General features: G+C 72.3%; 44 protein-coding genes and 1 tRNA gene (1 of these 45 running past the window's edge). 31 read left to right on the forward strand and 14 right to left on the reverse strand.

Going from position 1 to position 57,671, the window contains the following annotated elements; translation table 11 throughout:
* The 7 genes from hemG to hemL all read left to right on the forward strand — a co-directional run.
* On the forward strand, positions 1-356 hold the 3' portion of the coding sequence (gene hemG, locus QSJ40_RS05000) for a protoporphyrinogen oxidase (RefSeq protein WP_058871336.1). It extends 1,162 nt beyond the left edge of the window; only the last 356 of its 1,518 coding nucleotides appear in the window; the start codon falls outside the window, past its left edge; it ends in the stop codon at positions 354-356.
* 71 nt (positions 357-427) lie between these two features.
* Positions 428-1,144: a hydrogen peroxide-dependent heme synthase gene (gene hemQ / locus QSJ40_RS05005; protein ID WP_006215790.1), complete on the forward strand. Its 717-nt coding sequence runs from the start codon at positions 428-430 to the stop codon at positions 1,142-1,144.
* Positions 1,141-2,460 carry a ferrochelatase gene (locus QSJ40_RS05010; RefSeq protein WP_285729330.1) on the forward strand — a complete coding sequence of 440 codons (1,320 nt, stop codon included), beginning with the start codon at positions 1,141-1,143 and terminating at the stop codon, positions 2,458-2,460. The genes hemQ and QSJ40_RS05010 overlap by 4 nt, the downstream gene beginning before the upstream one ends.
* Positions 2,461-2,498: 38 nt before the next feature.
* Positions 2,499-3,569 (forward strand): hydroxymethylbilane synthase, encoded by a 1,071-nt coding sequence (gene hemC / locus QSJ40_RS05015; RefSeq protein WP_058871500.1) that lies wholly within the window; start codon positions 2,499-2,501, stop codon positions 3,567-3,569.
* A 188-nt stretch (positions 3,570-3,757) separates the two neighbouring features.
* Positions 3,758-4,744, forward strand: coding sequence for a uroporphyrinogen-III synthase (locus tag QSJ40_RS05020; protein ID WP_285729332.1), 987 nt, complete (start codon positions 3,758-3,760; stop codon positions 4,742-4,744).
* A 1-nt stretch (position 4,745) separates the two neighbouring features.
* Positions 4,746-5,795 carry a porphobilinogen synthase gene (gene hemB, locus QSJ40_RS05025; RefSeq protein ID WP_285729334.1) on the forward strand — a complete coding sequence of 350 codons (1,050 nt, stop codon included), beginning with the start codon at positions 4,746-4,748 and terminating at the stop codon, positions 5,793-5,795.
* A 97-nt stretch (positions 5,796-5,892) separates the two neighbouring features.
* Positions 5,893-7,212, forward strand: a complete 1,320-nt coding sequence (hemL, locus tag QSJ40_RS05030; RefSeq protein ID WP_006215796.1) for a glutamate-1-semialdehyde 2,1-aminomutase — start codon at positions 5,893-5,895, stop codon at positions 7,210-7,212.
* Between the two features lie 90 nt (positions 7,213-7,302).
* Here hemL and QSJ40_RS05035 read toward each other — a convergent pair whose 3' ends face one another.
* Together QSJ40_RS05035 and QSJ40_RS05040 are read right to left on the reverse strand one after the other, a co-directional pair.
* Positions 7,303-7,494, reverse strand: a complete 192-nt coding sequence (locus QSJ40_RS05035) for a CsbD family protein (protein ID WP_006215798.1) — start codon at positions 7,492-7,494, stop codon at positions 7,303-7,305.
* Positions 7,495-7,585: 91 nt separating this feature from the next.
* The gene (locus tag QSJ40_RS05040) at positions 7,586-8,527 is read right to left on the reverse strand and encodes a 3'-5' exonuclease (protein WP_352156095.1); all 942 of its coding nucleotides are present in this window, start codon (positions 8,525-8,527) and stop codon (positions 7,586-7,588) included.
* Between the two features lie 168 nt (positions 8,528-8,695).
* Here QSJ40_RS05040 and QSJ40_RS05045 point away from each other — a divergent pair, with 168 nt between their 5' ends.
* On the forward strand, positions 8,696-12,208 hold the full coding sequence (locus tag QSJ40_RS05045; RefSeq protein ID WP_285729337.1) for an ATP-dependent helicase: 3,513 nt from the start codon (positions 8,696-8,698) through the stop codon (positions 12,206-12,208).
* Positions 12,205-16,020, forward strand: coding sequence for an ATP-dependent helicase (locus tag QSJ40_RS05050; RefSeq protein WP_285729339.1), 3,816 nt, complete (start codon positions 12,205-12,207; stop codon positions 16,018-16,020). The genes QSJ40_RS05045 and QSJ40_RS05050 overlap by 4 nt, the downstream gene beginning before the upstream one ends.
* A 102-nt stretch (positions 16,021-16,122) precedes the next feature.
* On the opposite strand, the gene QSJ40_RS05055 is transcribed toward QSJ40_RS05050, so the two are convergent.
* Positions 16,123-17,391: a macrolide 2'-phosphotransferase gene (locus QSJ40_RS05055; RefSeq protein ID WP_006215335.1), complete on the reverse strand. Its 1,269-nt coding sequence runs from the start codon at positions 17,389-17,391 to the stop codon at positions 16,123-16,125.
* 180 nt (positions 17,392-17,571) lie between these two features.
* Here QSJ40_RS05055 and nudC point away from each other — a divergent pair, with 180 nt between their 5' ends.
* Together nudC and QSJ40_RS05065 are read left to right on the forward strand one after the other, a co-directional pair.
* Positions 17,572-18,690: an NAD(+) diphosphatase gene (nudC, locus tag QSJ40_RS05060; protein WP_235044759.1), complete on the forward strand. Its 1,119-nt coding sequence runs from the start codon at positions 17,572-17,574 to the stop codon at positions 18,688-18,690.
* Complete coding sequence (locus QSJ40_RS05065) at positions 18,684-20,570, forward strand: ATP-dependent helicase (RefSeq protein WP_024290887.1); 1,887 nt, start codon at positions 18,684-18,686, stop codon at positions 20,568-20,570. Before nudC ends, QSJ40_RS05065 begins: the two co-directional genes overlap by 7 nt.
* 33 nt (positions 20,571-20,603) lie before the next feature.
* Here the strand turns inward: QSJ40_RS05065 and QSJ40_RS05070 are convergent, their stop codons facing one another.
* Positions 20,604-21,428: a hypothetical protein gene (locus tag QSJ40_RS05070; RefSeq protein ID WP_204782931.1), complete on the reverse strand. Its 825-nt coding sequence runs from the start codon at positions 21,426-21,428 to the stop codon at positions 20,604-20,606.
* A 136-nt stretch (positions 21,429-21,564) separates the two neighbouring features.
* On the opposite strand from QSJ40_RS05070, the gene QSJ40_RS05075 reads away from it, so the two are divergent.
* On the forward strand, positions 21,565-22,230 hold the full coding sequence (locus tag QSJ40_RS05075) for a M48 metallopeptidase family protein (protein ID WP_285729346.1): 666 nt from the start codon (positions 21,565-21,567) through the stop codon (positions 22,228-22,230).
* Here QSJ40_RS05075 and QSJ40_RS05080 read toward each other — a convergent pair.
* The gene (locus tag QSJ40_RS05080) at positions 22,167-23,603 is read right to left on the reverse strand and encodes a zinc-dependent metalloprotease (protein WP_053447082.1); all 1,437 of its coding nucleotides are present in this window, start codon (positions 23,601-23,603) and stop codon (positions 22,167-22,169) included. The two genes, QSJ40_RS05075 and QSJ40_RS05080, sit on opposite strands and share 64 nt — an antisense overlap.
* 199 nt (positions 23,604-23,802) lie before the next feature.
* Between QSJ40_RS05080 and QSJ40_RS05085 the strand changes: the two genes are divergently transcribed.
* The 3 genes from QSJ40_RS05085 to QSJ40_RS05095 all read left to right on the forward strand — a co-directional run bounded on the left by QSJ40_RS05085 (position 23,803) and on the right by QSJ40_RS05095 (position 28,438).
* Complete coding sequence (locus tag QSJ40_RS05085; RefSeq protein ID WP_006215330.1) at positions 23,803-24,933, forward strand: YlbL family protein; 1,131 nt, start codon at positions 23,803-23,805, stop codon at positions 24,931-24,933.
* 196 nt (positions 24,934-25,129) lie between these two features.
* Positions 25,130-28,171 carry a UPF0182 family membrane protein gene (locus QSJ40_RS05090; protein WP_006215329.1) on the forward strand — a complete coding sequence of 1,014 codons (3,042 nt, stop codon included), beginning with the start codon at positions 25,130-25,132 and terminating at the stop codon, positions 28,169-28,171.
* A gap of 190 nt (positions 28,172-28,361) precedes the next feature.
* A tRNA-Met gene (locus QSJ40_RS05095) sits at positions 28,362-28,438 on the forward strand.
* A 262-nt stretch (positions 28,439-28,700) separates the two neighbouring features.
* Here QSJ40_RS05095 and QSJ40_RS05100 read toward each other — a convergent pair.
* Positions 28,701-29,471: a PspA/IM30 family protein gene (locus tag QSJ40_RS05100; RefSeq protein ID WP_053447084.1), complete on the reverse strand. Its 771-nt coding sequence runs from the start codon at positions 29,469-29,471 to the stop codon at positions 28,701-28,703.
* A gap of 112 nt (positions 29,472-29,583) precedes the next feature.
* Entirely contained in the window at positions 29,584-31,722 is a 2,139-nt protein-coding gene (locus QSJ40_RS05105) for a TPM domain-containing protein (RefSeq protein WP_285729349.1), read from the reverse strand.
* Positions 31,723-32,041: 319 nt separating this feature from the next.
* Here QSJ40_RS05105 and QSJ40_RS05110 point away from each other — a divergent pair, with 319 nt between their 5' ends.
* Positions 32,042-33,643, forward strand: coding sequence for a S1C family serine protease (locus QSJ40_RS05110; protein WP_285729351.1), 1,602 nt, complete (start codon positions 32,042-32,044; stop codon positions 33,641-33,643).
* 88 nt (positions 33,644-33,731) lie between these two features.
* On the opposite strand, the gene QSJ40_RS05115 is transcribed toward QSJ40_RS05110, so the two are convergent.
* From QSJ40_RS05115 to folP, 3 genes are read right to left on the reverse strand one after another with little or no spacing between them, the layout of a single operon-like run.
* On the reverse strand, positions 33,732-34,196 hold the full coding sequence (locus QSJ40_RS05115) for a tRNA (cytidine(34)-2'-O)-methyltransferase (RefSeq protein ID WP_024290877.1): 465 nt from the start codon (positions 34,194-34,196) through the stop codon (positions 33,732-33,734).
* 11 nt (positions 34,197-34,207) lie between these two features.
* The gene (locus QSJ40_RS05120; RefSeq protein WP_285729354.1) at positions 34,208-35,002 is read right to left on the reverse strand and encodes a dihydrofolate reductase family protein; all 795 of its coding nucleotides are present in this window, start codon (positions 35,000-35,002) and stop codon (positions 34,208-34,210) included.
* Complete coding sequence (gene folP, locus QSJ40_RS05125; protein WP_285729356.1) at positions 34,999-35,949, reverse strand: dihydropteroate synthase; 951 nt, start codon at positions 35,947-35,949, stop codon at positions 34,999-35,001. The genes QSJ40_RS05120 and folP overlap by 4 nt, the downstream gene beginning before the upstream one ends.
* Positions 35,950-35,984: 35 nt before the next feature.
* Between folP and QSJ40_RS05130 the strand changes: the two genes are divergently transcribed.
* The 10 genes from QSJ40_RS05130 (at position 35,985) to secA (ending at position 49,854) form a co-directional block, all read left to right on the forward strand.
* Positions 35,985-37,205, forward strand: coding sequence for a cysteine desulfurase family protein (locus QSJ40_RS05130; RefSeq protein ID WP_285729358.1), 1,221 nt, complete (start codon positions 35,985-35,987; stop codon positions 37,203-37,205).
* A 136-nt stretch (positions 37,206-37,341) separates the two neighbouring features.
* Positions 37,342-38,520: a tRNA 2-thiouridine(34) synthase MnmA gene (gene mnmA, locus QSJ40_RS05135; RefSeq protein ID WP_024290873.1), complete on the forward strand. Its 1,179-nt coding sequence runs from the start codon at positions 37,342-37,344 to the stop codon at positions 38,518-38,520.
* Between the two features lie 15 nt (positions 38,521-38,535).
* A complete protein-coding gene (locus QSJ40_RS05140) occupies positions 38,536-38,898 on the forward strand; it encodes a chorismate mutase (RefSeq protein ID WP_006215319.1) in 363 nt (120 codons plus the stop codon).
* Complete coding sequence (locus QSJ40_RS05145; protein ID WP_285729361.1) at positions 38,895-39,959, forward strand: uroporphyrinogen decarboxylase/cobalamine-independent methonine synthase family protein; 1,065 nt, start codon at positions 38,895-38,897, stop codon at positions 39,957-39,959. The genes QSJ40_RS05140 and QSJ40_RS05145 overlap by 4 nt, the downstream gene beginning before the upstream one ends.
* Positions 39,960-40,132: 173 nt before the next feature.
* Positions 40,133-40,819 (forward strand): MtrAB system response regulator MtrA, encoded by a 687-nt coding sequence (gene mtrA / locus QSJ40_RS05150; protein ID WP_285729373.1) that lies wholly within the window; start codon positions 40,133-40,135, stop codon positions 40,817-40,819.
* A 23-nt stretch (positions 40,820-40,842) separates the two neighbouring features.
* On the forward strand, positions 40,843-43,278 hold the full coding sequence (gene mtrB, locus QSJ40_RS05155) for an MtrAB system histidine kinase MtrB (RefSeq protein WP_285729375.1): 2,436 nt from the start codon (positions 40,843-40,845) through the stop codon (positions 43,276-43,278).
* Positions 43,275-45,014, forward strand: a complete 1,740-nt coding sequence (locus QSJ40_RS05160) for an LpqB family beta-propeller domain-containing protein (protein ID WP_285729377.1) — start codon at positions 43,275-43,277, stop codon at positions 45,012-45,014. Before mtrB ends, QSJ40_RS05160 begins: the two co-directional genes overlap by 4 nt.
* 118 nt (positions 45,015-45,132) lie before the next feature.
* Entirely contained in the window at positions 45,133-45,993 is an 861-nt protein-coding gene (locus tag QSJ40_RS05165) for a ComF family protein (protein WP_200860755.1), read from the forward strand.
* 139 nt (positions 45,994-46,132) lie between these two features.
* Positions 46,133-46,813: a ribosome hibernation-promoting factor, HPF/YfiA family gene (gene hpf / locus QSJ40_RS05170; RefSeq protein ID WP_006215313.1), complete on the forward strand. Its 681-nt coding sequence runs from the start codon at positions 46,133-46,135 to the stop codon at positions 46,811-46,813.
* Positions 46,814-47,058: 245 nt separating this feature from the next.
* A complete protein-coding gene (gene secA, locus QSJ40_RS05175) occupies positions 47,059-49,854 on the forward strand; it encodes a preprotein translocase subunit SecA (protein WP_285729383.1) in 2,796 nt (931 codons plus the stop codon).
* Between the two features lie 108 nt (positions 49,855-49,962).
* On the opposite strand, the gene QSJ40_RS05180 is transcribed toward secA, so the two are convergent.
* Together QSJ40_RS05180 and QSJ40_RS05185 are read right to left on the reverse strand one after the other, a co-directional pair.
* Entirely contained in the window at positions 49,963-50,445 is a 483-nt protein-coding gene (locus QSJ40_RS05180) for an Rv3235 family protein (protein WP_006215311.1), read from the reverse strand.
* Between the two features lie 105 nt (positions 50,446-50,550).
* Positions 50,551-51,162 carry a LysM peptidoglycan-binding domain-containing protein gene (locus tag QSJ40_RS05185; protein ID WP_006215310.1) on the reverse strand — a complete coding sequence of 204 codons (612 nt, stop codon included), beginning with the start codon at positions 51,160-51,162 and terminating at the stop codon, positions 50,551-50,553.
* Between the two features lie 298 nt (positions 51,163-51,460).
* Here QSJ40_RS05185 and QSJ40_RS05190 point away from each other — a divergent pair, with 298 nt between their 5' ends.
* Positions 51,461-52,003, forward strand: coding sequence for a hypothetical protein (locus tag QSJ40_RS05190; RefSeq protein ID WP_157796658.1), 543 nt, complete (start codon positions 51,461-51,463; stop codon positions 52,001-52,003).
* 4 nt (positions 52,004-52,007) lie between these two features.
* On the opposite strand, the gene QSJ40_RS05195 is transcribed toward QSJ40_RS05190, so the two are convergent.
* Positions 52,008-52,226, reverse strand: coding sequence for a helix-turn-helix domain-containing protein (locus tag QSJ40_RS05195; RefSeq protein WP_006215308.1), 219 nt, complete (start codon positions 52,224-52,226; stop codon positions 52,008-52,010).
* A 331-nt stretch (positions 52,227-52,557) separates the two neighbouring features.
* Between QSJ40_RS05195 and QSJ40_RS05200 the strand changes: the two genes are divergently transcribed.
* The 3 genes from QSJ40_RS05200 to QSJ40_RS05210 all read left to right on the forward strand — a co-directional run bounded on the left by QSJ40_RS05200 (position 52,558) and on the right by QSJ40_RS05210 (position 56,493).
* Complete coding sequence (locus QSJ40_RS05200) at positions 52,558-53,241, forward strand: CpaB family protein (protein WP_006215307.1); 684 nt, start codon at positions 52,558-52,560, stop codon at positions 53,239-53,241.
* Positions 53,238-54,821, forward strand: a complete 1,584-nt coding sequence (locus tag QSJ40_RS05205; RefSeq protein WP_006215306.1) for a CpaE/TadZ family protein — start codon at positions 53,238-53,240, stop codon at positions 54,819-54,821. The genes QSJ40_RS05200 and QSJ40_RS05205 overlap by 4 nt, the downstream gene beginning before the upstream one ends.
* Before the next feature lie 64 nt (positions 54,822-54,885).
* On the forward strand, positions 54,886-56,493 hold the full coding sequence (locus QSJ40_RS05210; RefSeq protein WP_006215305.1) for a sensor histidine kinase: 1,608 nt from the start codon (positions 54,886-54,888) through the stop codon (positions 56,491-56,493).
* Positions 56,494-56,509: 16 nt separating this feature from the next.
* On the opposite strand, the gene QSJ40_RS05215 is transcribed toward QSJ40_RS05210, so the two are convergent.
* Positions 56,510-56,758 (reverse strand): WhiB family transcriptional regulator, encoded by a 249-nt coding sequence (locus tag QSJ40_RS05215; RefSeq protein WP_006215304.1) that lies wholly within the window; start codon positions 56,756-56,758, stop codon positions 56,510-56,512.
* A 372-nt stretch (positions 56,759-57,130) separates the two neighbouring features.
* On the opposite strand from QSJ40_RS05215, the gene QSJ40_RS05220 reads away from it, so the two are divergent.
* Positions 57,131-57,565 carry a hypothetical protein gene (locus QSJ40_RS05220; RefSeq protein ID WP_285729392.1) on the forward strand — a complete coding sequence of 145 codons (435 nt, stop codon included), beginning with the start codon at positions 57,131-57,133 and terminating at the stop codon, positions 57,563-57,565.
* Positions 57,566-57,671 lie beyond the last annotated feature (106 nt).

Here is a 57,671-nt window from a genome sequence, read left to right on the forward strand (position 1 = left end):
CGGGGCGCACGGCCTCGCCGGAGCTGCAGCTCAAGGACGACCAGCTGCTGACCCTGGCCATGCGCGATGCCTCGCACCTGCTGGGCGTCGAGCTGCCGCACTCCTGCCTGGTCGACGGCGACGTCGTGCGCTGGGAGCAGGCCATGGCCCGCCCGTCGGCCGGGCACGCCGAGAAGGTCGCAGCCTTCCGCCAGGCCGTGGCGCAGATGCAGGACGTCGCAGCGGTCGGCTCGTGGCTCTCCGGCACCGGGCTGGTCGCCGTCGTGGCGGACACCCGCCGGGAGATCTCCCGCGTGCTGCAGGAGCACGGGGTCACCGAGCCGCCGCCCGCAGAGGCAGCAGCGCACGGGGTCTGAGCCCCGCGCACCACAGCACAGCACGCCGATCGGGCGATTCCGATCGGAGCCCGACGAGAGGAGCAACGCACATGTCCGCTCAGAGCACCGAGCAGTCCCAGGACGTCGAGCAGCAGGGGACCCAGCACTGGGCCGTCTGGTCCGTCTACGCCCGCGACAACGACCGCACCGTGCCGACCCACGAGCAGGAGACGGCCGCCGTCCAGGAGTTCGACGCCCTCGTCGAGCAGCTGGCGGCCGAGGGCATCGTGGTCCGCGGCACCTACGACGTCTCCGGTCAGCGCGAGGACGCCGACATCATGCTGTGGCTGCACGGCCAGGACCCCGCGGCCCTGCAGCTGGCCCTGCGCCGCGCTCGCCGCACCGCGCTGCTGGCCGGCACCCACCAGGTCTGGGCCGCCATGGGCGTCCACCGCGAGGCCGAGTTCACGGCCAACCACTCGCCGTCCTACGCCCGGGGCGTCGCCCCGGAGGCCTGGGTCTGCGTCTACCCGTTCGTGCGCTCGTACGACTGGTACTGGATGGATTCCGAGGACCGCTCGCGCATGCTGCGCAACCACGGCATGAAGGCCCGCGACTACCCGCAGGTGCTGGCCAACACGATCGCCTGCTTCGGGCTCAACGATTTCGAGTGGATGCTTGCCCTGGAGGCCCCCGAGCTGGTGGACCTGGTGGATGTCATGCGCCACTTCCGCAACACCGAGGCCCGACTGCACGTGCGCGAGGAGACCCCGTTCTACACCGGTCGACGAGTGAGCACCGCGGACCTGGCCGAGGTGCTGCGATGACCGCGCCCGGAGGCGCCCCGGTGCCGCAGGAGCCGGAGCTCGCGCCGTCGGCGGTGACGATCCCCAGCGGTCGCGCCGTGGACTCCTGGCCGCACCCGGTCCAGGCGCCGCAGCTCTCCCGGGCCCGAGCGCAGGAGCCCGCGGACTGGGATGCGATCGTGCTCTCGTCGTTCGGCGGCCCGGAGGGCCAGGACGACGTCATCCCCTTCCTGCGCAACGTCACCCGGGGCCGCGGCATCCCCGATGACCGGCTCGAGGCCGTGGCAGGGCACTACCGCGCCAACGGCGGGGTCTCGCCGATCAACGCGCAGAACCGCGCGCTGCTGGGCGCGCTCGAGCAGGAGCTGCGCGAGCGCGGGATCGACACCCCCATCACGTGGGCCAATCGCAACTGGGAGCCCTACGTCGCCGATGTCCTGCAGTCCCTGCACGACCAGGGCAGCCGTCGGGTCCTGGTGCTGGCCACCTCCGCGTTCTCCGGCTACTCGTCCTGCCGGCAGTACCGCGAGGACTGGGGAGTGGCCCTCGAGCAGACCGGGCTCGGCGAGCAGATGGTCGTGGGCAAGATCCGCCAGTACTTCGACATGGCCGGGTTCCTGGAGCCGTTCGTCGACGGGCTGCGCGAGGCCCTGCTCCAGCGTGCCGAGCGCGGTCCCCTCAGGATCCTGTTCGCCGCCCACTCCGTGCCGGACACCGACGCCCTGGCCGCCGGCCCCGAGACCATGCGGGATGGCTTCGCGACCGGCTCGGCCTACGCGGATCAGCTGCTCGCTGCCTCGCGGAAGGTCATGGAGCGCACTCGGGCGCGGCTGCAGGACGAGGGGCTGTCGCTGCCCGAGTCGCTGAGCTGGGATCTGGTGTTCCAGTCGCGTTCGGGTCCGCCGTCCATGCCGTGGCTCGAGCCGGATATCAACGATGCCGTCGAGCAGGCGGCGGATGACGGCGCAGGCTCCGTGATCGTGGTCCCGATCGGCTTCGTGTCCGATCACATGGAGGTGCTCTGGGACCTCGACACCGAGGCCCGCGAGACCGCGCAGGAGCGCGGCCTGGGCTTTGCGCGCACACCGACTCCGGGGACCCACCCGGCGTTCGTGTCCGGACTCGCGGACCTGATCGAGCAGCGGATGGCCGGGCGCTCAAGCGAGCCCAGGTCCTCCGCGTGCAGCGACGGCACCTGGTTCGACGACTGCCCCGCCGACTGCTGCGTCAAGATCCTGCGCGGCAGCACCGAGCCGCGACCCACGATCGCGCAGAGGCCCGAGGGTGAGCCGATCCCGGTCGGTCTCGACGAGACGGGCCAGGTGGTGCGCGCATGAGCGGGCAGCCCCACGAGACCGATCAGGTAGGCCAGGACATGAGCGAGGCAGAGCGCACCGAGGACCAGCGGCAGCCGGCCGCCGTGCTGAGGGTGGGCACGCGCGGCTCCGCGCTGGCCCGCACCCAGACCACCTGGGCGGCGGACCGGGTGGCCGAGGCCGCCGGGGTCTCCCACGAGCTGGAGATCATCCGCACCGAGGGCGATGTCCTCACAGGGTCGCTGGCGACCCTGGGCGGGACCGGCGTGTTCGCGGCGGCTCTGCGCGTGGCGCTGCTCGAGGATCGCGTGGACATGGCCGTGCACTCGCTCAAGGACCTTCCCACGGCACCCACCCCTGGCCTGTCCATCGGCGCGGTGCCCGAGCGCGAGGACCCCCGCGACGCCCTGTGCGCCCGCGACGGCCTGCGCCTCGAGCAGCTGCCCGACGGCGCGAAGGTCGGCACCGGCTCGCCCCGACGGGCCGCTCAGCTGCTGCTGGCCCGCCCGGACCTGCAGATCGTGGACATCCGGGGCAACGTCCCCACCCGCCTGGCGCGCGTTGCCGGGCTGGATCCCGAGGGCCCCGGCGATCTCGACGCCGTGGTCCTGGCCGCCTCCGGCCTGCGCCGACTGGGGCTGCAGGCGCACATCACGGAGGCGCTGGACCCGTCGGTCGTGCTGCCCGCTCCCGGACAGGGGGCGCTGGCCCTCGAGATCCGCACCGAGGTGCTCGAGAGGGATCCAGAGCTCGCCGAGCAGGCTTCCGGCTCCTCACAGGACGCCGTCGCCGCGCAGCGTGCCCGCCCCGGGCAGGACGCGCTCGACAGCGACCTGCTGCAGGGCCTGGCGCGGATCAACCACCTGGAGACCCGCTGGGCCGTGACCGCCGAGCGCTCGCTGCTGGCACGGCTCGAGGCCGGGTGCGCCGCACCGGTGGGCACGCTGGCCACGGTCGAGAACGGCATGCTCACCCTGCGGGTCGCCGTGGCCTCCCCGGACGGGGCCGAGGTCATGCGCCGCACCGAGGCCTCGCACGAGCTGTCCACGGCCGCCGCCCGGGAGCTCGGGCGCCGCGTGGGCGACGGCCTGCTCGCCGACGGCGCGGCCCGACTGGCGGGGCTGGCCTGAGCACGGTGCCCACGGCCTCCCCGTCCCGGGACTCGGCGCGGTTCAGCGCGCCGAGCGCGGGAGCCTGCGCGCAGCCCCCTGCGTCCGGGGCGGCAGGCTCGGGACCGCGCCCGGGCCGGCCAGGGCCGGCGGGGCAGGGGCAGGAGCACCCGGCCGGCTGCGGAGACAGCCCGCTGCGGGGCCGGTCCGTGCTGGTGACCCGAACCCCGGATCGGGCGGCGGAGCTGCTCGAGCTGCTGCGCGAGCGCGGAGCCGAGCCCGTGCTCGTGCCCGTCCAGGAGGCGCAGCCGGTCACCGGCCAGCAGCGCCAGGACCTGTACGAGCTGCTCGAGGCGGCGGCGCAGGGGCCGAGGCCAGCAGTGCCCCCCGGCAGCTGGACGGAGGGCCGCTCGTCGGCACCGGTCACAGGTTCCCATGGATCCCCAGACCGGGCCGAGCCGCTGTGGCTCGTGGTGACCTCGGCCAACACCGTGCGCGCCCTGCATCGTCTGGCGCTCGAGACGCACGGGCGCGGCCTCGGGGAGCTGCTGGAGCCCGGCATCGAGCGCGGGCTGCGCGTGGCAGCCGTCGGACCGGCCACCGCGGCCGAGCTCGAGAGCCATGCCGTGCCCGTTCATCTGCAGCCCCATCGCACGGCCTCGGCCGCCGGGCTGCTCGAGACCTGGGCGCGGCCGGAGGGCCCGGACGCGGCCCTCGCCCCCGTGCGCCCCGGCACCGTGCTGCTGCCCCAATCGGCGGCGGCCTCGCCCGAGCTGACGCGCGGGCTGCAGGAGCTCGGCTGGCAGGTGCGGCGCCGCGACGCCTACCGGATGGCCCCGTGGCCGGCCGAGGATCCCCTGGTCGCAGCACCCGTGGGGCAGCACGATCCGGTGCGCACCGTCGAGCAGGCCCGCTCGGAGCTGGCAGCCGGCGCGATCGACGGCGTGATCCTCACCGCTCCGTCGACCGTCCGTGCGCTGGCAGACGGACTCGTGCGGGCTCCGTCGCCCGCGCTGGCGGCCATCGGGGAGCCCACGCACACCGCCGTCGTCGCACTGGGCCTCGAGGCGGTCGTGGCCGAGTCCACGGCGCCGTCCGGGCTCATCGAAGCACTCGAGCGGGCCGTGGCCGCTCCGCCGGGGCGCCGGCGGCCCGCCCCACCCCAGGACATCGCCCCATCAGCACAGGAGGAATGACATGAACGATCGCATCGATCCCAGCGCAGCAGCCGAGGCTCCGCGGAGCCGCCGCTTCAGCGTCGATCTGCCGCACCGGCCGCGGCGCCTGCGCCAGTCCGAGACCATGCGCCGCCACGTGCGCGAGACCCGCCTGCACCCGTCGCAGCTGATCCTGCCGGTCTTCGTGAAGGAGGGGCTGCAGGAGCCGGTCGAGATCGCCTCCATGCCCGGGGTGGTGCAGCACAGCATGGACTCGCTGCGCCGTGCGGCAGCCGAGGCGGTCGAGCTCGGGCTCGGCGGCATCATGATCTTCGGCGTCCCGGCCGTCCTGGACGCCCGGGGCTCGGGCCTCATCGATCCCGAGGGGATCCTCAACCGTGCGCTGGGCGAGGTCCGCGACGAGGTCGGCGACGACCTCCTGGTGATGGCCGACCTGTGCCTTGACGAGTTCACCGACCACGGGCACTGCGGCGTGCTGGACGACCAGGGCCGCGTCGACAACGATGCGACCCTCGAGATCTACGCGCAGGCCGCCGTGGCCCAGGCCCGGGCCGGGGCCCACGTGCTGGCCCCGTCCGGGATGATGGATGGGCAGGTGGGCGTCATCCGCGACGCCCTGGATGCCGCCGGTCATCAGGACACCGTGGTGCTGGCCTACGCCGTGAAGTACTCCTCGGCGTTCTACGGCCCGTTCCGCGAGGCCGTCGACTCGGCGCTGACCGGCGATCGCAAGACCTACCAGATGGATTCCGCCAACCGGCGCGAGGCCTTCCGGGAGCTCGAGCTGGACCTGGCCGAGGGCGCGGACATGGTCATTGTCAAGCCGGCCATGTCCTACCTCGATATCCTGAGGGAGGTCGCCGACCAGTCGACGGTGCCGGTGTCCGCCTACCAGGTCTCCGGGGAGTACGCGATGATCCAGGCGGCCTCGGCCAACGGCTGGATCGACCGCCGCGGTGCGGCCCAGGAGTCGGTGCTCTCGATCATCCGCGCCGGCGCCGATACCGTGCTGACCTACTTCGCAACTGACCTGGCCCGCTGGTGGCGCGAGGACAACGGACTGAGCTGACAGGCCCCCAGACGACACGACGACCACAGCGGAAGCCATCGGCCGCGCCCTGCCGCGCCGCCGCCGGCTTTCGAGACATCGCTTCCGAAAGGACCCCATGACCGTCTCTGAAGAGCTCTTCGAGCGCTCCCGCCGCGTGATCCCCGGAGGGGTGAACTCGCCCGTGCGCGCGTTCGCCTCCGTCGGGGGGACCCCGCCGTACATCTCGGCGGCTCGCGGGCCGTACCTGACCGATGCCGATGGCCGCGAGTTCGTCGATCTCGTGGGGTCGTGGGGACCGGCGCTGGTCGGCCACGCGCACCCGGTCGTGCTGGAGGCCGTGCACGCCGCCGTCGAGAAGGGCCTGTCCTTCGGCGCCTCCACGCGCGGTGAGACCGAGCTGGCCGAGCACCTGGTGCAGCGCGTCCCGGCGCTGGATGAGATCCGCATGGTCTCGACCGGCACGGAGGCCACCATGACCGCACTGCGCCTGGCCCGCGGCGTGACCGGACGCGACCTCGTGATCAAGTTCGCCGGCTGCTACCACGGCCATGTGGACTCGCTGCTCTCGGAGGCCGGCTCCGGTGTGGCCACCCTGTCGCTGCCCGGTTCGGCCGGCGTCACCGAGGCCACGGCGGCCGAGACCCTCGTACTCCCGTACAACGACCTCGACGCCGTGCGCGAGGCTTTCGCCGCCCACGAGGGGCGCATCGCCGCCGTGATCACCGAGGCCTCCCCGGCCAACATGGGCGTGGTCCCGCCGGATCCGGGATTCAACGCGGGCCTGCGGGAGATCACCCGGGCCCACGGGGCCCTGATGATCTTCGATGAGGTCCTCACCGGATTCCGCGTGGACCCCGCCGGCTACTGGGGCCTGACCTCGCCGCAGGAGGGCGGCTGGGAGCCGGACATCTTCACGTTCGGCAAGGTCATAGGGGGCGGTCTGCCGGTGGCGGCACTGGGCGGGCGCCGCGAGATCATGGAGCACCTGGCCCCCACCGGCCCCGTCTACCAGGCCGGCACGCTGTCCGGGAACCCGGTGGCCATGGCCGCCGGGCTGGCCACGCTGCAGCTGGCCGACGACGACTGCTACCGGACGATCGACCGTCTCTCCGAGCAGCTGCGCGGCGAAGTCTCCTCGGCGCTGTCTGCCGCAGGAGTCGACCACTCGATCCAGAACGCCGGTTCGCTGTTCTCGGTGACCTTCGGGACCTCGGACCGCCCGGTGCGCACCTATGCGGATGCCAAGTCCCAGGAGGTCTTCCGCTGGGCGCCGTTCTTCCGCGCCATGCTGGAGCAGGGCGTGTACCTGCCACCGTCGGTGTTCGAGGCCTGGTTCCTCTCCGCAGCGCACGACGAGACCGCCATGCAGCGGATCATCGACGCGCTGCCCAAGGCCGCCGAGGCTGCCGCCCAGGCGCAGCCCGTCCAGGGCTGATCGGCTCCGGGCCCAGCTTCACGGACAGGACAGCGCCCCGGTCCCTTCCGCATCGCGGAGCGGACCGGGGCGCTGTGCGTCGGCGACGCGTCAGTTCTTGTCGCCCAGGACGTTGTCCTTGGCGTCCTTCAGGTTCTCGCCGGCCTGCTTCAGGTTCGAGGAGTTCTCCTGCTGCTCGCCGGCGCCCTGCAGGCGCTCATCGCCGGTGGCCTCGCCGAGCTTCTGCTTGGCCTGGCCCGAGGCTTCCTCGGCCTTGTTGCTGATCTTGTCACCGAGTCCCATGGGAACCTCCTGTGCTCTGCTGTCGACCGGAAGGCCGACGGGGAATCTGAAGTCTACTGCGGGAACCCGACCTGCGGCAGTCCTGCTGGGATCATCCCTGCAGGTCGCGCACCGGCCAGGTGCCGTCGATGACGATGCTGGGGTCCTGACGACGGCTGCGCAGGAACTCCTGGAAGTCGGCGGCCTGCTCGGCGGACCATTCGATCTGCTGCCGGTGGATCTGCGGGGCGCCCACGCGCAGCTCGGCGAACTCCTCGGCCAGACGACGCCCGACCTGCTCGGCGGCCAGGGCGTCCGCCCCGGAGGTGTGCGCCTCCTCCAGGTCCACCTCATAGGCCTCGGACAGAGCCACCAGCGTGCGCTTGCCGCGCCATCTCACCCGCACGTGCTTGTGCATCACGTAGGGGTCCAGCACCGGGAAGGCCTCCGGGGCCTGCAGCCCGTGGCGTCGGGCCTCGGCGGCCAGGACCGTGAAGTCGTAGGACGCGTTGAAGGCCAGCACGGGGATCCCGCGCTCCAGCAGATCGGCGACGGCGGCCACGATCTCCGGGACCACCTCCGCCGCCGGACGGCCGTGCTCGCGAGCGTGCTCGGTCGAGATGCCGTGCACGGCCGCAGCGCCCTCCGGAATCTCCACGCCGGGATCTGCGAGCCAGTCCCAGCGCTGGAGGATCTCGCCCCGGGCATCGATCAGCAGCAGCGAGGCGGTCACGATGCGGCACTCGTGGGCGTCCTTGCCCGTGGTCTCCAGGTCGAAAGCCGCTCGCGGCAGCTCGGTCCAGGGGGTGTCAGGGTCCTGCGGGGCCGGTGCCTTGTGGTCGGATCGCGGCGCCACAGCATCGGCGGGCGCCGCGCTCGCGGCGGGTGCGCTCGGCCGATCCCCGGCACCGGTCGATGCCGCGGGGGTGTCGAACAGCGACAGCTGGGCCTCCTGGGCCTCGGGCTGCGAGGGGCTCGCCGGGCTGCTGCCCGACGGGGTCGGGAGATCGAAGAGCGGATCGGTCTGCTCGGACGGATCGGGTCTGCTGGCCATGCCGACACCGTACGGAGCCGCTCCGACAGCACTGGGCCGGCGGCTTGTTCCGGCGCGATGCGGCCGACGGCGATGCCGATGCCGCTGAGGTCGGGGCCTCGGGGGCCGCGGCGCACCTGCCGCCCGAGATGGCCTTGTGCTGTCAGAGCGCTGTGGTGCGATGTGGCCATGTCCCAGCAGCGGCCGTCGCATCCCCCCGAGCCCGTCGTCGATCTCTCCGCGTCGCGCTCGGCCTGGCGCCTGGTCCCGGCCGAGCGCAGCTCGCTCGTGCTCCCGGAGCTCTCGGCCCTGGATCGCGATCAGCGGGAGATCGCCGAGCTGGCCGGCGACTGCGGCCCGCAGCTCGTGCTGGGGGCGCCGGGCACGGGCCGGACCACGGCCCTGCTCTCGCTGGCCGCCCGCAGGCTGCGCGAGGGCCTGCCCGCTGACCGGCTGCTCGTGCTCACCCCGTCGCGCGCCGCGGCCGCCCGCGCCAGGGACACGCTGACTGCCACCGCGGCCACCACCATGACCTCTCCGCCGGTGCGGGCGTGGCAGGCCTACGCCTTCGACCTCCTGCGCCGGGCTCAGGCGGAAGGACTGCTGCCGGGAGTCGAGCAGCCGCCCCAGCTGCTGTCGGGACCGGAGCAGGACGTCCTGCTCAAGGAGCTGATGGCCGGTCACCGCAGCGGCCACGGCGCCGCCGTCGTGTGGCCGCCGGATCTCTCGGAGGCTGTCGGCACGCGCGGCTTCCGCCAGGAGGTCCGCGATCTCTTCGACCGCGTGTGCGAGAACGGGCTGTCCCCGGAGGACCTCGAGCAGCTGGGGCACCAGATGCAGCGACCGGACTGGATCGCCGCCTCCGTGCTGCGCCGGGAGTACCTGCGCGTGCGCCGCCTGCGCATGCCGGAGGCCTTCGACCCCGCGGCCCTGGTGAGCGAGGCCTGCCGGGCCCTCGTGGAGCACCCCGACTTCCTCCACCGGGAGCAGCAGCGGCTCGAGCTCGTGGTGATCGACGACCTCCAGGAGGCCACGCCGTCGATCCACCGTCTGCTGGAGGTGCTGTGCCGGGGCCGGGACGTCGTGATCGCAGCGTCGCCGGACACCGTCGTGCAGGGGTTCCGCGGTGCTCGCCCGGACCTGCTGCGCGGACTCGACGACCGCCTGGGCACCCCGCAGCGGCCCCTCACGCGCCGCGTCCTGGGCACCGGGCACCGCATGCCCCCGGCCATCCAGCTGGCTTGGCAGCGCGCGGCTCAGCGGATCCCCGCTCTCGAGACCGCCCTGGGGGCCCGCCGTCCTCGTCCCGTGCCGCCGGGGGGCGATCCGGAGGCGGAAGAGCTGCCGCAGGCGGTCCTGCTCGGCTCGGCCGCGCAGGAGGCGCGCTGGATCGGCCACGCCATCCTCGAGCGCCATCTGCTGCAGGGCGTGGCGCTGCAGGACATCGCCGTGATCGTGCGCTCGAGCGATCGCCTGCAGTCCCTGCAGCGCCACCTCACGGCTCTCGGAGTGCCGGTGACCACTTCGGCAGCCGAGACTCCCGTCCGGGACGAGTCCGCGGTGCGTCCCCTGCTGTCCGCGCTGCGGCTGATCGTGGCGGAGCGCTCGGCGGCCCAGCACGATCAGGAGCTGGAGCGCGAGCAGCCGGACCCCGAATCGCTGCGATCCGATGCCCCGGAAGCGCCGCGGGCCTCGGAGACGGGAGAGGGGACCGCGCAGAGCAGCGCCGTGCTGGAGGCGCACGAGGCCGTCGAGCTGCTCAGCTCCCGGATCGGAGGCGCTTCGGCCATGGACCTGCGCCGCCTGCGCCAGCGCCTGCGAGCCCACGAGCTGCGCAGCGGCGGAGGACGCAGCTCGGACCAGCTGCTCGTGGAGGCGCTGCTGGACCCCACCGTCATGGAGGATGCAGGCGTCAGGGCCGCCCCGGCGCGTCGTGTCGCCCGGATGCTCCAAGCCGGGCGCACCGCGCTGCGTGCCGACGGGGCCACCGCCGAGACGGTCCTCTGGGCGCTGTGGGAGGCCTCCGGAGTGGCAGGACGCTGGCAGCGCACCGCCCTGGCCGGCGGTCCGGAGGGCCAGCGGGCCGATCGCGATCTCGATGCCGTGGTCGCGCTGTTCGGCACGGCCGAGCGCTTCGCCGATCATCGCCCGGGAGCAGGGCCGCAGGAGTTCCTGGAATTCTTGGAGCATCAGGACCTGCCCATGGACACCCTCGCCGCCCGCGCCCCCACGGGGGCCTCCGTGGAGATCATGACTCCGGCCACCGCAGCCGGTCGCGGCTGGCCGGTCGTGTTCATCGCGGGCCTCCAGGAGGGCAGGTGGCCCAACACGACGCTTCGCGGGCAGCTGCTGGGAGCCCAGCGCCTCTCGGACGCCGTCGAGCTCGGCGTGGAGGTCGCCGCTCAGGCCAGCCCCGCCGCCCGGCTCACGGAGGTCCGCCACGACGAGCTGAGGCAGTTCGCCACAGCCGTCTCCCGTGCCTCGCGCGAGCTGATCGCCACGGCCGTGTCTTCCGAGGAGGAGAACCCCTCGGAGTTCCTGGACATCGTGGATCCGTGGGATCCCTCGCTGCACCCGGAGGCCGCCCGCCGGGCACGTCCCGTGCACACCGCGCCGCGTCCTCCCACGCTGCGGGCCCTGACCGCCGAGCTGCGCCGGGTGCTCCAGCAGGGGACGGCCTCGCAGGAGCAGAGGGAGGCGGCGGCACAGCTGCTGCACCGCTTCGCCTCCTCGCCCGAGCCCGTGGATGGGGCGGCCCCGCACCAGTGGTGGGGCCTGCTGCCGCTGTCGTCCACGCAGGAGGTCCTGGACCCGCAGCAGCCGGTTCCGCTGTCTCCTTCGCGCCTCGAGACCATCCAGCGCTCGCCGTTGGACTGGTATGTGGCCACGGCTCGTGCTGAGGAGGCCTCGGATGCGGCGCGCTCGGTCGGCACCCTGGTCCACTCGATCGCAGAGCAGTCCCCAGAAGGCACCGGCGATCAGCTCGCGGCGCAGATCCACCGCAGGTGGAGGGAGCTCGGGCTGCCGGAGACCTGGGAATCAGACCTGCTCAAGGAGCGGGCCGAGACCATGCTTCGCAGATTCGCCCAGTACGTGATCCAGGCTCGCAAGGACGAGCACCGCCGCCTGGCCCTCGTGGAGGGGGGCTTCCAGGTCCTCATCCACGGCCGCGCCCGCGATGCCCTGCTGCGCGGTCGGGTGGACCGCCTGGAGATCGATGACCAGGGCCGTTTCGTGGTGGTCGACCTCAAGACGGGGCGCAGCGCACCTGCCACCAAGGATCTGCCCGAGCATCCTCAGCTGCTGGCCTATCAGGCGGCGCTGGCGGCCGGTGCCGGTCAGGCCATGGTCGAGGAGCAGCAGCGCGGCATCCGGCAGAGCACGGATGCGGAAGGGCAGAAGCCGGAGCCGAGCGAGCCCCTGGTGCTGCGGGAAGGGCCCCTTCAGCATCTGCCCGGCGGTGCGCTGCTGGTCCAGCTGGGCGTGGACAGGGTCAACGTCAGCACGCAGCTGCAGGACGGGCTCACCGAGGAAGGCGGCGTGCAGGTCCGCGAGCTGGTCTCGGCCGCTGCGGATCTGGTGGCAGGGGACCGCTTCCTGGCCAGCCACACCGCAGGGTCGAACACGGGCCACGGCGGGATCGGCTGCAGCCTCCCGGAGATCTGCCCGCTGTGCGCCGAGGGACGGCAGGTCACCGAATGAGCGTGTCCGCTGCCTCCAGCGGCCGCTCGCCGCACGAGCCGAACCACGACCAGACCCAGAAGGAGCCCGGCATGGCCTCCGAGCACGACTCCCGCCCCCAGACGTCGTCATCCGAGGATGCGTCGTGGTCAGGCGAACCGGAGTCCGCAGCGTCGTCCTCGCCCGCCGGGGCGTCGGAGCCCGCGGTCTGCGCTGCAGGACCCGGGGCGATGAAGGGCGATGGATCCCCGCACCCGTACCTGGGCGTCGAGCCGCGCTGGAGCCCCCAGGAGCTGGCGGAGGCGCTGGGCGGCAACAGGCCCACCGAGCAGCAGGCGGAGGTGATCGCCGCGCCGCTGACCCCGCGGCTCGTGGTCGCCGGTGCCGGCTCGGGCAAGACCGCCACCATGGTCGACCGGGTCGTGTGGCTCGTGGCCAATGGCATCGTGCGCGCGGATCAGGTGCTGGGCGTGACCTTCACCCGCAAGGCCGCCGGTGAGCTGCGCGACCGCGTGCGGGGCCGACTGGGTGTGCTGCGCTCCAAGGGCCTCGTCGTGCCCGGACCGGAGGACCCCTCCGAGCTCTCAGCGGCCGACGCGGACCGCGGCGCCCCCGCCGGCCAGGGGGACACCGCGCCCGTGCTCGAGCCCACGGTGCTGACCTACCACTCGTATGCCAGCGCGCTCGTGCGCACCTACGGGCTGCGGATCGGCCTGGAGCCGGAGACCGCTCTGCTCGGCCCGGCCCAGGCCTGGCAGATCGCCTCGCGCGTCGTGGAGTCCTGGGACGGTGAGGTCCCGTCCGATCTGAAGATGTCCACGGCGGTCGAGCAGGTCCTCGCGCTGTCCTCGGGCGCCGCGGAGCACCTGCTGGACCTCGACGAGATCCGGCGGCACACGGCTCGGCTCGGGCAGGCCATGCTCGAGACCCCGCCGCGACCGGGGGGCAAGAAGAAGAAGGTCACCAAGGACACCCAGGAAGCCGCGGGCCGCCTGCTGCGCACCGGCGTGCTGTGCCGCATGGCGCAGCGCTATCAGCAGGCCAAGCAGGAGGCCGAGGTCATGGACTTCGGCGATCTGCTCAGCCACGCGGCGCGTCTTGCCCAGGAGGATCGGACCTGCGGCGCCTCGGAGCGGGAGCGCTACCGCGTGGTGCTGCTCGACGAGTTCCAGGACACCTCGCACGCGCAGATGAAGATCTTCGCCGAGCTCTTCGGCCAGGGCCATTCCGTGATGGCGGTCGGGGACCCCCAGCAGTCGATCTACGGCTTCCGCGGAGCCTCTGCCGGACAGCTCTTCGGCTTCAGCGACCATTTCCCGGCCCCCGGCGATCCCCAGGACGCCGTCTCCTTCCTGACCACCGCCTGGCGGAACGACACCGCGATCCTCGACGTCGCCAACAGCGCTGCCGAGCCCCTGCGCACTCCGCCCCCGTGGAGCACCGGCAGCGCCGGACAGGGGCTGAAGAAGGTCCCCGGCCTGGACCCGCGCCCCGAGGCAGATCGCGGGCAGGTCCTGCTGTCCCGGCACCGCTCGGATCAGGACGAGGCCGTCGCCATCGCGGACGACATCCTGGCCGCGCGCGCCCGGGTCCGCGAGGACCAGGAGCTTCCCACCACGGCGGTGCTGTGCCGCCGCCGCTCCCAGTTCGAGCCCGTGCGCCGCGAGCTGATCGCACGGGGGATCCCGGTGGAGGTCGTCGGGATCGGCGGTCTGCTGCAGGTCCCGGAGGTCGTCGACATCGTGGCCACGCTGCGGGTGCTCACCGATCCCGGTCGCTCGGACTCCCTGGCCCGACTGCTGACCGGAGCCCGCTGGCGGCTGGGCGCCCACGACCTTGCCGCTCTCGGCGACTGGGCCGGACACCTTGAGCGGCGCCGCAGCGCTGCGGCGGACATGGGCCTGATCGAGGACATCGACTCGCCAGGCGACCCTGGGGACGCGGTGCAGGGATCGCCCCAGGAGGACGTCCTGGTCGAACCGGACCGGGTAGACGCCGCCTCCCTCGTGGAGGCCGTGGAGACCCTGCCGCGCCCGGACTGGATCTCCGGAGCCGGACGCAGCCTCAGCGAGACCGGCCGTCAGCGACTCATCGCCTTCGCCGAGGAGCTGGCCGAGCTGCGGACCTGGCTCTCCGAGGACCTGGCCACCATCATCTCGGTGATCGAGCGGACCCTCGGTCTGGACATCGAGGTCGCCGCCCGCCCGGACGCTCGAGCCGCGCAGGGCCGCCGCGACCTGGACGCCTTCCTGGACCTGGCGGCGTCGTTCAGCTCGGCCAGCGCCACGCAGGACGTCGGGGCGTTCCTGGGGTGGCTGGACATCGCCTCCCGCGAGGAGAAGCTCGACACCGCCCCGCCAGAGCCTGCTCGGGGTGCGGTGCAGCTGCTGACCGTCCACGCCTCCAAGGGGCTGGAATGGGATCACGTGCACGTGCCGGGCATGAACCAGTCGCACTTCCCCATGACCCGGGACACCCGCTGGACCAAGAACCCCTCGGACGTCCCCTGGCCGCTGCGCGGGGACCGGGCATTCCTTCCGCAGTGGAGTGAAGACACCTCGGATCTCGACGCCCTCAGCGACTCCCTGGCGCAGTTCCAGGAGGACGCCGCCCAGCATGCCGAGGCCGAGGAGCGCCGCCTGGCCTACGTGGCCTTCACCCGTGCCAGGAGCCGCCTGCACCTGTCCTCGAACGCATTCTCCGGCTCGGCCGCCACGCGGCGGACGCCGTCGCGCTTCCTCCTGGAGCTGCTGCCGCTGAGCGGTCAGCAGGGTCTGGAGATCGCGCGGGAGGCCGCCCAGGAGAAGGCCTTCGACTCCGCGCCGGTCGAGCTGCCCCAGGACGACCAGCACCGGAGCATCGACGGCATCGAGCTCGTCGGCTGGGAGGATGTCGCCGCGGACGAGAAGAACCCCGAGCAGTCGCGACGCCTGTGGGCGGCCTGGCCGTACGACCCCCTCGAGGGCCCTGAGGTCCTGGAGACGCGCGGCGAGCAGGCCCAGGCTCCCCTCGACCCGGATCAGCCCGGCGTGCAGAGGCAACCGGCCCCGCAGGCCGGGCGACGCGCCCGGGTGGAGGCCGCCGCTCACCGGGTGAGCCAGCAGTCCGAGACCGACCACGCGGAGATCGAGCGCCTGGAGGCCGAGCAGAGCCGCCGGGATCCGCAGATCCAGCGCTGGTTCGAGGAGGCGCGCATCCTGCTGGCCGCCCACGAGACCCGCAGCGAGGTCCAGGAGCTGGCCCTGCCCTCGCACCTGTCGGCCTCCACGGTGGTCGAGCTGGGCCGTGACCCGCAGGCGGTCGCCGCGCAGTTCCGCCGACCCATGCCGCGTCGCCCAGGCATGGCCGCGCGCGCCGGAACGGCCTTCCACTCGTGGGTCGAGGACCACTTCCAGTCCTCGGCGATCTTCGACCTGGACGAGGTCCCCGCGGAGGACGACTTCGTGGACGAGTCCTACGACCTCCCGCGCCTGGCCGAGACCTTCCGGGCAGGTGAGTGGGGAAACCGGCAGCCGTGGTCGGTCGAGCACCCCATCGAGACGCCGATCTCCGGAGTCACCATCCGCGGTCGGATCGACGCCGTCTTCCGCACCGAGGACGGCCGCTGGGAGCTCGTGGACTGGAAGACCGGAGCCGTGCCGGCCCAGAGTGAGCTGGCGCGTCGAGCTGTGCAGCTGGCCGTCTACCGCCTCGGCTGGTCACGACTGCAGGACGTGCCGATCGAGGACGTCTCGGCGGCGTTCTACTTCGTCTCCGAGGACCGGACCATCCGCCCGCACGACCTGGCGGATGAGCAGCAGCTCGAGCGGATGGTGAGCCGGGCCTTCGGCTGAGGACCTCGCCCCGGGTCGCAGCCCCTCGGGCCGCGAGGAGCCCGCAGTCGTGGTCCTCCGCGGTGGGCGACGCCGCCGCCGCCGCGGTCTCGGCCCTGGATCTCAGTCCTGCGACGTCCCGGGGCCGGGTCGGCGCAGCGGGGTGACGGTGGCCCCGGTGTGCGGGTCGGCGGCGGGACCCTCGTCCTTCGCGCCGGAAGGCTCAGGGGAGTCGTCGTCCGCCAGAGGCTCGGCCGTGCCGACTCCTGCGTCGTCAGCGGGATCCGAGAACAGCGAGTCCCGGTTCAGGCCGTGGAGGCCGGTGGCCGTGAAGGAGGCCTCCTCGGCGCGCTGCCGGGAGGTGCGGGCATGCTCGGTGCGGGCCTCGACCGACTGCTCGGCCTCGGCTCCGCGTGCGGCCGAGAGCTCCCGGTCGTAGGCCTCCACGTCCTTCTCCAGGATGCGCAGCATGGACTCGGCGTCGGCGACCAGCTCCGGCAGATCCCGTGAGACGCCCCGCACGAGCCAGCGGGCCAGGGCGAACTCGGCCTCCAGATGCGCGCGGCGCAGCAGGTGCGGGTCCGGCTCGGCGGAGGTGTGCCGCGAGTACTCCGCGACCACGGCGGCGGCGAACGACGGGTCGCTGGCCCCGATCAGCCAGGCGAAGTCGTCGGCGGGATCGCCCACGTGCACGTCCGACCAGCCGGTGACGGCCGTGATCCGGTTGCCCTCCACGGTCAGGTTGTCCTCGTGGAGGTCGCCGTGGATCACGTGGGTGGAGAAGCGCCACAGCGTGCGGTCCTCCAGCGCATCCTCCCAGCGCCGCAGCAGAGCCGCGGGGATGCGTCCGGTGGTCGCTGCCTGGTCGAGCTCGCTGAGCCGGCGCCGGCGGCACTGCTCCGAGCTGTAGGCGGGCAGATCGGCGTCCATGACCATGGCGCGCGGCAGCGAGTGGATCGCGGCGATCAGCTGGCCCAGCTGCGCGGCGGCCTGCGGCACGGGCTCGGCGCTCGGGGGCTGCGGTCGCGCCGGCGGAGCGTCGGCCAGGTCCATGAGGTCGTCGATCGGCACCGGGCCACCGGGAAGGTGCGAGTACACGAACAGGCGCCGTCCGCGGTCCTCGACCGAGCCCACGACGGTGGGCATGTGGAACGGCAGCTTGGCGCGCAGCGCCGGGCTGAACGAACTGAGAACGGCGTGCTCGGAGGCCAGGCGCATGGAGGCCTCGTCGGTCAGCGAGCTGCGCACGCGCCACCGGCGCTGCGAGGCATCGACGACCACGGCGGAGCGGAAGTCGGCGTCGTCGTCGGGGGAGGGGGCCACACCCGCAGGTCGCAGCCCGGGGACGGCCGCGGCCGCCGCGGCCGCAAGGTGCTCCAGGGACGATGTCATGCAGGCAACCCTACAAGCGCATCCTGGTCGCTTCCCGCGCACGACGACCGCGTCCGGCCTCGCTCCACAGCGCCCTCCTGCTCAGCGGGGCCCGGGCGATCTCCACCGCTTCCCGGTGGGGGCATCGGGGCACGCGACGGGCCGCGATGCGTCGTCAGCTGCGGGCTCTACAGTGGTCGCGTGCCTACAGACCAGACCCGCAATGCACCTTCCGCCCACGATCACCAGGCGCCCGGCACCTCCTCGGGGCCGGGCTTCGATCGTCTGGACCCCTCGTCCATGCTCTCCACGGAGGCGCTGGACCGGCGCGCGGTCGAGCGCGAGCGCACGGATCTGCGCCGCGGCGCCCGGCTCGTGCTCGTGATGCTCGGCGGGCGGCTTCCCCTGCACGGGGACCGCCTGGTGCTGCTGGAGCGCTCGCAGCTGCCGGAGCTTCCGGCGGATCCCGCCCGGCCGGAGGTCTTTCTGGGGGAGGTCGCCGCCGCCGCCGTGCTGCCGGACGAGGAGCATGATCCGCAGCAGCGCGTGGGAGTCACCGTGCGCGCCCTGGACGATTCCCAGTCCGCTCTGCAGGACACCACCCACGGCGTGGTCGACGAGCTCGGCCAGCAGATCGCGGCCGTCCAGGCCCAGCTCGACACCGCTGCCCCGGGACATCAGTGGCAGGGGCTGCGTCAGGCGGCCCTGTCCATGATCGGCCGGTCCCCGGAGGACGAGGCGCTGGCGGTGGCCGCTCAGGCCGCCATGGCCTGGCATCTGGACCACCCCCGCTGCCCGCGCTGCGGCGAGGTCACGGAGGTCGCGCGCTCGGGCTGGATACGCGTCTGCCCGCAGGACTCCTCCCTGCACTTCCCCCGCACCGATCCCGCGATCATCGTGGCCGTCACCGACGGCGAGCCCGGAAGCGACCAGGAGCGCCTGCTGCTGGGCCGCGCGGCGGCCTGGCCGGAGGGCCGCTTCTCCACGCTGGCTGGGTTCGTGGAGCCGGGGGAGTCGATCGATCAGGCGGTGCGCCGCGAGATCCAGGAGGAGTCCGGGGCGGACGTGGGCGATGTCCGCATCCTGGGCTCCCAGCCGTGGCCGTTCCCGCGATCGCTGATGATCGGCTGCACCGCGCGCCTGCAGGGCGGGCAGGTCGCCCCGGACGGCGAGGAGATCGCCGAGCTGCGCTGGGTGACCCGCGAGCAGCTGCGCCGCACCTCGGAGGTCGGTGAGCTGCTTCTGCCCGGGCGGATCTCCATCGCCCGCTCCCTGATCGAGCACTGGAACGGCAGCCCTCTGACGGGGGCCGAATGGTGAGCCTGGAGCACCTCGAGCGCGAGATCGTCCCGGACGCCGCCTCCGCGGCACTGTTCGCGCTGCCGGAGACCGAGCAGCTTCCTCTCGAGGAGCGCATCCTCGAAGGCCTGGATCCCGAGCAGCGCGAGGCCGCCACGGCCCTGCGCGGACCGGTGTGCCTGCTGGCCGGCGCGGGCACCGGCAAGACCCGGGCCATCACCCACCGGATCGCCTACGGGATCGCCACGGGGGTCTACACCCCCCAGAAGGTCCTGGCCCTGACCTTCACGGCCCGGGCCGCCCACGAGATGCGCGATCGCCTGCGTCTGCTGGGCGCGGAGGGCGTGCAGGCCCGGACGTTCCACTCGGCGGCCCTGCGCCAGCTGCAGTACTTCTGGCCCCAGGCCGTCGGCGGCTCCATCCCGGACCTGGTCACGCACAAGGCGCGGCTGATCGCGGAGGCGGCCGGCTCCATGCGCCTGAGCAGCGACCGCGCGGCGATCCGCGACCTGTCGGGGGAGATCGAGCGCGCCCGGGCGCTGCTGCTCGTGCCGGACATGTACCCGGATGCCATCGCCCGAGAGGCCGCGGCCGGCTCCGTCCGGGATCTGCCCGGCGGGCACAGCGCCACCACGATCCAGCGGCTGTGGCAGACCTACGAGGATCTCAAGACCGACCGGAACCTGATCGACTTCGAGGACGTGCTGGCCATCATGACCGGCATCCTCGAGGAGGACCAGCGGATCGCGGCGGCTGTGCGGGCGCAGTACCAGCACTTCGTGGTCGACGAGTACCAGGACGTCTCGCCGCTGCAGCAGCGCCTCCTGGACGCCTGGCTCGGCCCGCGCGACGACCTGTGCGTGGTGGGCGATGCCTCCCAGACCATCTACTCGTTCACGGGCGCCACGTCTCGGCACCTGCTCGAGTTCCCGGCGCGCTACGAATCCGCCCGGGTGATCCGCCTGGTGCGCGACTACCGCTCCACCCCGCAGATCGTGGACACGGCCAATCGCCTGCTCAGTGCGCGTCGTGCCGGCCCGGATTCGACCGAGGGGCTGTGGGCCGAGCCCCTGCGCCTGGTGGGGCAGCGCGCCGCCGGTCCCGTCCCGGACTGGCACGAGTACCAGGACGATCAGGCCGAGGCCCAGGGCACCGCCGTGCGCATCCAGGACCTGCTCCAGGACGGCGTCCCGGCCACCGAGATCGCCGTGCTCTACCGCACCAATGGGCAGGCCCAGGCCTTCGAGACCGCACTGGCCGATGCCGGCATCGGCTTCCGGCTGCGCGGCACCGAGCAGTTCTTCCGCCGTCCGGAGGTGCGCCAGGCCATGGTGCAGATCCGCTCCGCGGCAAGGGCCGAGGCGGAGTCCGGAACCGGCGCCGTGGCCCAGCAGGTCCGGGACATGCTGCGCTCGCTGGGCTGGTCGCAGCACGCCCCGCGCACCGTGGGCAGCACGCGGGAGAAGTGGGAGTCCATGGCGGCGCTGGTGGACATGACGGACCGCCTGGCCGCCGCGCACACCGAATCGCTCCAGGCCGCTCAGCGCGCCGGGACGGAGGGCCCCGGCCCGTTCACCCTGCGGCACGTGGCCGAGGAGCTGGGTCGTCGGGCCGTGGCCCAGGACGCGCCCCCGGTCGAGGGGGTCACCCTGGCCTCCCTGCACTCGGCCAAGGGCCTGGAGTGGGACGCGGTCTTCCTGACGGGGCTGTCGGAGGGGCTCATGCCGATCACGTTCGCCGAGACCTCGGACGAGATCGACGAGGAGCGCCGACTGCTCTACGTCGGCATCACCCGTGCCCGCGAGCAGCTGATGCTCTCGTGCTCAGCCTCGCGGACCCCGGGCGGACGCGCCAACCGGCGCCCGTCGCGCTTCCTGAAGGACCTCCTGCTCACCCGCTGAGCCGCATCCGGCAGCCGATCCGCCGGGCGCAGTTCACACGCGGCACAGGTCGCAGGCGGATCCGGGCGGCTCGGACACGGCGGTGCGGGTGCTGAAGGGGTGCCCGGGACCGAGCAGCCACCGCCGCGGCGACTTCTGGTGCGGCTCCTCGGGCTCCAGGGCGGCGGCCAGCACCGCCTGGACGACCATTCCCGCTGCCCACGCCGTATGAGCGGGCGCCGCTGCGCGCATGGCCATCAGCGGCCCAGGCCGGTCCAGCTGCTGCGCGCCGTCCTGGTGGGCGTGCTCGGCGATCCGCTGCAGGCACTGCTGGCAGGGGCGACGGTGCCAGGCACCGGTCTGTTCAAGGACCGCGGCGCTGAGCCCCGCGAGCTCGGGCAGCTGCAGCACCTCCACCAGGGGCACCCCGTCCGGCAGCCTCAGATGGTCGCCGGGCACCTCGAGCCGGAGCCCCTCCTGCGCGGCAGCGCGCAGCCGGGAGGCCCGCAGCACCACACGGCCGGGTCGGGCGTCGGTGAGGACATCATCGGTCCAGGTCACCGGGGCCGCCAGCGCGTTGGCCGCCCGGATGCGCCGGCGCGTGCACAGGTCCCGGGGCAGTCCCACCTCGGTCGAGTCGAAGGAGCCTGCGCGGGCATCCGCCCACGTGACCCAGCCGTCGTCGGCCACGGTGAAGCCGCGCACCCCGCACCCGGCCAGCATCACGGCCGCGGCCGCCGTGAGGGGGCTCAGGCCCAGCAGCAGCACGCGCACGTCGCACACGGCCGCGCCCAGACGCAGGTGCGTGGTGCTGGAGCGGGGCATGAGCAGCGGGTCGAGCCGTGCCGGTGCGGCGGGAACGGGGGCTGTGGGCAGCATGGGAGTCCTCTCAGCAGGCGGCCGCGCGCTCGATGGCGCACCGAGCGGATCCGGGAAGCGCCCCGGGCCTGCAGTCTGCGCGGCCTCGAGCAGTCTCGAGCGCTGTCCACAGGCGAGGATGGGTAGCCTTCGGTCCATGCCTGCCGCCCGTCGCCCCCGCCAGCACTCCGCCGATCGTCCGGACAGCGCTGCCGCTGCAGGCGCCTCCGCCGAGACCGGCGAGGAGCCCGAGGTCGAGGTCCGGCGCTCGCAGCGCCGCCGCCGCACGGTCTCCGCGCACTGGTCGGGGGAGCGGATCATCCTGCAGGTCCCCGCGATGATGTCGTCCCGCGAGGTCGCGCGATGGGCCGAGCAGATGACCACACGCCTGGTCGACCAGCGCGAGCGCACCCGAGCCGCCTCGAACGCGCGCGGGCGCGACGAGTACCTGATGGGCCGTGCTCGGGAGCTCTCCGTGCGCCTTCTCGGGGGCCGGGCGCAGCCGACGGACGTGGTGTGGACGTCCCGGCAGACTGCGCGCTGGGCCTCGGCCACGCCGGCCACCGGTCGGATCCGCGTCTCGGATCGCCTGCGCAGCGCCCCCGAATGGGTGCTCGACACCGTGCTGCACCACGAGCTGTGCCACCTGCTGGAGGCCGGCCACGGTCCGCAGTTCCGTCGTCTGGAGGCGCTGCACCCGGACATGGACAGGGCCCAGGCCTTCCTCGAGGGAGCGGCCTGGGCCCTGGGGGAGCCGGATCAGCGTCCGCTGTCTCCCGAGTCCGGATCGGAGTCCGGGCCGGGGCCCGACTCGGGATCCTGATCCGCGGAGGAGCCGGAGTCCTGTGCGTCGTCCTCGGACATCGACTCGCTGTCCAGGAGGCTGCGCAGGGCGGCGTCGAGCTCGTCCTCGGAGGCCGTGAGCAGCCCGCGACGGGACTCGTAGCCCTCCGGATCGTCGAGATCCTCGTCGGTGGGCAGCAGCTCGGCGGACTCCCAGAGGCCGTCGCGGTCCTCGAGGCCGCGGCGCTGCTCGACGCGCTCCCAGAAGGCGGCGGCGTCGCGCATGCGGCGCGGGCGCAGCTCGAGCCCGATCAGGGACGCGAAGGCGTGCTCGGCCGGCCCGCCCGAGGCGCGACGACGGCGGATGGTCTCCGACAGCGCAGCCGACGAAGGCAGGTTGGCGGTCGCGCGCACCGTCACGACGTCGACCCAGCCCTCGATCAGCGCCAGCAGCGTCTCGAGGCGGCCCAGCACGGCCTTCTGCTCGGCGGACTGCTCGGGCACGAAGACCCCGGAGCCCAGGGCCTCCTGCACGGCGGAGGGATCCGAGGGATCGATGTCCGCGGCCAGGCCCTCGATGCGCTCCATGTCGATGTGGATCTCGCGGGAGAACCGGGTGATCAGATCGATGAGGTGGGGGCGCAGCCAGGGCGAGGCGTGGAAGAGGCGCGTGTGCACGACCTCGCGGACGGCGAGGTAGATCACGACCTCCTGAGCGGGGATGTCCAGGCCCTCGCCGAACTCCTCGACGTTGCGCGGGAGCATGGCCGGACGGTCCCCGCCCAGCGGCAGGCCGATGTCCGAGGACGAGACGACCTCGGCGGCCAGGCCGCCGATGGCCTGGCCCAGCTGCATGGCGAACATCATCCCGCCGGCACCGGCCAGCATGTTCGAGGCCCCGCCCATCATCTGGGAGACCTCCTCCGGCAGCTGCTGGGTGAGGGTGTCCGTCAGCGCCTTGGTGATCGACTCGGCCACGGGGCCGGTGATCTCCCGCCAGGTCTCGAACGTGCCCTCGACCCACTCGGAGCGCGACCACGCAGCCGGCTGCAGCGGAGCCTGCCCGAAGCTCGTGTGGTCCTCGACCCACAGCTGCGCGAGCTGGACGGCGTCGTCGACGACCTTGCGCTGGGCATCGGTCACGGACGGATCCCCGCCGGCCGAGACGACCCGGCGGGCATGGTCCTTGGCGGCCTGCCAGTTGACGGGGCCGTCCTGGCCAGCGCCCGAGAACATGGACTGAACCTGCGCGAACATGGCCTGCATGGCGGCGGGATCGGTCGGCATGCCCATCTTCTGCAGGTCCTCCTGGGACATCCCGGACTGCCCCAGGAACTGCTGGAACATCTGCTGGAAGGGGTCCTGGCCCTGACCCTCGCGGTCGTCGTCGCCGTTCGGTGACTGGGAGCTCATGGTCCTGGTCCTGTTCTGAAGATCGATGGCTGCGTGTGCGGCATCGGCGCCGCCCCGGTCGGGCTGCGTCCGGCGGTCTGCCGCGGGCCCTCGTGCGCTGGGCACGCGGGCGTCGTCGTCCCAGCGTAGCGACGCCGACTCGGCCGCGGCCCGCCGTTCGCTGGAAGCATGTCGGGGCGCGTCGGACTAGGATCGGTCGGTGCCGCTCGTCGAGTGCGAGCAGCCCCGTCCCGCCGGTGCCCGAGAAGATCCCGAGGTCCTGATCCCCGTGTCCCGCCCCCGACTCCGCCCCGGCCTGGAAGGCGGATCGCTGATCGCGGCTGGTGCGCTGCTGATCGTGTGCGCCTGGGCCCCCACCCCGTACGTGGTCGAGCGGCCGGGGCCCACATTCGACATCGCCGGCGAGGTCGGCGAGCAGCCGATCATGACGATCGACGGGGCCGAGACCTTTCCCACCGACTCGCAGCTCGACTTCTCGACCGTCTACGTGGTCGGCGGGCCGGGCTCGAGCCCTCGGGTGCTCGAGACCATGATCTCGTGGGCGGATCCGGGGATGGCGGTCGTGCCGCTGGAGGTCATGTACCCGCCGGCGACCACGCAGGAGGAGGTCACCGACTCCGGCACCGCAGCCATGGAGTCCTCGCAGGACATGGCGATCGCCGCCGGGCTCAACGACCTCGATTACGACTACGAGACCTCCCTGAGCGTTTCCGCGATCGAGCCCGGAGTGCCCGCGGAGTCGTCCCTGCGGGTCGGCGACCAGCTGCTCGAGCTCGACGGCGAGCCCATCGCCTCGTTCGAATCCCTGCGCGACGACCTCCTGGCCATGCCGGATGACACGGCCCAGCTCACGGTGCTGCGCGACGGCGCCCGGACCGACGTCTCCGTCGAGACGATCGACGAGGGTCACGGCCGTCAGCTCGGCGTCTACCTGGACCGCGAGTTCGACTTCCCCTTCGAGGTCGACTTCGGCCTGGAGGACGTGGGCGGTCCGAGCGCCGGGATGATGCTCTCGCTGAGCCTGATCGACCAGCTCACCGAGGGCTCGCTGGCAGGAGACCACCACGTGGTCGGCACCGGCACCATCGACGCCGAGGGCGACGTCGGCCCGATCGGCGGCATCCGGCAGAAGATGATCGGGGCCTCGCAGGCCGGGGCGGATCTCTTCCTGGCGCCGGTCGAGAACTGCGACGAGGTGCGCGGCCACACCCCGGACGGCCTGCCCGTCGTCGCCGTGGACACCCTCGACGAGGCCGAGGAGGCCCTGGCCGTCCTGGCCGATGACGGCGATCTGTCCGCCCTGCCCAGCTGCGGGGACGCGCAGGACTGAGCACGGGCAGCTCTTCCGATTCCCAGAGGATTCACCGACTTTGCCCATGTGCTCGTCAGGGCCGACAATGGAGGCGGTGCCCCGTCTGTCGTCGGAGCGCCTGACATCTTCGACCATCCCGCTCGAGCTGCGCTGACCAGCGCGTCATCCGGGACCGGCTCGAACGCTCCTACCCCCAGGGAAGGCCCAGGATCCCGTGACCGCTGGACCGGCAGAACCGCCCCGCCCGCCGAAGGGCCCCGCAGGCAGCACTCCCGCTGGAGACGGGCCCGCGGCTCGTCAGTCCCGGCGCAACGGAGCCCTGCTGCCGACCGTCATCATCGTGGTGGCGCTGATCGCCGCGTTCGTCGCGTTCACGCAGGTGTACACGGAGATCCTGTGGTTCGACCAGCTCGGGTACCTGAACGTGTTCGCCACGCAGAACATCGCCCGCGCGGGGCTGTTCGTGGTGGCCGCGGCGCTGGTGGCTGCTCTGCTGTGGCTCTCCATGCGCGTGGCCTACCGCAGCCGGCCGATCACCGCGGCCGACGCCACGGATGACAACCTGCGGCGCTACCAGCAGGCCTTCGAGCCCGTGCGCCGGATCGCCATGATCGCGGTGCCCGTGCTGTTCGGGCTGTTCACGGCCTCCACGATCGCCTCCCAGTGGGAGACCGTGCTGCTGTTCTTCCACCAGGTCCCCTTCGGGCAGGATGACCCCGAATTCGGCATGGACCTGGCCTTCTGGGTCTTCACCCTGCCGTTCCTGCAGCTGCTGATCGGCTTCCTGACCTCCACGCTGCTGCTGTGCGGCATCGCGGCGCTGCTGGTCCACTACCTCTACGGCGCCATCCGCCTCTCCGAGCGCGGACTGAGCTTCAGCCGCGCGGCCCGCGTGCAGCTGGCCGTCACGGCCGCCGCCTTCCTGGTGCTGCAGGGCGTGAACTTCTGGCTGGACCGCTACGCCACACTGCAGAACACCGGCGGCAGCTGGACCGGCGCCATGTACACGGACGTCAACGCCGTGATCCCGGTGCGCGGGATCCTGGCCGCTGCTGCGCTTGTCGTCGCCGCGCTGTTCGTCGCCTCGGCCGTCATGGGCCGCTGGCGCCTGCCCATGATCGGCACGGCCATGCTCGTGATCGTCGCCGTGGTCGCAGGCGGGATCTACCCGTCGCTCGTGCAGCGCTTCCAGGTCCTGCCCTCCGAGCAGCAGATGGAGGACGAGTACATCCAGCGCAACATCGACGGCACTCGCGCCGCCTTCGGCCTGGATCAGACCGAGACGCAGGCCTACGACGCGACCACGCAGACGCAGGAGGGCGCGCTGGCCGACTACGAGGAGACCACGTCCAACATCCGTCTGCTCGACCCGAACGTCGTCTCCCCGGCCTTCGGGCAGCTGCAGCAGTTCCGCCCGTACTACTCCTTCCCCTCCACCCTGAACGTGGACCGCTACGAGATCGACGGCCAGGTCCAGGACACCGTTCTGGCCGCCCGCGAGCTCAACCAGGGCGAGACCGACGGCTGGTACAACCAGCACGTCGTCTACACGCACGGCTACGGCCTGATCGCAGCCTTCGGCGACCGCGTGGAGGCCGACGGCTCCCCGTCGTTCATCCAGGGCGGCATCATGGCCGGCGGCGAGATCTCGGAGGACTACGAGCCGCGGATCTACTTCGGCGAGCAGTCTCCCGAGTACTCGATCGTCGGCGGTGCGGAGGAGGACCCGAACCTCGAGCTGGATCGCCCGTCGACCTCGGACGACGAGGAGGACGACGTCCGCACCACGTTCTCCGGCGAGGGCGGCCCCAACGTGGGCAACCCCCTGAACCGGCTGTCCTACGCCATCAAGTTCCAGTCCACGGACCTGATGTTCTCGGATGCCGTGCGGCCCGATTCGCAGGTCCTGTTCGATCGCACCCCGCGCGAGCGCGTCGAGAAGGTCGCCCCGTACCTCACGGTCGACGGCAACCCGTACCCGGCCATCGTGGACGGGCGCGTCAAGTGGATCGTGGACGCCTACACAACCTCGGACGCCTACCCGTACTCCACGCCCATGGAGCTCGACGACGCGACCGAGGACACCGCGACCGCCGAGGGCGCCTCCGCGGCGCTGCCCAGCGAGCAGGCGAACTACATGCGCAACTCGGTCAAGGCGACCGTCGATGCGTACGACGGCTCCGTGGACCTGTACGCCTGGGACGAGGAGGATCCCGTGCTGAAGGCCTGGCAGGGCATCTTCCCGACCTCGTACAAGCCGTACTCGGAGATGTCGGCCGAGCTGATGGAGCACGTGCGCTACCCGGAGGACATCTTCAAGGTCCAGCGCGAGCTGCTCAACCGGTACCACGTCACCGATGCGGGCTCGTTCTACGCCGGCGACGACGTCTGGTCGATCCCGAACGACCCCACGACCGACGCCTCCACGGCCATCCCGCCGTACTACCTCTCCATGCAGATGCCGGAGGAGTCGGAGGCCAGCTTCCAGCTGACCACCCCGTTCATCCCGCAGCAGAACGAGGGGGAGAACTCCCGCAACGTGCTCTACGGCTACCTGGCCGCCAACGGCGATGCCGGCACCGGCGAGGACGGCGTGAAGTCGGACGAGTACGGAGACCTGAAGCTGCTCGAGCTGCCCCGCAGCTCCGTGGTCCCGGGACCGGGCCAGGCGCAGAACAACTTCAACTCGAACACCGAGGTCTCCTCCGCCCTGAACCTGCTGCGCCAGGGCGGCTCCGAGGTGATCAACGGCAACATGCTGGCCCTGCCGGTCAACGACGGCATGATGTACATCCAGCCCGTCTACGTCCGCTCCTCGGGCGAGTCCGGCTATCCCACTCTGCGGCGCGTGCTGGTCAGCTTCGGCGAGGAGGTCGGATTCGCTCCCACGCTCGACGAGGCACTGGACCAGGTCTTCGGCGGCGACTCAGGCGCTCAGACGACCGACGGCGCGGGCGTCACCGAGGCCGAGGCCGCCGAGGCGGCGGAGGGCCAGGACGGCGAGCAGCAGGCCGAGGAGGAGCAGCCCGCCGATGGCGAGACCACCGCTCCGAGCGGCGGCACCGACCTGGACTCGGCGCTGTCGGATGCGGCCGATGCCATGGAGGACTCGCAGACGGCCATGGAGGAGGGCGACTGGGCCGCCTACGGCGAGGCTCAGGACCGTCTCGACGACGCCCTGGGGCGGGCCATGACGGCCGAGGGCATCGACCCCAGCGCCTCGCCGGGTCCCACGGATCCGAACGCAGATCAGTGATCGGGCAGCCGGTCGGCTGCTGAGGCGCAGGAGGGCCCCGTCGGGAAGGCGTGCACCGCACGACCCCGACGGGGCCCTCCTGCGTCTGCGGGTGAGGCAGTCGGCGACGGGCTGGTGGACGGGCCGTGAACGCCGGGCGACCCTCGGTTTGCGAAGGCTCGGGGAAGTGCGTATAGTCTTTCTCTGTCGCCGCGGGGTGGAGCAGTTCGGTAGCTCGCTGGGCTCATAACCCAGAGGTCGCAAGTTCAAATCTTGCCCCCGCAACCACGTAGTGAAGAAGACCCCCGGAACCGTCGGTTCCGGGGGTCTTCTGCTGTGCCCGGACCCTGTGCCCACCTTGAACCCCGCATGGACCCACCTTGAGACTCGCATCGGCAGGAGAGAGCGGGGCCTGCCCGTCAGGGGGCCCGGCTCGGCGAAAGGGCCCCTCGTCAGTGGCCCTCGCGCGCCGATCGGCCGCGGACAGACCGACGGCCGGTCCGCGGCCCCGTGTCTCGGGGGAGCGGGCCGGCCGTCGGGTCCAGCGGGCTCAGTGCTCGATCTCGCCGATCTGCTGGGGCGCGGGCAGGCTGGAGAGGTGATCGGTGGTGCGCCCGGCCTTGAGGGCGGCGAACCGGGCCTCGACCTCGGACTCCTGGCTGAGATCCTCCAGTGACTCGAACTGGGCGTCCAGGCTGGAGGCGGCGAGCTCCTGCTGGCCCATCACGCGGGCCTCCTCACGGCGGATCTTGTCCTCGAAACGCGAGACCTCGGATGTGGGATCCATGACGTCGAAGGCCTTGAGCGCATCCTGGACCTGCGACTGCGCCTGCACGGTCTTCTGCCGGGCATTGAGCTCATCGCGCTTGTTCGACAGCTCCTGGAGCTTGCCGTGCATCTTGTTCAGACCGTCCTTGAGGCGGTTGACGACCTCGGTCTGCGCCTGGATCTGCGGCTCGGCCGCGCGCGCCTCGGACTCGTGCTGCATCTGGCGCTGGATGGCGACCTTGGTCAGGTTGTCGAACTTCTCGGCCTCGCCGCTCTGGCCGCTGCTGCGGAACTGATCCGCCCGGCTCGAGGCCGCCAGGGCCTTGGAGCCCCACTCCTGGGCCTCGCGCACGTCCTCGTCGTGATCCTGCTCCAGCATCCGCAGCTGTCCGATGGTCTGGGCGACGGCGGCCTCCGCCTCGCGGATGTTCTCCGTGTAGTCGCGCACCATCTGATCGAGCATCTTCTGCGGATCCTCGGCCTGGTCGATCAGCGCATTGATGTTGGCGCGGGTGAGCTGGGCGATGCGCCCGAAGATGGACTGCTTGGACATGTCGGTTCCTCCTGTGGATGGGGAGCTGATGGTGCTGGGAATCTGATGGTCGGTGCGGCCTGCTGGTCAACAGTGCTGAGAGGGAGTCTGTCTGAGAGTTCGGGCGGAGCCCTCAGAACCTCCCGCCAGAGCTGCGACGTCCGCCGCCTCCGCCGGAGCGGCGCCCGCCGCCTCCGAAGGAGCCCCCGCTCGAACGGCGTCGTCCCCCTCCGCCTCCGAAGGACCCGCCGCCGAACCCTCCTCCGCCGAAGCCTCCGCTGAACCCGCCGTTGAAGCCTCCGCCGCTGAATCCGCCGGAGCCGCGGCGCGAGCCGTCCATGACCTCGTCGAGGATCGAGCCCAGGAGGATGCCGCCGAGCGCGGCCCCTCCGTAGCTGCCGGATCCGGGGGAGCGGCGGTGGGAGAAGTCGAGAGAGTCGGTGTGGGCGCCGTCCAGGGCCTGCTGGGCGTGGTGCTCGGCCTGCTGCGCCGCATCGAGAGCGGCCTGCGCATCGGACTGGGCGAGCTCCTGCGCGCGCTCCAGATAGCTCTGGGCGTTGGCGAGCCGAGTGCGGGCCTCGTGGCCGATGCCGCCGCGGTTGCCCCAGATGTAGCGCTCGGCGGCCTGCACTCTGGTTCGGGCCGAGTCGATGGCCTGGTCGAGCCGCCCGCGAAGCGCTCGGTCCTGCTCGGCGGCGGTGCGCAGCCCTCCCAGCGTGCGATCGAGCTGATCCCGGGAGAGATCCAGGCGGTGCTGCAGCTCGACGGGGTCGATGCGCTGGTCCTTCAGCTGCTGGTCGATGGTCCCGAGTACGGAGCGCACCCCGGCCGCGGCGGCCGCCAGATCCGGCCGGGAGCCATCGCCCGCATAGGACTCGGCCTCGGCGATGTCGCGCTGGGCAAGGGCCATGGCATCGCGCAGACCGGTCTCCGCCGCGCTCAGCCCGTCCGCGGCCTCCCGGATCGAGCGCAGCAGCCCGGCGGCTTGGCCGGCGCCCTCCTCGCCGGCGCGCAGCCGCACGACGGCGCTCGAGCGGTCGTCGCCGCGGGCGGCCTCCTCGGCCGCCGCCGCCATGTCGTCCGCGAAGCGCAGGCGCTCGCGGGCCTGGCCGAGGTCCTCGCGCAGCGGCTGCAGCGCCGAGTCCGCGTAGCGGGTGCTGAGCTGGTCGATGTGGGCGGCGGCGGCGTCGAGCTCCGGACGGACGCGCTGCGATTCCTCCTTCAGCTGGGCGAGGGCCTCGGGAAGACGGGTCTCCAGCTGCCGCAGCCCGGCGAAGGCCTCCTCCTGCTCCTCGAGAGGCCGCTGCGCATCCCGCGTGCGGCCGATGATCTCCGTGAGCCAGGAGCGCTGGTCGTCCTCGGTGTCCGGGATGTGGTCGTCGAGCTGCTGCTGCAGCGCGAAGCAGGCCCGCATGTGCTCCTTGGCCTGCCGGATCGCCTCCTCGAAGGGGGCGACCTGCGCCTGGCTGTACTGCAGACGGGCGAACTCGAGCTCCTGCTCCGAGTGCTGGATCGCGTTGTCGGCGGCGACGATCTGCTCCCCGGCGCGCACGCGCAGCTCCTTGATCGGGACATCGGCGAACTCGCCGTAGCGCGATTGGCGGGCCTCGCCCTGCTGCTGACGCTGGCCGGCGCGCTGCCTGTTCACTCGCCGGGCCACGCGAAGGACGAACGGGACGAAGATCGCGGCCAGGCCGATCAGCAGGACCAGCAGCACGGGGCTGAAGGACAGGCCCCCGTCGCCGCTGTCGGAGGAGCCGCTGGTGCCCCCTGCGGCCTGCTCGAGGCCCTCGACGGCACCGGCCACCGCCCCGTCCCAGTCGTCGTCGGACAGCTCGGGGACGATCTCGTCCTGATAGATGCTGTCCTGCTCGTCGAGGCTGATGCCGCCGCCGTCGCCGGCCAGGAAGCGCGCCTCCCGATCTTCGGAGGCCACCGCCAGCAGGGCATCCGAGCTGCCCATCCCGCTGGCGAGCCAGGTCTGCTCGACCCATTCGTCGGCGGAGGCGGCATCTGTGAACTCGTCGACGATCACGACGCTGAGCGTGATGCCCTCATCCTGGGTGAGCTCGTCGATCTGCTCCTCGAGCCCGGCTGGATCCTGGAGGACGCCCGAGTCGTCGACGATGCGCTCGTCGCTGGGCAGGTCGACCGGCGGCTCCGCCCAGGCCGGGGAGGCCGCGCTGAGCACAGCGACGGCCCCGAGGGCGCAGACGATGCTGCGCTGTGCGGCACCGGTTCGGCGGCTGGCCCTGCTGCTGTGCTGAGGCATGGTCTCCGTGGGGTCGGTCGCGTGCGGCGCGCACCGGAGCATCCGATGGACGAGGGCATCCGCGACGTGGTGTCGGTCACTCACCGGCGAGTATAGGTGCCCGGTGCGACGCCCCGAGGGCAGGGCAGTCGACGCACAGAGCTCGGACAGGCGGCTCCCAGGGGTCTCGTCCCGACACTCAGCGGTGTTCCAGGCATACGCTGGATACTGTGGGCCGCGATGCGCGTGCGCGGGCCCGGCCTGCGCGGCCCGATCCGGGGCAGTTCCCGGACAGTCCGGGCGCATCCATCGACGAGAACTTCGCATGAGGAGCACTGGCTTGAGCAACGGCGCCGACACCCCCCGTCCGGACGACCGCCGAGACGGCGACACCGGATGGCAGCCGGGGCATCAGCCCCACGAGCCGGTCCCCGGCTCCGACGGCGACGCCCCGCGCACGGCCCCGCAGCCGATCGTCGGGCAGGATCCCCGCGCCGGGCAGCAGCACCCTGAGCAGCAGGGGAGCGATCAGCGGCAGACGGCAGGGCCGTACTCGTCCGGCTCGCAGGATTCCGGCTCGTCGACGCGACCCCAGGCGGAGGCGTCCTCGGCAGGCCCGTACGGACAGCCGGAGCCGCACAGCCCGTACTCGCAGCAGCCGCAGGCAGCGGGCTCTCAGGCCGGTTCCGGATTCGGCCCGGGGCACCAGGCCGGCGGCACCGATGCGCGGACCCGCCGCCGCGGCGGTGCCGGTCTGATCGCCGGCGGTCTGATCCTCTCCGCCCTGGTAGGGGCGGGGACCTACGCGGCCGTGGACACGGTCGCCGGCTCGGACGCCGCCTCCACAGCGGCGGCCTCGCGCGAGCTGATCGTCAACGACACCGACTCCGTCACGGAGATCACCGGCGCCGCGGCCAAGGCCTCGCCCTCGGTCGTGACGATCTCCTCGTCGGACGGCCAGAGCGCAGGCTCCGGTTCGGGGATCATCCTGGACGAGGAGGGCCACATCCTCACCAACACCCACGTGGTGACCATGGACGGGCAGTCCAGCGACCCGTCGATCGAGGTCCAGCTCTCGGACGGCACGGTGACCACCGCCGAGGTCGTCGGGACGGATCCGCTGTCCGATCTGGCCGTCATCAAGATCGACGAGGACGGGCTCGTGCCCGCCGAGCTCGGCAGCTCGTCCGATCTGAACGTGGGGGATACCGCGATCGCGATCGGCGCTCCGCTGGGGCTGTCCGGCACGGTCACCGACGGCATCATCTCCACCACCGATCGCACGATCGCCGTGGCCTCCTCCGCCGTGCCCGAGACCCCAGACGAGGGCGAGAGCTCGGAGGAGGACCAGGGCGGGGGCGGCTGGCAGGACTTCTTCTTCGACTACGGCCAGGGCGACTCCTCGCAGGGCCAGACGGAATCGGTGTTCCTCAACGTGATCCAGACCGACGCCTCCATCAACCCGGGCAACTCCGGCGGCGCGCTGGTCGACGTGGACGGGAAGGTCCTCGGCATCAACGTGGCGATCGCCTCGGCCTCGGGCGAGGAATCCGCCGGTGCAGGCAGCATCGGCGTCGGCTTCGCCATCCCGATCGATCAGGCCGAGCGCATCGCCCAGGAGATCATCGACACCGGCGAGGCCACCCACGGCTACCTGGGCGCCGGGGTCTCGGCGGCCGCGGCCGACGACGGCGAGAGCCGGGCCTTCTCGGAGGGCGCGCTCGTGCGCTCCGTCGAGGACGGCTCGCCGGCCGATGACGCCGGCCTGCAGGAGGGCGACATCATCCGCAGCTTCAACGGCCACACCACCCTCGATGCCGATGAGCTCACCGCCGCTGTGCGGGAGGTCCCGGCAGGCGGGAAGGGCGAGCTGGTCTACGAGCGCGACGGCCAGGAGAAGACCGTCGAGGTCACGGTCGGCAACGCGGCGGACGCCGACTGATCTGCGGCACCGGCCCCGGGCAGGTCAGCGCTCGTCCGGGTCGGTGCGCCGGAGCCGCCGCTCGGGTGCTGAGCGGCGGCTCGCCGTCTCACACGGCGCCGTCGAAGCCGTTCTGGCGCCAGGCCTCGTAGACGGCGATCGAGACGCTGTTGGCCAGGTTGAGCGAGCGGCGAGCCGGCAGCATGGGGATGCGGATCTCCTGCGTCACGTGTGGGTCCGCCTTGTGCTGCTCGGACAGCCCCACCGATTCGCGTCCGAACATCATGACGTCGTCGTCGCGCCACTGCACGGCGGTGTGGGAGGACGTGCCGGTGGTGGTGAAGGCGAAGACGCGCTGCGGTCGCAGCGCCTCCCACGCGGCTTCGAGATCGGCGTGGACGTGCATGCCCGCGAGGTCGTGGTAGTCCAGTCCGGCGCGGCGCAGCTTGGCGTCGTCGAAGTCGAAGCCCAGCGGCTCGACCAGGTGCAGCTCGGCACCCGTCACCGCCGAGAGGCGGATGACGTTGCCCGTGTTGCCGGGGATCTCGGGTTCCACCAGAAGCATGCGCACCATGGGCCCAGAGTCTACGGGCGCTGCGCGGCCTTCCGGACCCGGTAGCGCGTGAGCAGCATCGAGCCGTCGCGCAGCACCTGGGCCAGCTCGAGGCGCTGCGGGTCGATCGCCTCGCCCAGCAGGCCAGCCCGGGTCCGGCCGGCGAGCACGGGGGACAGGCTCAGGTGCAGCTCGGCGATCCGCCCCGCAGCCATCCACGCCGCCAGCACCGTCGGACCGCCCTCGCTGTGGATCCGCTGCCAGCCGCGCCGGGCGAAGAGCTCATGGGCGGCCTGCGGGTCCACGCCGCCGGTGCCGTCGTCGATCACCTCGACGTCGGCCACCTGCTCGAGGGCCTTCCTGCGCTGCACGGAGGACGCGGCACCGGTCAGGATCAGCGGCCGCACGGGAGCCTCGGCCAGGAAGTCCGAGGCCGGGTCGAGGTCCAGGCTGCGGGAGACCACCACGAGCACGGGGTGCTCGCTCATGCCGCGGGCTCGGCGCCAGGCGGCGGAATCGTCGTGGACCTGCAGGCCCCCGTAGCCCTCCTCGCGCAGAGTCCCTGCGCCGATCACCACGGCGTCGACGACGCCGCGCTGCACATCCATGAGCTTCTGATCGGCGGGCGAGGACAGTCCGCCGGAGACCGCGCCGAGCACCGCCGAGCCGTCGAGCGAGCTGATCATCATGGCCCCGGAGCCCTCGGAGGCATCGGGCCAGGTGCGCGCATAGTCCTCGCGCAGCTCGTCGAGGCTCAGGAAGCCGGGCTCGGGCCAGATCCGCTCGAGTCCGCGGATATCCTCCGGCGCATCGGGATGCCTCATCATGGTCCTTCCATGTTGTGCCGGGCCTCGACGGGTTCGCGCAGGCCCATGATCGTGGCCGCCATGTCCAGCGCCCGGCGTGCCTGGGCGGGCTCGTGCATGCGGAAGATCCGGGCGCCGTTCAGGGCGCAGACCACCGCTGCCGCCAGCGAGCCCTCGAGGCGCTGCTCGCGCGGCAGGCCCAGGGATTCGCCCACGAAGTCCTTGTTCGACACCGCCGCCAGCGTGGGATGGCCCAGGCTCGTGATCTCGCCCAGGCGCCGGGTCAGCTCGAGCGAGTGGACGGTGGTCTTGTGCAGGTCGTGGCCGGGATCGATGATCAGCCGGTCCGCCGCGATGCCGTGCTGCAGCGCGTGGTCGATCCGCCGGGCCAGGAACTCGCGCACCTCGGCGACCACGTCGTCGTAGCGCGGATTCGGCACCGCTGTCCGGGGGCCGCCGGGACCGGTCAGGGAGTGGGTGACGATCACGTGGGCGTCGTGGTCGCGGACCGCCTCGGCCATCTCGGGATCGGAGAGCCCGGTGGTGTCGTTGACCACGTGCGCGCCGGCGGCCAGGCAGGCCTCGGCCACCGACGCGTGGAAGGTGTCGACCGAGAGGATCAGACCGGGGCGCAGCTGCGCCAGCTGCTCGATCACCGGGACCACGCGATCGGCCTCGACCCTCGGATCCAGGGCCTCGCCCGGGGCGAAGGGCACGCCGCCGACGTCGACCCAGTCCGCGCCGTCCTGCGCGTGGCGCTCCCCGGCGGCCACGGCGGCCTCGAGCCCGAAGGTCCGGCCCCGGTCGTAGAACGAGTCGGGGGTGCGGTTGACGATGCCCATGACCAGCAGGTCGCGGCGGAAGTCGATCCGCCGCCCGGCCAGGCTGCGCACCGGATGCCGCAGGGCGGGCACCCCGTCGGCGGGGTTCGGGGGCACGGAGCTCGGTGCGGCGGTCACATCGGTCACGGTAGCCCGTCGGGGCGGCTCCCTACACTGGCCGCGTGTCCGATCCGCAGCCCCCCGCCCAGCCCGCCGGGCCCGTCTACCTCGATCACGCCGCCACGCACCCGGTCCTGCCGGCGGCAGCCCGTGCCGTGCACGAACAGCTGCTGCGCGGCGGCAACCCGTCCTCGCTGCACGCCTCCGGGCGCGCCGCCCGCCGCGTGCTGGAGGAGTCCCGGGACGCGATCGCGGCAGCCCTGGAGACCGATCCGGTCGAGGTCATCCTGACCTCGGGCGGCACCGAGGCCGACAACCTGGCCGTGAAGGGGCTGTGGGAGGCCCGGACCGCGCAGGACCCGAGCCGACGCCGGGTGATCGTCTCGAGCATCGAGCATCCTGCGGTCCAGGAGCCAGCCGAGCACCTGTCCCAGCACTGCGGCGCGCAGCTCGAGGTGCTGGAGGTCGATGAGCTCGGCCGCACGGATCCCGCCCAGCTGAAGGCGATGCTCGCCCGCGGTCCGGGATCGGTGGCCCTGGTGGCCGTGATGTGGGCGAACAACGAGGTCGGCACCGTCCAGCCGATCGCCGAGCTGGCGGAGGTCTGCGCCGAGTTCCAGGTCCCGCTGCACGTGGATGCCGTCCAGGCGCTGGGGGCCCTGCCGATCAGCTCGCGGCTGCCCGGGCTGACCACGATCGCGGTCTCCGGGCACAAGATCGGCGCCCCGGTCGGAAGCGGCGCGCTCGTGGTGGGGCGCGCAGCGCAGATCCGCCCGCTGCTGCACGGCGGCGGACAGCAGCGCGGGCTGCGCCCCGGGACCCTGGATGCTGCCGGTGCGGCCGGGTTCGCGGCGGCGGTGCGGGAGGCCACGGCTGATCTGCCGGAGCAGGCGCGGCGTCTGGCGCAGCTGCGCGACCGCCTCATCGACGGCATCCGGGCGGCCGTGCCCCAGGCCGTGCTGCGGGGACCGCTGGATCGGCCTCACTCCGGGCTGCGCCTTCCCGGCAATGTCCATTTCACCTTCCCCGGCTGCGAGGGCGACTCCCTGCTGTTCCTGCTGGATGCGGCCGGATTCGCCACCTCGACCGGGTCTGCCTGCACCGCCGGGGTGCCGCGTCCGTCGCGGGTGCTGCTGGCCATGGGACTGGATGAGCGCACGGCCCGAGGCGCCCAGCGCTTCACCCTGGGGCGGGGCAGCACCGAGGCCGACGTCGACGCCCTGGTCGCGGCCCTGCCGCAGATCCACGCGCGCGCCCTGGCCGCAGGGCTCTCCGGCGCCTGAGCCGGCGCCCGACCGTCGTCGGGCGGCCCGGTGCGGCTCCGGGCGGACACGGCTGCCGTCGCACCGCTACCCTGGAGGGGCGATCCGGCGGTCCCGCCGGTCATCGAGCACCCCGAAGCACTGTGAGGAGATCCCCATGCGCGTCCTGGCAGCCATGTCCGGGGGAGTGGACTCCGCCGTCGCGGCGGCGCGCGCCGTCGAGGCCGGGCACGACGTCACCGGCGTGCACCTGGCCCTGAACCGCATGCCCGGCACGCTGCGCACGGGTTCGCGCGGGTGCTGCACCGTGGAGGACTCGAACGACGCCTGGCGGGCGGCCGAGAAGCTGGGCATCCCGTTCTACGTGTGGGACTTCTCCGAGCGCTTCCAGGCCGATGTGGTGGACGACTTCATCAGCGAGTACGCCGCCGGGCGCACCCCGAACCCCTGCCTGCGCTGCAACGAGAAGATCAAGTTCGAGGCCCTGCTCGACAAGGCCATGGCACTGGGCTTCGACGCCGTGTGCACCGGCCACTACGCGTCCGTGATCGAGGTCGACGGCCGCCCCGAGCTGCACCGGGCCGCCGAGGACGCGAAGGACCAGTCCTACGTGCTCGGCGTGCTCGACGAGCAGCAGCTGCGCCACTGCCTCTTCCCGCTGGCGCCCACTCCCTCCAAGGCGCTCGTGCGCGAGGAGGCGCAGCGCCGCGGACTGTCGGTGGCCGCCAAGCCGGATTCGCACGACATCTGCTTCATCCCCGACGGCGACACCCGCGGCTGGCTGGCCGAACGGGTCGAGATGCGTCCCGGGGCGATCGTCGACGACGACGGCCGGCAGCTCGGCAGCCACGACGGCGCGCTGGCCTACACCGTCGGCCAGCGCAGGGGCCTGCACCTGGGCACTCCGGCCCCCGACGGCAAGCCCCGCTTCGTCCTGGAGATCCGGCCCAAGACCGACGAGGTCGTGGTGGGCCCGCGGGAGCACCTGGCGGTCGACGAGATCCGGGGCATCCGCCTGTCCTGGGCCGGTCGCCCCGTGCCCGAGTTCGAGCGCTTCCAGCAGGATGCCCGGACCAGCGCGGGCCGGGTCTCCGAGGAAATCGAGGTCCAGGTCCAGGTGCGGGCCCACGGCGAGGCCCTGCCCGGCCGGGCTCGGCTCGAGGACGCCGAGGACGACGGGCAGCTGCGCACCGAGCTGGTGCTCGAGCTCGACGAGCCCCTGAGCGCGGTGGCCCCGGGGCAGTCGGCCGTCGTCTACCAGGGCACCCGCGTGCTCGGGCAGGCCACGATCGCCTCCGCCCAGGCCGCTTCCCGGGCCTCCTCGCCCGCCCGCTGACCTAGGATCGAGACCATGAGCTCCGACGATCAGACCGCCAGCGCCCCGCGCCCGGCCGAGTCCCTCGGCACCGAAGAGGTCCTCGCCCAGCTGCGGGCCATGCGCGGCACCATCGACAACCTCGACGCCGTTCTCGTCAACGTCCTGGCCGAGCGCTTCAAGGCCACCCAGCGCGTGGGAGAGCTCAAGGCGGCCAACGACCTTCCGGCAGGGGACCCCGAGCGCGAGTCCCAGCAGATCGAGCGGCTGCGCCGTCTGGCCCAGGACGCCGAGCTGGATCCGGAGTTCGCGCAGAAGATCCTCAGCTTCATCATCAGCGAGGTCATCCGCCATCACGAGCGCATCGCGGAGGAGCACCGCGCGGGAACCGAGCGGTGAGCGCACGATCCTCCGAGACGGCCGTCCTGCCTCAGGAGCCGACGCGCACGCGCGCCACGGTCGTGGGCGGACTGCCCGGCACCAGCGCGGTGGAGGCCTTCACGGTCATGCGCGGCGAGCTCGGGGCGCCGCATCGCAGCGGGCTGCTGCCGCTGCCCCAGCGCTCGGACGTGGCCGATGACCTGCCGCGCACGGTCGCCGTGCTCACCGAGCTGTGGTGCGACCTGCAGCCGCACGGCTGGCGCCTGCAGCGCCACGACTCCAAGGAATCCCGGGCCGCCCGATCCCTGCTGGCCAGCGACCTCAATGTGCTGGCCGATGTCATCGGCGCCGAGTCCGACGGCGACCTGGAGCCGGTCACCACGCAGCTGCTGGGCCCGACCGCCCTGGCCGCCCGTCTGCACCTGCACGGCGGCGAGCGAGTGCTGCGCGATCACGGCGCTCGCCGGGACCTGGTCGACTCGCTGGCAGACGGCCTCGGCGAGCACCTCTCAGCGCTGCGCCAGTCGATCGGCCCGCGGGGGATCGTCGTGCGCCTGGCCGAGCCCGAGCTGCTGCGCGTGCTCGAGGGTCGGATCCCCACCGCCAGCGGCTATCAGACCCTGCGGGCCGTGCCGTGGTCGGAGGTCCGCGAGGGGCTCGAGCGCGTGGTCGAAGCCGCGCGGTCCGCCGGGGCGCTCAGCGTCGAGCTGCAGCTTCCGGAGGGCCTGGAGCCGGCGCGGGCCCTGGGGGTCGGCGCGGACCGGATCGTGGTGTCCGCCCCCGGTCCCAGCGCTCGCGACTGGGAGCCGCTGGCCGAGATCCAGGACTCGGGCACGGACCTGTGCCTGCTGCTGCCGCACCTGGTCGAGGGCCTGTCCCGGCCGTCGTCGACCTCGTGCGAGGTCGAGGCGATCGTCCGGCCGATCAGCGAGGTCGGCATGCCGCTGAAGGAGCTGTCGCGGCTGATGGTCGCGATCGGCCCAGGGCTCGAGGAGCTGGCCCCCGACCGGCTGCAGTCCGTGCTCGGCCGCGTCGCGGACATCGCCCGAGGGCTCGGGGACACCGCCCGGGAGGCGTGAGCTCGAGCGGGCGCGTCGTCTGGCGGATCCGCATCGGCCACGCTTCCGCGGCTGGGGTGCCCGCCTGCGGGCGGCAGAGCTGACATGATGGACGGGAGCCCACCCTCGCACGACCAGCACGCCGCGCTGCCGCAGGGATCCGGGCAGATGTCGCGAAGCAGAGAGGCGATCCGGTGGCCAAGGCAAAGATCCTCGTGGTGGATGATGACGCAGCACTGGCGGAGATGATCGGCATCATCCTCAACGCCGAGGACTACGAGACGATCTTCTGCGCCGACGGAGCCGAGGCCGTGGAGGCCTTCCGCCAGACCGAGCCGGATGTGGTGCTGCTCGACCTGATGCTGCCCGGCAAGGACGGCATCCAGATCTGCGGCGAGATCCGGGAGTTCTCGGACACCTCGATCGTGATGCTGACCGCCAAGTCGGACACCGACGACGTCGTGCGCGGCCTGGAGGCCGGGGCCGACGACTACATCCCCAAGCCCTTCAAGCCCGCCGAGCTGCTGGGCCGCGTGAAGGCCCGGCTGCGCCCGGGCTCGCGCGCCACCTCGACCGAGCTCGTGGTCGGCGACGTCACCGTGGACATCACCGGCCACCGCGTGCTGCGCGGACAGGAGGAGATCGCCCTGACCCCGCTCGAGTTCGAGCTGCTGGCCACCCTGGCGCGCTCGCCCGAGCAGGTCTTCACCCGCGACATGCTGCTGCGCCAGGTGTGGGGCTACCACAACGCCGCCGACACCCGCCTGGTCAACGTCCACGTCCAGCGGTTGCGCTCCAAGGTCGAGCGCGACCCCGAGAACCCGCAGATCATCGTCACCGTGCGCGGCGTCGGCTACCGCGCCGGCCACGAGCACCGCTGAGAACCTCCCAGAACCCCCTCGTCATGACCGACCCCTCCTCCACCGGCGTCCACGGCTCGTCCGCGGTCGCCGGCGCGCGCCCGGACGACGAGTCCGTGGCGGGCTCGGCGGGACCCACGCTTCCTGTGGGAGTCGTCGATGTCCCCGGACAGGAGACGGTCGTCCATACCGACCCCCGCGCCGCACGCAGGCGGCGGCGCCGGTACCGCGGACCCATCGGCGGGGCGCGCCTGCGCCTTCGGCTGGTGCTGCGGCGCTGGCGGCACTCCCTGCAGTTCCGTGCCGTGTCGATCGCGCTGGTCGGGGCGCTGATCGTCTTCCTGGTCACGGGCAGCTTCCTCTCGCACCAGATCTCCGAGCGGCTGTTCAACGACACCCTGGGCCAGGCGCTGAGCCAGTCCGAGGCCGACTACCGCAGCGTGCAGGCCAGCTTCGATGCCTCCGAGGGCGGCGACCAGGCGCAGCTGCAGACCTTCGTGTCCTCCACCCTGAGCGGGCTGGACTCCGGTAGCGACCGGGCGCGCAGCCGCTGGGTGCTGCTGCCGCTGCACGACGAGGACGACAGCCGCGACGACTCGCTCCCGCCCCAGTCGGAGAAGCCGTGGCTGGGCGAGCAGACCATCCCGGCGGAGCTGCAGGAGGAGGTCGCCAGCAGCGTGGGCGTGGACGAGGGCATGTACTGGCAGTCCGGCTCGGCGCAGATCGACGAGAACGGACCGTCCGTGCCCGTCGTGATCGTCGGCCAGGTCGTGGAGCCGAGGCAGGGCTCGCCGTACGGGCTCTACTTCGTCCACGACTTCTCCCAGCCCCAGCGCACCCTGGATGCCATGCACGCGGTGCTGGTTCTGGCCACGCTGGTCCAGGCGCTGCTGGTCTCGGGCGTGGTCTGGTACGTGACCCGCGAGATCGTGCGCCCGGTGACCTACACGGCCCGGTCCTCCGAGTCGCTGGCCGACGGCAACCTCGATGCCCGCATGGAGGTCCACGGCTCGCACGAGGTCGCCCGGCTGGGCCGATCGTTCAACCGCATGGCCGACAACCTCGCGGATCAGATCACCCGTCTCGAGCAGCTCTCGTCCATGCAGCAGACCTTCGTCTCGGACGTCTCCCACGAGCTGCGCACGCCGCTGACCACGGTCCGCATGGCCGCCGAGGTCCTGCACAATGCGCGCGACGACTTCGACCCCGTCAACCGGCGCTCCGCGGAGCTGCTGTACCACCAGGTCGACCGCTTCGACGTCCTGCTCGCCGACCTGCTCGAGATCTCCCGCTTCGACGCCGGTGCGGCGCGCCTGGAGATCACCGGGGTCAACATCATCCAGCAGATCACCGGGGTGCTCGAGACCGCCGCCCCCCTGGCCGCCAATGCCGACACGGTGATCCGCGTGCACGCCGACCGCCAGCGGATCCTGGTGCAGATGGATCAGCGCCGCATCGAGCGGATCCTGCGCAACCTGGTGGTCAACGCGATCGAGCACGGCGAGGGCCGCCCGATCGACATCGTCGTGCGCGCCTCGGGCACCGCGGTGTCCGTGGCGGTGCGCGATCACGGCATCGGGCTCACCGAGGAGCAGACGGCCAAGGTCTTCGACCGCTTCTGGCGTGCAGACCCGGCGCGCGCCCGCACCACGGGCGGCACGGGGCTGGGGCTGTCGATCGCCGCCGAGGACACTCGTCTGCACGGCGGCTGGCTCGACGCCTGGGGCTCGCCCGGACAGGGCGCCTGCTTCCGGCTGTCCCTGCCGCTGCTGCAGTCGCGCCCGCTGTCCGAGGACGACGGGCCGCCCGTCGAGCTGCCGCCGGATCCGGAGTCCATGCCGGTCGTCGGCGTGGTGACGGACACCGGGACCATGGTCGCCATCCCGCTGGACCAGGACTCGGTGGTCTCGCGCTCCACCGGGCAGCTGCAGCTTGCGCAGATCCGTCGCGCGGCCGATGAGGCCGAGGACGAGGAGGAGCAGACCGCTCCCGAGGCGTCCCGGACTCCGGAGCAGGACGGGGCGCAGGCTTCCGGACCGGCGCCTTCGGGGGCGGCGCACGAGTCGATCGGCGGGACGTTCGTGGGGGCCTCGGCGGCCGGTCGCTCGGAGGGCGGCCCGCGCTTCACGCCCGTGGGGTCCGAGGCCTCCGGCGCGCCGAGCGATCCGACAGGCGCGCACGGCGACGGCTCAGGCATGCGCAGCGGCGCGCTCGACGGCGGACGCAGCGCCCCTCTGCCTGATGAGCCGATCGGCGGCACGGCCTTCCGCGATGCTCCGGTTCCCGATCAGCCGCCCGCCTACTTCGAGGAGGACGACCTGGACGAGTCCTACGAGGACCTGTTCCCGGATGACACCGGCGAGCTCCCGGCCTTCCGCGACCTGCCGGAGCAGCTGCCCGATCCCGAGCGCCGCGGCTCCGAGCCGGCCGATCCGGAGGGCCCCCATGACGACGACGCCGATGGAAGGAGCTCGTCATGAGCCAGGACATCCCCGATCCGCGGGCAGCAGGTGCGCGCGGCTCGCGCGCTCGCCTGGCGCTGTCCATGGGCGTCGTCGGCTCCCTGGTGCTGGGCGGCTGCGCGTCGATCCCCACGTCCGGTCCCGTGCACGTGGCCGAGCCGCCCACGTCCTCGACCACCGAGTCCGCCGAGCCGGAGTTCGCTGCTCCTGCCCCCGGGGCGAGTCCCGAGCAGATCGTGACCGACTTCCTGGCAGCCGGACAGGGCGCCGCTGAGGACTACGCCGCGGCTCGCCGGTACCTGGCTCCGGAGCTGGCCGACAGCTGGCGCCCCGGGCAGCAGACCTATGTGTTCTCCGGAGAGGCGGGGATCCAGCAGGGGCTCGAGGACGACCAGGTCCGCGTGAGCGTGGACACCCGCGCCCAGATCGACGTCAACGGGATCATGAACCGGCAGGAGCCCGGCTCGACCGATGAGTTCGATCTCGAGCTCACCCAGGTCGACGGCGAATGGCGCATCTCCTCGGCCCCGGACGCCGTGCTCATCCCGGCCACGAACCTGGACGACGTCTATCAGCCCTACAACCTGTACTTCATGGAGCCGGGCGGCGAATACGCCGTGCCGGACCCCCGCTGGTTCCCGGATCGGCCCGTGGTCTCCACGCAGCTGATGCGCGCGCTGATCAAAGGCCCGGCTCCCTACCTGGACGGTGCCGTGCGCTCCCACATCCCGGAGGGAGCCGAGCTCGCAGAGGGCTCCACGGTGCCCATCCAGGACGGGGAGGCCTCGGTCGAGATGACCATCCCGGACTTCAGCACCGCTGATCTGGAGACCACGCAGGGCATCTACGGGCAGATCATGCTCACGCTCCAGGACCTCGAGTCGGTCGACAGCGTCGCGATGTCCGTCAACGACTCCGCCGTGGAGCTGGCACCGGATGAGGCCGCCGACCTGCCTTCCACCGTGGCCTCCGTGCCCGGGCGCCAGATCGCCCTGCGCGACGAGGAGCTCGTGTTCCACCAGGGCGGGCAGATCAGCCCGGTGCCCGAGCTCGCCGATGTCCTCGAGGGGCGCTCGCCCGCCGCGCCGGCCATGAGCCGGGAGATGGATCAGTTCGCGGCGCTGGCCGACGAGGCCGAGACCATGGTGACGTTTTCCTCGGCCGCTCCCCGGCCGGTGGACCGCGTCAGCGGCTCCGGGCTCACGGATCCGTCCGTGGATCAGCACGGCTGGGCCTGGACCGCCGACGACGAGGGCGCGGTCAGCACCGCGAGCATCGACGAGCCCGGCCGCCCGGCCCTGCAGGTGCAGGCGGATTCGCTGGAGGGCGTCCCGATCGCCAGCCTGCGAGTCGCCCGCGGAGGCACCCGTGCCCTCATCCTCACCGACGAGGGCGACGACTCCCGGATCCTGTTGGCCGGCATCATCCGCCGCGGCGATGGCGAGCCCGTGCGGCTCAACGACCCGCAGCTGGTGGATCTGGACGCCGTCGAGCCTCCGGCCTACGCCGCCTGGATCAGCGATTCGGCCTTCGTCGTGGCAGCCGAGGGGGACTCCAGCAGCACGCCGGAGGTCTATGACGTCTCGGGTCGCCACCGCAGCCTGCCGACCGTGGTCGACGGCGTGCAGAACATCGCCGGCGGCGACGGCGAAGGCGAGATCTACGTGGAGAGCGACGGCGAGCTGCGCCTGCTCACCGGCGAGGCCTGGTCGCCGCAGACCGACGAGGTCTCGGACGTCGCCTACGCCGGCTGAGCCGCCGCCGGGTCGTTCGGGCTCCACAGGCCGTTTCGCCTCCGCTGCGCGGGCCGCGGGAGTCGCGGGGCGCCACGAAGCCGGTCCGGGTCCTCTGCCGATCAGAGATCCTGCCGCCGTGAGCCAGCCCGTGAGTCGTCGAGCCCGGTCCGGGCGCAGCAGCAGCGCGGCCTCTGGGAAGTCCCTGGAGCTGCGCCTGGCCCGGGCGGGCCAGGTCGCTCTTCGAGGGATCGAGCCTCTCGTGCCGGTCCAGTGCGCGGTGTGCCGGGAGCCGGGGGAGTCGGTGTGCCGTCCCTGTCGTCGCCTGCTGCACCGAAGCTGCTCGCGACCGCGCCGGGTGGAGACCGGCGCCGCTCAGCTCGGCGGGCTGCCGGTCGTGGCCGCTGGGTCGTACGAGTTCGAGCTGGCGGTGTGCCTGATGGCCTTCAAGGACGGCGGGCGGTCCGATCTGCTTCCCGTGCTCGCACCGATCCTCGCTCGCGCCGTGCGCGCCGGGCTCGGGGAGGACTCTGCGGATCAGGTGCTCGTGCCGATCCCCACGTCCGCTCGAGCGCTGCGGCGCCGGTGGTCCGATCCGGTGGGCGAGCTGCTGGCAAGGGCGGGGCGCGAGGGCCTGCTGCCGGCAGGCGCGCGGATCGAGCCGTGGCTCGCCCACCGATCGCGCACGGCAGGGGCCGCTCTGCACCTCGGGCCCTCGCCGTGGACGGGGTCGCAGAAGACCCGCGACGCCGCCGGACGCGCACGTGCCGAGGACCCGTTCGTGCTGCAGCGCCCGGGGCGGCGGCTGCGCTCGCCGGTGCCGGTCTCGGCGGTGCTCGTCGACGACGTCCTCACCACGGGCTCCACACTGCGCCGGGCGGCGCGCCGGCTCGAGGCGGGCGGCATCGAGGTGCGGGGCGCCGTCGTGCTGGGCGCGGTGGGCGCGCCCTCAGCGCAGACCGCAAGGTCGGCGCGCGAATCTCCGGAGGCCGGTGGATGAATCGCAGGTGTGAGCCGGGTAATATCCTGTTACCGGGACCCCTCGTCCCGGGTGGGGGTCGCCCTCGTCGGCCTCCGCAGGGTCTACCACGGACTGTCCCCCGTCCTGCGGGAGCCGGTCCGCTGACTGGGAGGACATCATGGAACTCACCATCCAGGGCCGGAACGTCACCATCTCCGATCGCTTCCGCGAATACGTCGAGACCAAGGTGGCGAGGTTCGAGGAGCTGGGCGACAAGGTCCAGCGGATCGAGATCAAGGTCCTCAAGGAGAACCCCCAGCCCGGCCACGACGGCATGCGTGTCGAGGCCACCGTCATCGGCCGCGGACCCGTGGTGCGCGCCGAGGCCCGCGGCGATGACAAGCAGGCGGCCTTCGACTCCGCCTACGCCAAGCTCATCGAGCAGCTGCGCCGCGCGCGCGATCGCCGCAAGATCCACCGCGGCAACCACCGCCCCACCGCCGTCCACGAGGCCACCGCCGCCCTTCCGGTCCTGCCGATCAGCGACCGCCCCTACGCGTCCCCGGAGGAGCTCTCGGCGGCGGAGTCCGAGGCCTTCGACACCGAGTACGCGCTGAGCGAGGACGTCCCGCCCGTCGAGATCCGCCGCAAGAGCTTTCCGGCAGAGCGGATGAGCGCGGACCAGGCCATCGACCGCATGGAGCTCGTCGGGCACGACTTCTTCCTCTACATCGACTCGGCCACGGACGAGCCCTCCGTGGCCTACCGCCGAAAGGGCTGGGAATACGGTGTGATCTCCCTCAGCGACTCCGTCGCCGAGCCGGAGACCGTGGAGGAGAGGGCCTACCAGGCCAGCTGAACGGACCCCCCGCCGGGCCGCGGGCTCGGCCTGGAAGCCGCTCGTGCGGACTTCGCGCTCAGCGCACCGCAGACGCGACCGGAGGACTCCCGGTCGCGTCTGCGCTCATGCGCCCTGCCGTAGACTGTCCTGAGTCGCCGGCCGACCCCACGGCCTCGGACCGGGGAGCTCGTCGCGGGAGGTCCCGTGCCGTGCCTCGGATCGACCACGGCGACGCAGCCCCCACGATCAAGGAGCGTGTGCCAGTGGCGTCCATCCTGGAGAAGGTGCTCCGGACCGGCGACAAGAAGGTCCTGCGCCGCCTGCGGTCCTATGCCGATGCGATCAACACGCTCGAGGACGGCTTCAGAAAGTTCACCGACGCCGAGCTGCGTGCGGAGACGGACGCATTCCGCCAGCGCCTCGAGGACGGCGAGTCCCTGGACCGCATGCTCCCGGAGGCCTTCGCCGTGGTCCGCGAGGCGTCGCACCGCGTGCTGGGCAAGCGCCATTACGACGTCCAGCTCATGGGCGGGGCCGCGCTGCACCTGGGCAACATCGCCGAGATGAAGACCGGCGAGGGCAAGACCCTGGTGGCCACCGCGCCCGCCTACCTCAATGCGCTGTCCGGCAAGGGTGTCCACGTCATCACGGTCAACGACTACCTGGCCTCCTCCCAGGCGGAGCAGATGGGCCGCGTCTACCGCTTCCTGGGCATGGAGACCGGCACGATCCTGGCGGGCCAGTCCCCGGATGTCCGCCGCAAGCAGTACGCCGCGGACATCACCTACGGCACGAACAACGAGTTCGGCTTCGACTACCTGCGCGACAACATGGCCTGGTCGGTCGACGAGCTGGTGCAGCGCGGGCACAACTTCGCGATCGTCGACGAGGTCGACTCGATCCTCATCGACGAGGCCCGCACCCCGCTGATCATCTCCGGTCCGGCCTCCGGCGAGGCCAACCGCTGGTACTCGGTCTTCGCCTCGCTCGTCGAGCGGCTGGAGCTGGACGAGGACTATGAGGCCGACGAGAAGAAGCGCACGGTCTCCGTGCTGGAGCCCGGCATCGACAAGGTCGAGGACTGGCTGGGCATCGAGAACCTCTACGACACCTCCAACACGCCGCTGATCGGTTTCCTGAACAACGCCCTGAAGGCCAAGGAGCTCTTCGCCCGAGACAAGGACTACGTCGTGGTCAAGGGCGAGGTCCAGATCGTCGACGAGCACACCGGACGCATCCTGAAGGGCCGTCGGTACAACGAGGGCCAGCACCAGGCGATCGAGGCCAAGGAGAAGGTGAAGGTCAAGCCCGAGAACCAGACCATGGCGACCATCACCCTGCAGAACTACTTCCGCCTCTACGAAAAGCTCGGCGGCATGACAGGCACCGCCGAGACCGAGGCGGCCGAGTTCATGAACACCTACGAGCTCGGCGTGGTGGCCATCGAGACCAACCGGCCCATGGTCCGCGAGGACCGGGAGGATCTGGTCTACAAGAACGAGGTCGTGAAGTTCGCGGCCGTGGTCCAGGACATCGAGCAGCGCCATGAGACGGGCCAGCCCATCCTGGTGGGCACCACGTCGGTGGAGAAGTCCGAGTACCTCTCCAAGCTGCTGTCCAAGCGGGGCATCCGGCACGAGGTCCTCAACGCCAAGAACAACGAGCGCGAGGCCGCCATCGTGGCCCAGGCCGGGCGCAAGGGCTCCGTCACGGTGGCGACCAACATGGCCGGTCGCGGCACGGACATCATCCTGGGCGGCAATGCCGAGGCCATCGCCATGGAGCGCATGAAGGAGCTCGGCCTGGACCCGGACCGGGACCCGGAGGGCTACGAGCAGAAGTGGCCCGAGATCCTGGAGGCCGCGGAGCAGGAGATCGGCGACGAGCACGAGACGGTCAAGGAGCTCGGCGGGCTGTACGTGCTGGGCACGGAGCGCCACGAGTCCCGTCGCATCGACAACCAGCTGCGCGGGCGCGCCGGCCGTCAGGGCGACCCCGGCGAGTCGCGCTTCTACCTGTCCCTGAACGACGACCTCATGCGCCTGTTCAACGCCGGCGGCGCCTCTCGCCTGATGGCCAACGCCGCGGAGGACACCGCACTGGAGTTCCGGATCGTCTCCCGGGCGATCGCCTCGGCGCAGAACATGGTCGAGGGCCGCAATGCCGAGCAGCGCAAGAACGTCCTGAAGTACGACGACGTCCTGAACCGCCAGCGCACCGCGATCTACGCCGACCGCCGCCGGATCCTCGAGGGCCACGACCTCCAGGATCAGGTGCAGCAGTTCCTCCGAGAGGTCGTGGGCTCGATCGTGGTCGAGAAGACCAGCTCGGGGCACCCCGAGGACTGGGACCTTGACGCGCTGTGGGAGGCCCTGCGCACGGTCTACCCGGTCTCGGTCTCCCAGGACGAGCTGATCGAGGAAGCGGGCGGGCGCGACAAGCTCAGCACCGAGTTCCTGCGGGAGCAGCTGGTCTCGGACGCCGAGGTCGTCTACGAGGAGCGCGAGGAGCAGATCGGCTCCGAGGCCATGCGCAAGCTCGAGCGCCGAGTGGTGCTCTCCGTGCTGGGCCGCAAGTGGCCGGAGCACCTCTACGAGATGGACTATCTCAAGGACGGCATCGGGCTGCGCGCCATGGCTCAGCGCGATCCGCTGGTCGAGTACCAGCGCGAGGGCCACATCATGTACCAGAACCTGATGGACGGCATCCGCGAGGAGACGGTGACCTACCTCTTCTCGGTGGATCTCAGCTCGCAGCGCGCCAACGCCGGCGGCGGACCGCTGGGGGCCGGGCTGCCGAAGCAGCCCAAGTTCCTCCAGTACTCCGCACCCAGCGAGAGCGGACGCACCCAGGTGCGCACCGAGCGCAGCGGCGCGAAGTCCTCCGAGGCCTCCTCCCGGGGATCGGCAGAGGCCTCGGCTCCGACCGCGTCGTCGGTCTCGGATCCGGCGGCCTCCAGCGGCGAGGCCCCGGCCCAGCCGCGATCGCGCGCCGAGCGCCGTGCCGCAGAGGCCAAGGCCGCGCGCGAGGCCAAGAAGCGGGCGTCGTCCGAGGACTGAGGACGTTGCGCCCATGAGGGACGGTCCGGGCAGGTCGGAGGGGCCGGGCGGAGGCGAGTGCCTCCGCCCGGCCCCTCTTCCGTGCTCGGGCGGCCCCGCAGGGATGGTTCAGCCGACCTCCAGGACCGTGATGCGCCAGGCCTTCTCCTGCCGCTCGGCCCGCACCACGACCGCGCGGGAGCGGGCGTCGTCGCAGATGACCAGGGCTGCCTCGTAGATTCCGGCGTCCACGGCGCACACGCGCTGGCTGCGGACCTCCGAGTGCTGATGCACGCGGTGCACGGGCGCCTCAGCGGGTTCCAGAGCTCTGCGCCTCTGCAGGAGGACGGCTCGGCGATGAAGACGATCCACGATCTCCGGCTCGGCCCAGCGGGCGAGCTGCCTGGCGGGCCGGGCGCCGGCCAGGACCTCGACGGCAGCGACGGCGACGGCTCGGATCAGAGCCGTGGCGCGCTCGCGCTCGGTGCCAGGTGCGCTCGGTCGCGGAGCTGTGCGCTGCTGCTGACGCCAGACGTACGGGCGGGCCGTGCCTGGTGCGGCGGTGCGATCCCCGGTGCGCGGGGTCGGCGGGCGGTGCGAGGTGATGGGCATGGCGGACTCCTGGGGCAGTCAGGGACGGAAGGGCGGGTGGAAGAGACGGCAGCGAGGCGGGGCCGGGCCGGTGACAGCGTCTCGAGCGGGCCGGGCCGGTCGGTTTCACTGCTCGGGCAGCAGCTGCGGCGGGACCTGCAGGACGGTCCCGGCGGCCACCTGATCCGGGTCCCGGATCTGATCGGCGTTGGCCTCCCACAGCAGAGGCCAGGACCGGGCGATCTCCGCCGCCGAGGCATCGGGCCCCAGCAGCTGACCGGTCAGCGACCACAGGCTCTCTCCGCTGCGCAGGACCAGCGTGGCCTGGGCCAGGCGGTCCTGGATCCGCTCCGGCGAGGTCTGCGGCGGAGACGCATGCACGATGGGTGCGGACTCTGCGGTCGCGACTCCGGTGGGTGCTGCGTCGAGGGCGCCGGGCATCGTCGCAGCGCTCCACAAGGGGCTCACCGGCGAGCCGACCGCGGTGCGGGGGCTCTGGACCGGCAGATCGCTGGCGCTCTCGCGCTGCTCGTCAGGTGCCGGGGCCTCGACCTGCGCGTCTGCGGAGGCGGGGGCCGCCCAGGCGCTCGCGGCGGCACCGCCGGCCAGGAGCAGGACGGTCCCGGTGCCCAGACCGCGCCGGGCGGACGAGCCGTGAGACCGGCCGGATGCGCTGAGTCCGGCGGTGGATTCGACGGGCGGCGGGGGAGCGAAGCGGGCTGCGCACTGCACCGACATGGTTGCCTCCAGGCGTCATGGTCACCTGCTCTGCGCACCCCGCCCGAGCCGGAGGCCCGGAGCGTCAGATCCTCTCGGATGCTGTCATTTGATGCCATCTGGTGACTTTTGATGCTTATAGCTTCCAGTAGGGCGCCTCAGGTGTCAATCAACGATGATTCTCAATATGAAGTGCCGTGAAGGGATGTCTTTCGTAGACTCCGGGCAGGTCGGTCCACGGCTGGTCGCAGTGGCCTGCCGCGGGCGGGGCGTTCGGGAGACGGGGGAGCCGATGCGCTGGGATGAGCTGTTCGCTGACATGGAAGCGCAGCTGGCGGCCGAGCGCTTCCGAGACGTGGAGCGGGAGGCGGCCGAGCTGACTCGCGCCGAGACCGCGGAGGCGCTGCTGCAGGACCGGTTCCTGGGCTGCGAGGGCGCAGCGGTCCATGTGGGGCTGCGAGGGGGCTCGTCGGTGCGCGGCGAGGCGGCCGGTGCCGGGATGGGCTGGGTCATGCTCGACGGCTCCGCGGTCCAGCTGCTGATCCCGCTGGAGTCGGTGCTGTGGGTCGAGGGGCTGGATCGGCGTCGCGGCGATCCGCAGCGCCGCAGCCGACTCGGGCTGGGACAGGCGGTGCGGGCGCTGGCGCAGGCCAGGGCGGGGGTGCGGGTGATCCTGGTCGACGGCGTGCCGGGGGCAGCGCTGGAGGGGACGATCGACCGGGCCGGGCGCGATCACCTGGATCTGGCGATGCATCCGGATGACGAGTTCCGGCGTCGTCGGGCGGTGCGCGCCATGCGGACGGTGCCCTTCTCGGCGATCGCCTGCGTGGTCTCGGACGCCGCGGCGGCCGGGCGCGCCTGAGGCCTCAGTCCAGGGAGGCGCCCGCGCGCACGGCTTCGGCGGTCTCCTGGTGACGCTTCTCGATCCACTGCTCGAAGCGCGCCTTCTCGACCCGCCATTGACCGCGGCCGCCGACCTGGATGGCCGGAAGCTCGCCCGAGCGGACCATGGCCCGGGCCTGGGAGGCCGAGATCGCCAGAATGTCGGCGACATCGGCCAGGGTGAGGAACTGCGGCTCTGCCATGGTGATCTCCTGAGATTCCGGGGTCGGGGCCAAGGCCGGCTGCGGCCGTGGACATTGTGCCATCCAGTGCGCTGACGTGGGCAGAGGCTGTGGATGAGCCGCCTTGAGGCGGTTCGCCCCCGGATGATGCGCACTGCCGTGGAGAGGCATGCAGTTCGTGCCGTCTGAGCGCAGTTGAAGTCATCGAGTCGTCCACAGTTCCAGTCGAGGTCTCCCGGGCGGGCCCTCGCCGGGTCACGATGAGCACCGGATCGGTCCGCTCGCAAGCGCGCATGGCCGATCGCAGCGCCACGGACGGCCCGCGGCGCTGTGCCGAGTCCAGGAGGCGAACGTGCTCAGATCCGGTTCGACCACGACATCCCGAAGCGCCTCGGGCGCCTCGAGCACCGCGACGGCCGGACGGCTGCGTCGTCCCGGCTGGCGCGAGCCGCGGCTGCTGGTCGGGCTGGGGCTCGTCGTGGTGGCGATCGCCGCCACGACCGCCACCGTGACCTACGGCGATGCCACGGAGTCCTTCGCCGTGGCCGATCGGGATCTGGAGGTCGGTCAGACCGTCACGGCCGAGGACCTGCGCACCGTCGACCTGCGGCTGGAGTCCACGGGCGAGCAGTATGTGGCCGGGGCGCAGCAGCTGCACGAGGGCTCGGTCGTGCTCCAGCGCGTTCCGGAGGGGCAGCTGATCCCCACGGAATCCCTGGGGCGGCAGGAGGACATCGACCGTCGTCCCATCGGGATCCCGCTGGCCACTCCGCTTCCGTCGGGAACCGAGGCCGGGGACCACGTGGACATCTGGGCCTCCCAGCGCGATCGGACCGGCGGGCGGTGGGACGAACCGGTGCAGATCCTGGAGGGGGCGGAGCTCGCCGGCGTGGAGGAAACCGCCGGCGGGCTGGCCGCTGACGACGACGCCACCGCCCAGGTACTCGTGGACTCCGCGGACGTGGAGGCGGTCGTGGGGGCGCTGTCCGGCGAATCCAGGATCACGCTGGTGCCGCACCTGGGCGGCGGACGATGAGCCTTCCGCTGGCCTGCCTCGGCCAGCAGGCGGATCTGCTCGGACAGGAGGTCGACCGGTTGCACGGGCCGGTGACGCTCGTGCGCCGCTGCGGGGACCTGGTCGAGCTGCTGGCCGTGGTGCGCTCGGGCCTGGCGCTGGCCGTTCTGGTGGACGCCGATGAGCCCGAGCTGACGGCACCGGCCCTGGATGCGCTGCACCGCGACGGCGCCGTGGTGGCCGTGGTCGTCCACGAGCCGCTCGTCGCCGTGCTCGACGGGGCGGAGGCAGAGGACGCGCCGGATGACCGCCTGGCCCACGACGCCCACGATCCTGCCTCCGATGCCATCGACTGGCAGCGCCTCGGTGCGCTCGAGGTCCCTGCCCAGCTTCCGGCGCGACAGATCGCCCAGCGCCTCCTGGAGGCTGCTGAGGGGCCGCGCTTCCGCCCCGGCGATCCGCCGTTGATGCTCGGCTGCGACGAGGTCGTGGGCGTCGTCGACCCTGGCAGGGGCGCGCCCGGGCAGTCCGAGGGAAGCGGCAATCGGCTCGATCCCGATCATGAGGATGCAGAGGCAGCATGGCACCGCCTGCTCGAGGAGCCCGAGCAGGCGGTGGGCCTCGACGCTTCGAGCGGTCTGCCTCCTCGAGGGCGCGTGGTCGTGGTCTGGGGACCGCACGGCTCCCCGGGTCGGTCGACGGTGGCGATCAACCTGGCGGCGGAGCTGGCCCAGCAGGGCGTGGAGACCACCCTCGTGGACCTGGACACCTGGGGCCCGTCCACGGCGGCGCTGCTGGGGCTGCTCGATGAGACGGCCGGCGTCGCCCTGGCCTGTCGAGCCGCGGACCGGGATCGGCTGAGCCCGGAGGCCCTCGAGCGGGCGGCCGTGGAGGTCCAGGTGGGCCGCGGCCGGCTCATGGTGCTGACCGGGATCACGCGCCCCGAGCGCTGGCCTGAGCTGCGCGCCGGCAGCGTGCGCCGGCTGCTGCGCGCCTGCCAGCACATGCCCCGGGCTCTTCAGCTCGCCGACGGCTCCCGTGCCGCCCCGTCGCGCGGGCCAGCGCCGGTGATCGTGGTCGACGTCGGGGCGAGCCTGGAGGAGGACGAGGAGCTGGTCTCGGAGATCGAGATGCCGCGGCGATCGGCGGCCACCACGGCCGCGCTGGCCGAGGCCGACCTGGTGCTGGCCGTCTGCTCGGCCGAGGTGCTCGGGATCCCGCGTGCGGCCCGGGCGCTTCCGGGACTGCTCGAGCTCACGCCGGCCCCGGTCATGCTCGTGGCCAACCGGGTGCGACGCTCTGCCGCCGGAAGCTCGCCCCGGGCCGCCCTGAAGGAGGCATGGGCGGCCATCGGTGCACCGGGGCAGTGGGACGCCCACCTGTCCTGGGAGCCGAAGACCGTGGATGCGGCGGCCCTTGCCGGCTCCGTGCTGGCAGAATCCGCGCCGTCGTCGAGCCTGCGCGCGCAGCTGCGCGATCTGGCCGGCTCGGTGCTGCGCCGCCTGGACGGAGATCTGGGCCCTGAGCAGGATGCGGAGGAGATCGAGGACGTCCGCGGAACCCGTCTGGGACGGGCCGTGGGAGGCTGGCTGCGCCGGTGATAGCCTCGAAGCCACGATCCTGTGCGGGCAATGCCGCCCGCTGCAGCGGAAGGAGCCCGAGCGCGTGTCCCTCGTCGAGCTGAGCAGCCGCGATGGATTCTCCGAGGAGGCCGTCGAGCACCTCCATCTGCTCGTGGGCGAGTGGCAGATGCTCGCCGATCTGGGCTTCGGCGATGTCCACCTGACCTTCCCCGATCGCAGCTTCGAGCCCGCTCCGGGCGCCATGCGCCTGCCGGCTCGCGACACGGACTTCCTGATCCTCGATCACGCCCGGCCGGGGACCACGCAGACCCTTTTCCCTGCTGACCAGATCGGCCAGCATCTCGGCCCCCCGCTCAGCGCTCTGCTGCGCGAGATCTGGGGCACTGCCGGTGTGAGCTCCCACCGCAACACGGGCCAGCGGCTGCTGCCGGGGCTGGCTGCCGACGTCCAGGCCTTAGTGACCACCGTCGTCTTCGACGGGCAGCCGATCGCGCTGCTGTCGCTGATCTCGGAGCGCAGCATCGGGACCACGACCTCTCCGGGGGAGCAGAGCTATCGCGAGGTCGCCGCTCAGCTGATGCGCATGGCGGGGACGGGGCAGTGGCCTCAGGCCGGCACCCAGCCGTCGCCCCGGCGCGGCAATCCGCGCGTGGGCGATGGCGTCATCAGACTGGACCAGGACGACCGCGTCTCCTTCATGTCCCCCAATGCCGTCTCCGCGGTCGCCCGACTGGGCGCCGGGGAGGCCGCGCTCGGGCAGCGGCTCACGGAGGCGCTGGGCTCCGGAGCCTTCGCGGGGGAGCAGGTCGACGAGGGCCTGATGGGCGTGCTGCGCGGTCGGGTCCCCAGCCACGCGGAGGTCCGCCGGGGCCGCGTGGTCGTGATGTTCCGCTCGGTCCCGCTGTCCGAGGACGGTCAGCGGGTCGGTGCGCTGCTGCTGTGCCGCGATGTCTCCGAGCTGCGTCGGCGCGAGCGCGAGCTGTCCTCCAAGGACGCCGCCATCCGCGAGACGCACCACCGCGTGAAGAACAGCCTGCAGGCCGTGGCGGCCATGATGCGCATGCAGTCGCGCCGCGCAGACAGCCCGGAGGCCCGGCGCGGGCTGTCGGAGGCCATGCGACGGCTCGAGGCCGTCTCGGCGGTGCATGAGACGCTGTCGCACACTCCCGAGGGCTCGGTGGACTTCGACGAGCACTTCAGCCGCCAGATCCGTGCGATCGCCGAGCTGGCCGCCACCGGGCAGACCGTGCGCACGCGCGTCACGGGGAGGTTCGGCCGGCTGCCGGGTCAGCAGGTGACGGCCATGGCCCTGGTGCTCAACGAGATGCTCACCAATGCCGTGGAGCACGGGCTGAGCGGTCGCGACGGCACGATCGAGGTCAGCGCGCAGCGCCGTGATCCGGACCCCTCGACCTGCCGGGAGGCTCGCGCCGAAGGCCGTCCGGTTCCGTGCGCGGAGCTGGTCGTGACGATCGCCGACGACGGCGTGGGCATGGAACCCTCCATGAGCAGCGGACGATGGTCGGCCGATGAGCCCGAGGGATCGTCGATGCCCTCCGCGGGGCTGGGGAGCCGGATCGTGCGCAGCCTGGTGCTGGGGGAGCTCGACGGATCGGTGAGCTGGCGCCCCGGAGACGACACCGGCACGGTCATCGAGATGACCGTGCCGGTGTACGAGGCCTCGTCGTGACGAGGCGATGAGCTGATCAGGAAGCGCGGCGAGCGCGGGCGTTGCGGCGCTTGAGGGAGCGGCGCTCGTCCTCGCTCATGCCGCCCCAGACTCCGGCGTCCTGGCCGGAGGACATGGCCCACGAGAGGCATTCGTCCATGACGTCGCAGGTGCGGCACACGGCCTTGGCCTCCTCGATCTGGAGCAGGGCCGGGCCGGTGTTGCCCACGGGGAAGAACAGCTCGGGGTCCTTCTCGAGGCAGGCTGCGTGTGAACGCCAATCCATGACGATTCGACTCCTTTCAGAAGGCACGCGACGGCCGGGAAGGGGCAATGCCCGGCGAGGTGAGGGGTGCCCTGGAGGGCGGGTGACAGGTCGTCAGCGACCCGTTCAAGATTTCCTCTACTTTTCCATGTGAACCGCACGTGAACAAGGGATTGGGACATTCGTCACACACCTTCCGGACGGGGATCTCGGGGGTGAATTCCCGAATCCCCGAAGGTTTCCTGAAGCCCGCTGCGAGCGCCGATCACGCGGCCGGGTCGTCGGGCGGGATCGGCCTTCGTGGACGTGGTCGGTGCCCTGCGGCGATACGCTGATGCGGCAAGGAGCCGCGCGAGTCCGCGGCTGCCCCGAAGACCCATCCAGGAGCTGCCCGTGGCATCCGCCGGTCACCGAGACACCGCCGAGGCCGCTCGGCCTCTGCGCCCCCAGGCCCTCGTGCCCCTGGTGATGATCGTGGCCGCCGAGTCGGTGGTGGTCTTCGCCGGCGCGCTCTGGATGCTCTCCGGGCTGTTCACGGGCCACGCCGCCTCCGCGGTCACCACGCTGATGCTCACCGTCCTGCTGGCAGTCGGAGGGCTGTGGGTGGCGCGCACCTCCATGGCGCTGTGGGCTGGCAGGCGCTGGCCCCGTGCCGCGGCGCTGACCTTCCAGCTGTTCGCGATGATCATCGCCGTGGCGATCCTCCTGCCGCTGAGCCGGTGGCTCGCCCTTCTCGTGGCGGCGGCCGCCCTGGTCGCGGGCGGCTCCCTCTTCCGCCAGGACGTCGTGGACTGGACCACGCAGGACGTCGGGCCGGATCGGCGCTGACGGTGAGTCTCCGTGGTCCCGCCCAGCCCGTGAGCAGTCCGTGACCGGTCGCACGGCCGGGTGTGGCAAGCGCCTCATCATGCGCGTCCCACAGGAGCTCCCAGGA

The sequence above is a fragment of the Kocuria sp. NBRC 114282 genome (genome assembly GCF_030268385.1).
Taxonomy (GTDB): Bacteria; Actinomycetota; Actinomycetes; order Actinomycetales; family Micrococcaceae; genus Kocuria; species Kocuria palustris.

Coding starts and splice junctions, on each gene's coding strand:
- hemQ (WP_006215790.1), top strand. CDS start 428: ATGTCCGCTCAGAGCACCGAGCAGTCCCAGGACGTCGAGCAGCAGGGG.
- QSJ40_RS05010 (WP_285729330.1), top strand. CDS start 1,141: ATGACCGCGCCCGGAGGCGCCCCGGTGCCGCAGGAGCCGGAGCTCGCG.
- hemC (WP_058871500.1), top strand. CDS start 2,499: ATGAGCGAGGCAGAGCGCACCGAGGACCAGCGGCAGCCGGCCGCCGTG.
- hemB (WP_285729334.1), top strand. CDS start 4,746: ATGAACGATCGCATCGATCCCAGCGCAGCAGCCGAGGCTCCGCGGAGC.
- hemL (WP_006215796.1), top strand. CDS start 5,893: ATGACCGTCTCTGAAGAGCTCTTCGAGCGCTCCCGCCGCGTGATCCCC.
- QSJ40_RS05035 (WP_006215798.1), bottom strand. CDS start 7,494: ATGGGACTCGGTGACAAGATCAGCAACAAGGCCGAGGAAGCCTCGGGC.
- QSJ40_RS05040 (WP_352156095.1), bottom strand. CDS start 8,527: ATGGCCAGCAGACCCGATCCGTCCGAGCAGACCGATCCGCTCTTCGAT.
- QSJ40_RS05045 (WP_285729337.1), top strand. CDS start 8,696: ATGTCCCAGCAGCGGCCGTCGCATCCCCCCGAGCCCGTCGTCGATCTC.
- QSJ40_RS05050 (WP_285729339.1), top strand. CDS start 12,205: ATGAGCGTGTCCGCTGCCTCCAGCGGCCGCTCGCCGCACGAGCCGAAC.
- QSJ40_RS05055 (WP_006215335.1), bottom strand. CDS start 17,391: ATGACATCGTCCCTGGAGCACCTTGCGGCCGCGGCGGCCGCGGCCGTC.
- QSJ40_RS05065 (WP_024290887.1), top strand. CDS start 18,684: ATGGTGAGCCTGGAGCACCTCGAGCGCGAGATCGTCCCGGACGCCGCC.
- QSJ40_RS05070 (WP_204782931.1), bottom strand. CDS start 21,428: ATGCTGCCCACAGCCCCCGTTCCCGCCGCACCGGCACGGCTCGACCCG.
- QSJ40_RS05075 (WP_285729346.1), top strand. CDS start 21,565: ATGCCTGCCGCCCGTCGCCCCCGCCAGCACTCCGCCGATCGTCCGGAC.
- QSJ40_RS05080 (WP_053447082.1), bottom strand. CDS start 23,603: ATGAGCTCCCAGTCACCGAACGGCGACGACGACCGCGAGGGTCAGGGC.
- QSJ40_RS05100 (WP_053447084.1), bottom strand. CDS start 29,471: ATGTCCAAGCAGTCCATCTTCGGGCGCATCGCCCAGCTCACCCGCGCC.
- QSJ40_RS05105 (WP_285729349.1), bottom strand. CDS start 31,722: ATGCCTCAGCACAGCAGCAGGGCCAGCCGCCGAACCGGTGCCGCACAG.
- QSJ40_RS05115 (WP_024290877.1), bottom strand. CDS start 34,196: ATGGTGCGCATGCTTCTGGTGGAACCCGAGATCCCCGGCAACACGGGC.
- QSJ40_RS05120 (WP_285729354.1), bottom strand. CDS start 35,002: ATGATGAGGCATCCCGATGCGCCGGAGGATATCCGCGGACTCGAGCGG.
- mnmA (WP_024290873.1), top strand. CDS start 37,342: ATGCGCGTCCTGGCAGCCATGTCCGGGGGAGTGGACTCCGCCGTCGCG.
- QSJ40_RS05140 (WP_006215319.1), top strand. CDS start 38,536: ATGAGCTCCGACGATCAGACCGCCAGCGCCCCGCGCCCGGCCGAGTCC.
- mtrB (WP_285729375.1), top strand. CDS start 40,843: ATGACCGACCCCTCCTCCACCGGCGTCCACGGCTCGTCCGCGGTCGCC.
- QSJ40_RS05160 (WP_285729377.1), top strand. CDS start 43,275: ATGAGCCAGGACATCCCCGATCCGCGGGCAGCAGGTGCGCGCGGCTCG.
- hpf (WP_006215313.1), top strand. CDS start 46,133: ATGGAACTCACCATCCAGGGCCGGAACGTCACCATCTCCGATCGCTTC.
- QSJ40_RS05180 (WP_006215311.1), bottom strand. CDS start 50,445: ATGCCCATCACCTCGCACCGCCCGCCGACCCCGCGCACCGGGGATCGC.
- QSJ40_RS05185 (WP_006215310.1), bottom strand. CDS start 51,162: ATGTCGGTGCAGTGCGCAGCCCGCTTCGCTCCCCCGCCGCCCGTCGAA.
- QSJ40_RS05190 (WP_157796658.1), top strand. CDS start 51,461: ATGGAAGCGCAGCTGGCGGCCGAGCGCTTCCGAGACGTGGAGCGGGAG.
- QSJ40_RS05195 (WP_006215308.1), bottom strand. CDS start 52,226: ATGGCAGAGCCGCAGTTCCTCACCCTGGCCGATGTCGCCGACATTCTG.
- QSJ40_RS05205 (WP_006215306.1), top strand. CDS start 53,238: ATGAGCCTTCCGCTGGCCTGCCTCGGCCAGCAGGCGGATCTGCTCGGA.
- QSJ40_RS05215 (WP_006215304.1), bottom strand. CDS start 56,758: ATGGATTGGCGTTCACACGCAGCCTGCCTCGAGAAGGACCCCGAGCTG.